Annotated in this window: 53 protein-coding genes and 1 pseudogene (1 of these 54 cut by a window edge); 9 read left to right on the top strand and 45 right to left on the bottom strand. The window is 69.9% G+C overall.

What is annotated here, in order from left to right; genetic code table 11:
* The 8 genes from ACWCRB_RS01720 to rpsB form a co-directional block, all read right to left on the bottom strand.
* Positions 1-28: the 5' portion of a thiamine ABC transporter substrate-binding protein gene (locus tag ACWCRB_RS01720; protein WP_450994094.1), read on the bottom strand. 1055 nt of this gene lie to the left of the window's left edge; 28 of the gene's 1083 nt are visible here — the first part of the coding sequence; the start codon lies at positions 26-28; its stop codon lies off the left edge, out of view.
* A 268-nt stretch (positions 29-296) separates the two neighbouring features.
* Positions 297-1403: a 23S rRNA (adenine(2503)-C(2))-methyltransferase RlmN gene (gene rlmN / locus ACWCRB_RS01715; protein WP_235474542.1), complete on the bottom strand. Its 1107-nt coding sequence runs from the start codon at positions 1401-1403 to the stop codon at positions 297-299.
* Positions 1404-1503: 100 nt separating this feature from the next.
* Positions 1504-2175, bottom strand: coding sequence for a hypothetical protein (locus tag ACWCRB_RS01710; protein WP_450994093.1), 672 nt, complete (start codon positions 2173-2175; stop codon positions 1504-1506).
* A gap of 149 nt (positions 2176-2324) precedes the next feature.
* Entirely contained in the window at positions 2325-3452 is a 1128-nt protein-coding gene (locus ACWCRB_RS01705; RefSeq protein ID WP_450994092.1) for a phosphatidate cytidylyltransferase, read from the bottom strand.
* The gene (frr, locus tag ACWCRB_RS01700) at positions 3452-4009 is read right to left on the bottom strand and encodes a ribosome recycling factor (RefSeq protein WP_053739750.1); all 558 of its coding nucleotides are present in this window, start codon (positions 4007-4009) and stop codon (positions 3452-3454) included. The genes ACWCRB_RS01705 and frr overlap by 1 nt, the downstream gene beginning before the upstream one ends.
* 153 nt (positions 4010-4162) lie before the next feature.
* Complete coding sequence (gene pyrH / locus ACWCRB_RS01695) at positions 4163-4921, bottom strand: UMP kinase (protein ID WP_235474545.1); 759 nt, start codon at positions 4919-4921, stop codon at positions 4163-4165.
* Between the two features lie 203 nt (positions 4922-5124).
* On the bottom strand, positions 5125-5961 hold the full coding sequence (gene tsf, locus ACWCRB_RS01690; RefSeq protein WP_235474546.1) for a translation elongation factor Ts: 837 nt from the start codon (positions 5959-5961) through the stop codon (positions 5125-5127).
* Between the two features lie 98 nt (positions 5962-6059).
* A complete protein-coding gene (gene rpsB, locus ACWCRB_RS01685; protein ID WP_369033221.1) occupies positions 6060-6992 on the bottom strand; it encodes a 30S ribosomal protein S2 in 933 nt (310 codons plus the stop codon).
* Positions 6993-7264: 272 nt separating this feature from the next.
* Here rpsB and ACWCRB_RS01680 point away from each other — a divergent pair, with 272 nt between their 5' ends.
* Positions 7265-7837, top strand: a complete 573-nt coding sequence (locus ACWCRB_RS01680) for a M23 family metallopeptidase (protein ID WP_450994091.1) — start codon at positions 7265-7267, stop codon at positions 7835-7837.
* Between the two features lie 120 nt (positions 7838-7957).
* Here the strand turns inward: ACWCRB_RS01680 and ACWCRB_RS01675 are convergent, their stop codons facing one another.
* The 18 genes from ACWCRB_RS01675 to proS form a co-directional block, all read right to left on the bottom strand.
* Complete coding sequence (locus tag ACWCRB_RS01675; RefSeq protein ID WP_450994200.1) at positions 7958-8515, bottom strand: TetR/AcrR family transcriptional regulator; 558 nt, start codon at positions 8513-8515, stop codon at positions 7958-7960.
* 61 nt (positions 8516-8576) lie between these two features.
* Entirely contained in the window at positions 8577-9419 is an 843-nt protein-coding gene (whiG, locus tag ACWCRB_RS01670; RefSeq protein WP_235474549.1) for an RNA polymerase sigma factor WhiG, read from the bottom strand.
* Positions 9420-9741: 322 nt separating this feature from the next.
* The gene (gene dprA / locus ACWCRB_RS01665) at positions 9742-10923 is read right to left on the bottom strand and encodes a DNA-processing protein DprA (protein ID WP_450994090.1); all 1182 of its coding nucleotides are present in this window, start codon (positions 10921-10923) and stop codon (positions 9742-9744) included.
* Entirely contained in the window at positions 10920-12545 is a 1626-nt protein-coding gene (locus tag ACWCRB_RS01660) for a YifB family Mg chelatase-like AAA ATPase (RefSeq protein ID WP_450994089.1), read from the bottom strand. The genes dprA and ACWCRB_RS01660 overlap by 4 nt, the downstream gene beginning before the upstream one ends.
* Positions 12545-12940, bottom strand: a complete 396-nt coding sequence (locus ACWCRB_RS01655; protein ID WP_450994088.1) for a YraN family protein — start codon at positions 12938-12940, stop codon at positions 12545-12547. The genes ACWCRB_RS01660 and ACWCRB_RS01655 overlap by 1 nt, the downstream gene beginning before the upstream one ends.
* 108 nt (positions 12941-13048) lie before the next feature.
* Positions 13049-13357, bottom strand: coding sequence for a DUF2469 domain-containing protein (locus tag ACWCRB_RS01650; protein ID WP_003965949.1), 309 nt, complete (start codon positions 13355-13357; stop codon positions 13049-13051).
* A 55-nt stretch (positions 13358-13412) separates the two neighbouring features.
* Complete coding sequence (locus ACWCRB_RS01645) at positions 13413-13943, bottom strand: NUDIX hydrolase (protein WP_369035487.1); 531 nt, start codon at positions 13941-13943, stop codon at positions 13413-13415.
* Entirely contained in the window at positions 13933-14682 is a 750-nt protein-coding gene (lepB, locus tag ACWCRB_RS01640; protein ID WP_450994087.1) for a signal peptidase I, read from the bottom strand. Before lepB (ACWCRB_RS01640) ends, ACWCRB_RS01645 begins: the two co-directional genes overlap by 11 nt.
* A 37-nt stretch (positions 14683-14719) precedes the next feature.
* Entirely contained in the window at positions 14720-15748 is a 1029-nt protein-coding gene (gene lepB, locus ACWCRB_RS01635; RefSeq protein ID WP_450994086.1) for a signal peptidase I, read from the bottom strand.
* Positions 15639-16721: a signal peptidase I gene (lepB, locus tag ACWCRB_RS01630; RefSeq protein WP_450994085.1), complete on the bottom strand. Its 1083-nt coding sequence runs from the start codon at positions 16719-16721 to the stop codon at positions 15639-15641. The genes lepB (ACWCRB_RS01635) and lepB (ACWCRB_RS01630) overlap by 110 nt, the downstream gene beginning before the upstream one ends.
* Positions 16714-17430 (bottom strand): signal peptidase I, encoded by a 717-nt coding sequence (gene lepB, locus ACWCRB_RS01625; protein ID WP_450994084.1) that lies wholly within the window; start codon positions 17428-17430, stop codon positions 16714-16716. The genes lepB (ACWCRB_RS01630) and lepB (ACWCRB_RS01625) overlap by 8 nt, the downstream gene beginning before the upstream one ends.
* Positions 17431-17490: 60 nt before the next feature.
* Positions 17491-17841 carry a 50S ribosomal protein L19 gene (gene rplS, locus ACWCRB_RS01620; protein ID WP_235474558.1) on the bottom strand — a complete coding sequence of 117 codons (351 nt, stop codon included), beginning with the start codon at positions 17839-17841 and terminating at the stop codon, positions 17491-17493.
* A 133-nt stretch (positions 17842-17974) separates the two neighbouring features.
* Positions 17975-18796: a tRNA (guanosine(37)-N1)-methyltransferase TrmD gene (trmD, locus tag ACWCRB_RS01615; protein WP_450994083.1), complete on the bottom strand. Its 822-nt coding sequence runs from the start codon at positions 18794-18796 to the stop codon at positions 17975-17977.
* Complete coding sequence (rimM, locus tag ACWCRB_RS01610) at positions 18796-19359, bottom strand: ribosome maturation factor RimM (protein WP_450994082.1); 564 nt, start codon at positions 19357-19359, stop codon at positions 18796-18798. Before rimM ends, trmD begins: the two co-directional genes overlap by 1 nt.
* A gap of 106 nt (positions 19360-19465) precedes the next feature.
* Positions 19466-19705: an RNA-binding protein gene (locus tag ACWCRB_RS01605; RefSeq protein WP_006373563.1), complete on the bottom strand. Its 240-nt coding sequence runs from the start codon at positions 19703-19705 to the stop codon at positions 19466-19468.
* A gap of 2 nt (positions 19706-19707) precedes the next feature.
* Entirely contained in the window at positions 19708-20127 is a 420-nt protein-coding gene (gene rpsP / locus ACWCRB_RS01600; protein ID WP_235474561.1) for a 30S ribosomal protein S16, read from the bottom strand.
* A gap of 414 nt (positions 20128-20541) precedes the next feature.
* The gene (locus tag ACWCRB_RS01595) at positions 20542-21144 is read right to left on the bottom strand and encodes a hypothetical protein (protein WP_105973762.1); all 603 of its coding nucleotides are present in this window, start codon (positions 21142-21144) and stop codon (positions 20542-20544) included.
* A 251-nt stretch (positions 21145-21395) separates the two neighbouring features.
* On the bottom strand, positions 21396-22811 hold the full coding sequence (proS, locus tag ACWCRB_RS01590; RefSeq protein ID WP_450994081.1) for a proline--tRNA ligase: 1416 nt from the start codon (positions 22809-22811) through the stop codon (positions 21396-21398).
* Positions 22812-23009: 198 nt separating this feature from the next.
* Here proS and ACWCRB_RS01585 point away from each other — a divergent pair, with 198 nt between their 5' ends.
* Positions 23010-23858: an SAM-dependent methyltransferase gene (locus ACWCRB_RS01585; protein ID WP_450994080.1), complete on the top strand. Its 849-nt coding sequence runs from the start codon at positions 23010-23012 to the stop codon at positions 23856-23858.
* Between the two features lie 6 nt (positions 23859-23864).
* Here the strand turns inward: ACWCRB_RS01585 and ftsH are convergent, their stop codons facing one another.
* The 6 genes from ftsH to nsdA all read right to left on the bottom strand — a co-directional run bounded on the left by ftsH (position 23865) and on the right by nsdA (position 33555).
* Positions 23865-25802, bottom strand: coding sequence for an ATP-dependent zinc metalloprotease FtsH (gene ftsH, locus ACWCRB_RS01580; RefSeq protein WP_450994079.1), 1938 nt, complete (start codon positions 25800-25802; stop codon positions 23865-23867).
* A gap of 116 nt (positions 25803-25918) precedes the next feature.
* Complete coding sequence (gene ffh, locus ACWCRB_RS01575) at positions 25919-27478, bottom strand: signal recognition particle protein (protein WP_369035498.1); 1560 nt, start codon at positions 27476-27478, stop codon at positions 25919-25921.
* A gap of 119 nt (positions 27479-27597) precedes the next feature.
* The gene (locus tag ACWCRB_RS01570) at positions 27598-30057 is read right to left on the bottom strand and encodes a [protein-PII] uridylyltransferase (RefSeq protein WP_450994078.1); all 2460 of its coding nucleotides are present in this window, start codon (positions 30055-30057) and stop codon (positions 27598-27600) included.
* Positions 30058-30084: 27 nt separating this feature from the next.
* On the bottom strand, positions 30085-30423 hold the full coding sequence (locus tag ACWCRB_RS01565) for a P-II family nitrogen regulator (protein WP_235474567.1): 339 nt from the start codon (positions 30421-30423) through the stop codon (positions 30085-30087).
* Positions 30420-31760: an ammonium transporter gene (locus ACWCRB_RS01560; RefSeq protein WP_450994077.1), complete on the bottom strand. Its 1341-nt coding sequence runs from the start codon at positions 31758-31760 to the stop codon at positions 30420-30422. The genes ACWCRB_RS01565 and ACWCRB_RS01560 overlap by 4 nt, the downstream gene beginning before the upstream one ends.
* Positions 31761-32070: 310 nt before the next feature.
* Positions 32071-33555 carry a transcriptional repressor NsdA gene (gene nsdA / locus ACWCRB_RS01555; RefSeq protein ID WP_369035506.1) on the bottom strand — a complete coding sequence of 495 codons (1485 nt, stop codon included), beginning with the start codon at positions 33553-33555 and terminating at the stop codon, positions 32071-32073.
* 457 nt (positions 33556-34012) lie between these two features.
* Here nsdA and ACWCRB_RS01550 point away from each other — a divergent pair, with 457 nt between their 5' ends.
* Complete coding sequence (locus tag ACWCRB_RS01550) at positions 34013-34675, top strand: bifunctional DNA primase/polymerase (RefSeq protein ID WP_450994076.1); 663 nt, start codon at positions 34013-34015, stop codon at positions 34673-34675.
* Positions 34676-34790: 115 nt separating this feature from the next.
* On the opposite strand, the gene ftsY is transcribed toward ACWCRB_RS01550, so the two are convergent.
* Positions 34791-35993 (bottom strand): signal recognition particle-docking protein FtsY, encoded by a 1203-nt coding sequence (gene ftsY / locus ACWCRB_RS01545; RefSeq protein ID WP_450994075.1) that lies wholly within the window; start codon positions 35991-35993, stop codon positions 34791-34793.
* A gap of 295 nt (positions 35994-36288) precedes the next feature.
* On the opposite strand from ftsY, the gene ACWCRB_RS01540 reads away from it, so the two are divergent.
* Both ACWCRB_RS01540 and ACWCRB_RS01535 read left to right on the top strand, forming a co-directional pair.
* The gene (locus ACWCRB_RS01540) at positions 36289-37260 is read left to right on the top strand and encodes an LLM class flavin-dependent oxidoreductase (RefSeq protein WP_450994074.1); all 972 of its coding nucleotides are present in this window, start codon (positions 36289-36291) and stop codon (positions 37258-37260) included.
* 53 nt (positions 37261-37313) lie between these two features.
* Positions 37314-37691: a hypothetical protein gene (locus ACWCRB_RS01535; protein WP_450994073.1), complete on the top strand. Its 378-nt coding sequence runs from the start codon at positions 37314-37316 to the stop codon at positions 37689-37691.
* A 135-nt stretch (positions 37692-37826) separates the two neighbouring features.
* On the opposite strand, the gene ACWCRB_RS01530 is transcribed toward ACWCRB_RS01535, so the two are convergent.
* The 4 genes from ACWCRB_RS01530 to ACWCRB_RS01515 form a co-directional block, all read right to left on the bottom strand.
* Entirely contained in the window at positions 37827-39245 is a 1419-nt protein-coding gene (locus ACWCRB_RS01530; protein WP_450994072.1) for a sugar porter family MFS transporter, read from the bottom strand.
* Positions 39246-39423: 178 nt separating this feature from the next.
* A complete protein-coding gene (locus tag ACWCRB_RS01525) occupies positions 39424-43551 on the bottom strand; it encodes an AAA family ATPase (RefSeq protein ID WP_450994071.1) in 4128 nt (1375 codons plus the stop codon).
* Positions 43552-43832: 281 nt separating this feature from the next.
* Entirely contained in the window at positions 43833-44036 is a 204-nt protein-coding gene (locus ACWCRB_RS01520) for a hypothetical protein (RefSeq protein WP_006375438.1), read from the bottom strand.
* 380 nt (positions 44037-44416) lie between these two features.
* Positions 44417-44698 carry an acylphosphatase gene (locus ACWCRB_RS01515; RefSeq protein ID WP_235474576.1) on the bottom strand — a complete coding sequence of 94 codons (282 nt, stop codon included), beginning with the start codon at positions 44696-44698 and terminating at the stop codon, positions 44417-44419.
* 142 nt (positions 44699-44840) lie between these two features.
* Here ACWCRB_RS01515 and ACWCRB_RS01510 point away from each other — a divergent pair, with 142 nt between their 5' ends.
* Both ACWCRB_RS01510 and ACWCRB_RS01505 read left to right on the top strand, forming a co-directional pair.
* Entirely contained in the window at positions 44841-45998 is a 1158-nt protein-coding gene (locus tag ACWCRB_RS01510; RefSeq protein WP_450994070.1) for a CAP domain-containing protein, read from the top strand.
* Between the two features lie 90 nt (positions 45999-46088).
* A complete protein-coding gene (locus ACWCRB_RS01505; protein ID WP_405535233.1) occupies positions 46089-46481 on the top strand; it encodes a winged helix-turn-helix transcriptional regulator in 393 nt (130 codons plus the stop codon).
* Here the strand turns inward: ACWCRB_RS01505 and mutM are convergent.
* The 8 genes from mutM to recG form a co-directional block, all read right to left on the bottom strand.
* On the bottom strand, positions 46454-47314 hold the full coding sequence (gene mutM / locus ACWCRB_RS01500; protein WP_450994199.1) for a bifunctional DNA-formamidopyrimidine glycosylase/DNA-(apurinic or apyrimidinic site) lyase: 861 nt from the start codon (positions 47312-47314) through the stop codon (positions 46454-46456). The two genes, ACWCRB_RS01505 and mutM, sit on opposite strands and share 28 nt — an antisense overlap.
* A gap of 128 nt (positions 47315-47442) precedes the next feature.
* On the bottom strand, positions 47443-48270 hold the full coding sequence (gene rnc / locus ACWCRB_RS01495; RefSeq protein WP_450994069.1) for a ribonuclease III: 828 nt from the start codon (positions 48268-48270) through the stop codon (positions 47443-47445).
* A 19-nt stretch (positions 48271-48289) separates the two neighbouring features.
* Positions 48290-48463 carry a 50S ribosomal protein L32 gene (gene rpmF / locus ACWCRB_RS01490; RefSeq protein ID WP_030753522.1) on the bottom strand — a complete coding sequence of 58 codons (174 nt, stop codon included), beginning with the start codon at positions 48461-48463 and terminating at the stop codon, positions 48290-48292.
* A 2-nt stretch (positions 48464-48465) separates the two neighbouring features.
* Positions 48466-49116, bottom strand: coding sequence for a YceD family protein (locus tag ACWCRB_RS01485; RefSeq protein WP_235474579.1), 651 nt, complete (start codon positions 49114-49116; stop codon positions 48466-48468).
* A gap of 129 nt (positions 49117-49245) precedes the next feature.
* On the bottom strand, positions 49246-50319 hold the full coding sequence (locus ACWCRB_RS01480; protein ID WP_450994068.1) for an ATP synthase F0 subunit B: 1074 nt from the start codon (positions 50317-50319) through the stop codon (positions 49246-49248).
* Positions 50320-50446: 127 nt separating this feature from the next.
* Entirely contained in the window at positions 50447-50926 is a 480-nt protein-coding gene (gene coaD, locus ACWCRB_RS01475; protein WP_235479875.1) for a pantetheine-phosphate adenylyltransferase, read from the bottom strand.
* Positions 50927-50952: 26 nt separating this feature from the next.
* The gene (rsmD, locus tag ACWCRB_RS01470; protein WP_450994067.1) at positions 50953-51537 is read right to left on the bottom strand and encodes a 16S rRNA (guanine(966)-N(2))-methyltransferase RsmD; all 585 of its coding nucleotides are present in this window, start codon (positions 51535-51537) and stop codon (positions 50953-50955) included.
* Between the two features lie 187 nt (positions 51538-51724).
* Positions 51725-53956, bottom strand: a complete 2232-nt coding sequence (gene recG / locus ACWCRB_RS01465; RefSeq protein ID WP_450994066.1) for an ATP-dependent DNA helicase RecG — start codon at positions 53954-53956, stop codon at positions 51725-51727.
* A gap of 171 nt (positions 53957-54127) precedes the next feature.
* Between recG and ACWCRB_RS01460 the strand changes: the two genes are divergently transcribed.
* Both ACWCRB_RS01460 and ACWCRB_RS01455 read left to right on the top strand, forming a co-directional pair.
* Positions 54128-55981: an HSP90 family protein gene (locus ACWCRB_RS01460; RefSeq protein WP_450994065.1), complete on the top strand. Its 1854-nt coding sequence runs from the start codon at positions 54128-54130 to the stop codon at positions 55979-55981.
* Positions 55978-57001, top strand: a pseudogene (locus tag ACWCRB_RS01455) (tetratricopeptide repeat protein); the annotation flags it as partial. The gene ACWCRB_RS01460 and the pseudogene ACWCRB_RS01455, both read left to right, overlap by 4 nt.

Raw genomic sequence — 57001 nt, 5'->3', positions numbered from 1 at the left:
TGGCCGCGACCTGCTTGGTGATGCTCACGGGATTCACTGGATTTTCCTCCTGGGATGACCAGGAAGAGACGCGGCCCTGCCCGGGTCCTCATGGAGGGTTCCCGGGCAGGGCGCAACAGCTTGAGTGATGACCGAACTTCCTACCCAGAATGACCTGGGCGAGGTTCAGAGGGTCTGCGGTCTGTCCCGCACTCTCAGCGCTGTGGCGCTCCCCTGTCGGAATATGAAGATATGTAGGTACGACGTAAGAGTACCGCTCGGTGGCCGCGAGCTACCGCCCGGTGGCCGGCCGCAGGCTATCGCTCGGTGGCCGCGAGCTGGCCGCACGCCCCGTCGATCTCCTGCCCCCGGGTGTCCCGAACGGTCACGGGCACCCCGTGGGCGGCGATCGCCTCGACGAACGCCTTCTCGTCCTCGGGCCGCGAGGCGGTCCACTTGGACCCCGGAGTCGGGTTCAGCGGGATCAGGTTGACATGCACGGGCTTGCCCCGGAGCAGCCGCCCGAGGCGGTCACCGCGCCAGGCCTGGTCATTGATGTCCCGGATCAGCGCGTACTCGATGGACAGCCGACGCCCCGACTTGGCCGCGTACTCCCACCCGGCGTCGAGGACCTCGCGGACCTTCCACCGGGTGTTGACGGGTACGAGGGTGTCGCGCAGTTCGTCGTCGGGGGCGTGCAGGGAGATGGCGAGCCGGCACTTGAAGCCCTCGTCGGAGAACCGGTTGATGGCCGGCACCAGCCCGACGGTCGAGACGGTGATCCCCCGCTGCGACAGCCCGAGCCCGTCCGGCTCGGGGTCGGTCAGCGCACGGATGGCACCGACGACGCGCTTGTAGTTGGCAAGGGGCTCACCCATGCCCATGAAAACGATGTTGGACAGCCGCGCCGGTCCACCGGGAATCTCCCCGTCCCGAAGCGCACGCATGCCATCAACAATCTGGTGCACGATCTCGGCGGTGGACAGATTCCGGTCAAGACCCGCCTGCCCGGTCGCGCAGAACGGGCAGTTCATCCCGCACCCCGCCTGCGAGCTGATGCACATGGTCACCCGGTCCGGGTACCGCATGAGCACCGACTCGACGAGCGTCCCGTCGACCATCCGCCACAGTGTCTTGCGGGTGGTCTCCTGGTCGGTCGACAGATGCCGGACGACCGTCATCAGCTCCGGAAGCAGCGCCTCCTGGAGCTTGGTGCGCGAGGCGGCCGGGATGTCCGTCCACTCGGCCGGGTCGTGCGCGAACCGCGCGAAGTAGTGCTGCGAGAGCTGCTTGGCACGAAACGGCTTCTCACCGATCGCGGCAACGGCCTCTTTGCGCTCGGCGGGCGTGAGATCGGCAAGATGCCGCGGCGGCTTCTGGGCTCCGCGCGGGGCGACGAATGTGAGTTCTCCGGGCTTAGGCATGGCTGTACCAGTGTCGCAGACATCCGGACAGCCCCTTGCCGCCCTGTGGACAACATCCGAAGCATGCACAAAAGGCCAGCTCAGCAGAGCTGAGACGCACTCACCGAGGCGCCGCCGCCATCGCCCCCCGCAGCTCCGCCACCTCTCGCTCCAGCTCGCGGTAGTGGTCGCTGACCTTGCGTCGGGCCGTCGGTACGACGTGGCCGCCGTCCAGTTCGGTCAGTCGGGTGGCCAGGGTGGTGAGGGCCGTCTGCCAGGCGTGCCAGCCGTCGGCGCCCTCGGCGGCGGCCAGCTCGTCCTGGGCGGCACGCAGGGCCTCGTGGGCCCCCTCGCGCAGCGGGACCAGGTCGGCGCGCAGCCGCTCGGTGCGTTCGCGGAGGTAGGCCAGGGACTCGCCGACCCCGGCGAACGTCTCCCCCAGCTCGGTCATCGACCCGGTGTGCTCCCGGAGCGCCGCCAGCCAGGGAGCGGCCACCTCGACGCCGTGCTCGGCCGCCTCGACGGTTGCCGTACGGATCTCCTGGTACTGCCGGGACACGCCGTCCAGGTCGGCGAAGACAGTCACCGCGCCGAGCGTCTGCTCCCGGATGGTGTCCGAGGGCACCCCGTCGCCACGGTCGAGCAGCGCTTCGAGCCGCGCCAGCTCGCCCCGCATCTCCCGGCTCAGCTCCAGCAGCGCCTGATGAGCAGCGTCTGCCGCCTCGACCGGGCCGGTGACAGCTGCCAGCCCTTCGGCCTGCCGCTCGCGTCTGGCACGACTACGCCCCCACATGCACGCCACCCCTTCCGGACACATCGACCACACCGAAGTCGATCTTAGGTTCGAAAGGGGTGGTTTCAGACCGACTTAGGTGTTTCACAGGAAACCCGGACCGTACTGGAACATTCCGACCGCTCTCAGCACCGCCGTCGCCCCCGCCCTCAGCCCACGAAGGCGACGAACAGCAGCCACACCACGGGAGCCGTGGGCAGCAACGAGTCCAGCCGGTCCATGATCCCGCCGTGGCCCGGCAGCAGCGTGCCCATGTCCTTGATGCCCAGGTCCCGCTTGATCATGGACTCGCCGAGGTCGCCGAGCGTGGCGCTGACCGCGACCGCGAGGCCGAGCAGCAGGCCCTGCCACCAGGTGCCGTCGTCGATCGCGAGCTCCATCAGCAGCGCGCCCGCCACCATCGCGAAGACGACCGCCCCCAGCATGCCCTCGCGGGTCTTGCCGGGGCTGATGCGCGGGGCGAGCTTGTGCTTGCCGAAGCGCCAGCCGATCGCGTAGGCCCCGGTGTCGCTGACCACGGTCAGCAGCAGGAACGTCATGACGCGCTGCGCACCGTCGTCGGCGGTGAGCATCATCGCGACGAACGTGGCCAGGAACGGGACGTAGAAGGCCGCGAAGACGCCCGCCGTGACGTCCTTGAGGTAGCCCTCCGGTGGTTCCGTCATACGCCAGACCAGGACCGCGAGCGCGGTGAGCGCCATCGCGACCCACGCGCCCTCGGCACCCCGGACGTATCCGGAGACGACCATCGCGGCCCCGCCGAGCGCGAGCGGCACCAGCGGTGCCTTGATGCCCTTGCGCTCCTGGAGCCGGGACGTCAGCTCCCACAGGCCCACCACGACGGCGACGACTATCACGCCGACGAAGACGGCCTTGACGACGAACAGCGACGCGAGGATCACCGCACCGAGCCCGATGGCGACCCCTATGGCCGCGCCCAGGTCCCGGCCCGCGCTCTTCTTCTGCGGGGCGGGGGCGGGCTGGGCGGCGTCGTCGGGCGTGGGCATGGAATCCGGCTTCTGCGGCACCGTCCCGTGGGGCTGCGCCTGTGGCGTCTCGTCGCGGAACAAGGGGCCGCCCGGCCGAGCGGCCCCCCGGTCGTCATCCTGGTCCCCGCCATGTGCGGGTACGTCGGGCACGATGGGCATGGGGCGAGTCTGCTGCGCGTGGTGCGCATCGTACGCGGGACCCGCCGGGGCAGCCCCCTGGACAGGCCCCCCGTCGGACGGCCCCCAGTACCCGGCGTGTGGCGGCGCTCCCCAGGAAGAGTCGTTCATCAGACTTCGAGAAGCTCCGCTTCCTTGTGCTTGAGAAGCTCGTCCACCTGTGCGACGTACTTCGCGGTGGTGTCGTCGAGCTCCTTCTCCGCGCGGCGGCCCTCGTCCTCGCCGACCTCGCCGTCCTTGACGAACTTGTCGATGGCGTCCTTGGCCTTGCGGCGGATGGACCGGATCGAGATCTTGGAGTCCTCGGCCTTGGTCCGGGCGACCTTGATGTAGTCCTTGCGTCGCTCCTGGGTGAGTTCGGGGAACACCACGCGGATGATGTTTCCGTCGTTGCTCGGGTTGACGCCGAGGTCGGAGTCGCGGATCGCCTGCTCGATGTTGCGCAGCGCGCTCTTGTCGAACGGGGTCACCACGGCCATGCGCGGTTCGGGCACGGAGAACGAGGCCAGCTGGTTGATCGGCGTCAGCGCGCCGTAGTAGTCGGCCACGATCTTGTTGAACATCGCCGGGTGCGCACGACCGGTGCGGATCGCGGCGAAGTCCTCCTTGGCGACCACGACGGCCTTCTCCATCTTCTCCTCGGCCTCGAGGAGGGTCTCTTCGATCACCACTTGCTCCTGCGTGTCTTGAGTAGGCCCGGCTGCTGTTCGGTCAGGGTCGGCGGCCGGCTGCGTCGCGTCTTCTTCCTGCACGGTTCCCGACCGGCAGGCCATTGTCCATCCCCCGCTCAGGGTCCGTCCCCGGGCAGGGCTGATCCCTGGTCAGTCCCGGCTGCCCTGTTCACCGACGAGAGTGCCGATCTTCTCACCCTTGACGGCTCGCGCGATATTGCCCTCGGTCAGAAGCTCGAAGACGAGGATCGGGAGCTTGTTGTCACGGCACAGCGTGATCGCGGTCATGTCGGCGACCTTGAGGTCCCGGGTGATGACCTCGCCGTAGCCGAGCGAGTCGAACTTGACGGCTTCGGGGTTGGTCTTCGGGTCGGAGTCGTAGACCCCGTCCACGCCGTTCTTGCCCATCAGCAGCGCCTCGGCGTCGATCTCCAGGGCGCGCTGTGCGGCGGTCGTGTCGGTGGAGAAGTACGGCATGCCCATACCGGCGCCGAAGATGACCACACGGCCCTTCTCCAGGTGCCGTACGGCGCGCAGCGGGATGTACGGCTCGGCGACCTGTCCCATGGTGATGGCGGTCTGGACCCGGCTGTCGATGCCCTCCTTCTCCAGGAAGTCCTGGAGGGCGAGGCAGTTCATGACGGTGCCGAGCATGCCCATGTAGTCCGAACGGGCCCGGTCCATACCGCGCTGCTGGAGTTCCGCGCCGCGAAAGAAGTTGCCGCCGCCGATGACGACGGCGATCTGCGAGCCGTCGCGCACGACGGCCGCGATCTCGCGGGCAATCTTGTGCACCACGTCAGGGTCGACGCCCAGGCCCCCGCCACCGGAGAAGGCCTCTCCGGACAGCTTCAGCATGAACCGGCCGCGTACCTTGCCGTCTTCGCTCTTCTGGGCCTTGGTGGTCATGGAGAATCTCGCCTCTTCACGTGTCACACATACGAAGAAGGCCACTGCCGGTGGGGTGTCGATCGCATCCCATGCTCGGCAATGGCCTCCTCGTCAGATCTGCTGTCGTCCGCCACGCGCGCGTGCGTGACGGCGTACGCGCGTGACTGCCGTCGACCCTATAGGCATGCCTACGTGGGCCGCGCGTCGATCGCGGTACGGACTCAGATGCCGACCTTGATGCGCGTGAAGCGCTTCAGGGTGACACCGGCCTCGTCCAGGACCTTCTGGACGGACTTCTTGTTGTCCAGGGCGTACGGCTGGCCGAGCAGCGTGGCGTCCTTGAAGAAGCCGTTGACGCGACCCTCGACGATCTTCGGCAGGGCGGCCTCGGGCTTGCCCTCGGCGCGGGTGGTCTCCTCGGCGACACGGCGCTCGGTCTCGACGACCTCGGCCGGCACGTCCTCCTTGGAGAGGTACTTCGGCGCGAAGGCGGCGATGTGCTGGGCGATGCCCTTGGCGACGTCGGCGTTGGGCTTGTCCAGCTCGACGAGGACACCGATCTGCGGGGGCAGGTCGGGCATCGTGCGGTGCATGTACGCCAGCACGAAACCGTCCGCGTACTGCGCGAAGCGGTCCAGGACGATCTTCTCGCCCAGGTTGGCGTTGGCCTCGTCGACGTACGCCTGAACCGTCTTGCCGGCCTCGATCTCGGAGGCGAGCAGCGCCTCCAGGTCGGCCGGGGAGGTCTTGGCGACGTGCTCGGCGAGCGCGTTGGCAGCGGCCTGGAACTTCTCGCCCTTGGCGACGAAGTCCGTCTCGCACTTCAGCTCGACGAGGACACCGGAGGTGTTGTCGTCGGCGATCAGGGAGACGACGGCGCCGTTCTCGGCGGACCGGCCCTCGCGCTTGGCGACGCCCTTCTGGCCCTTGATGCGCAGGGCCTCTACGGCCTTGTCGACATCGCCCTCGGCCTCGTCCAGCGCCTTCTTGCAGTCCATCATGCCGGCGCCGGTGAGCTCACGGAGCTTCTTGACGTCGGCGGCGGTGTAGTTCGCCATGATTCTCGGAGTCTCTCTCGAAGTCTGAAAGATCTACGGATCGAAGGCGGGGGCCCGATGGAGGTGCCCCCGCCGTCAACAACCCGAAGGGGTGAGGGTCAGGCCTGCTCGGCGTCCGCGGCCGGAGCCTCGGCGACGGGAGCCTCGACGGGGGCCTCAGCGGCGACCTCGGCCTCGGCGGCGGCCTCGACCGGAGCCTCGGCGGGGGCCTCAGCGGCAGCGGCCTCGGCGGCGGGCGCCTCGGCGTCGTCAGCCTTCTTCTCGCCCTCGAGGAGGTCGCGCTCCCACTCGGCGAGGGGCTCGGCGACGGCCTTCTCGCCCTTGTCACCAGTGTTGACGCCGGAACGGGAGATGAGGCCCTCGGCGACAGCGTCGGCGATCACGCGGGTGAGCAGGGTGACGGAGCGGATCGCGTCGTCGTTGCCCGGGATCTTGTAGTCGACCTCGTCGGGGTCGCAGTTGGTGTCGAGGATCGCGACGACCGGAATGTTGAGCTTCCGGGCCTCACCAACGGCGATGTGCTCCTTCTTGGTGTCCACGATCCAGACGGCGCTGGGCACCTTCTGCATCTCGCGGATACCACCGAGGGTCTTCTCCAGCTTGGCCTTCTCGCGCGAGAGCACGAGAAGCTCCTTCTTGGTCAGACCGGACGCGGCGACGTCCTCGAAGTCGATCTGCTCGAGCTCCTTGAGGCGCTGCAGACGCTTGTAGACGGTCGAGAAGTTGGTGAGCATGCCGCCCAGCCAGCGCTGGTTGACGTAGGGCATGCCGACGCGGGTCGCCTGCTCGGCGATCGCCTCCTGCGCCTGCTTCTTCGTGCCGACGAACATGACCGTGCCGCCGTGGGCGACGGTCTCCTTGACGAACTCGTAGGCGCGGTCGATGTACGACAGCGACTGGAGCAGGTCGATGATGTAGATGCCGTTGCGCTCCGTGAAGATGAACCGCTTCATCTTCGGGTTCCAACGACGGGTCTGGTGACCGAAGTGGACGCCGCTTTCCAGCAGCTCCCGCATCGTGACGACGGCCATGGCCGTTCTCCTTGTGTTTCTCGGTTGTGCCGCGGGTACCGGCCGGCACCCGCGCCTGACGCCCGATTTGCGCCTTGCCGCGAGGGACCGAGAGGCGCTGACACCGACTCCATACGGGGCCTGATGTCGGGGCGTGCGAAGTCGACCCGGTGACCCGGATCGCCAAAGGAAGTGTACGGGACCCGCGAGGCCCCGGGTGACGCCGTTGTCCACAACCGGTCAGTACTCCACAGCCCCGCACGAACCACCGTGAATCGCGCCAGCCTCCTCCCATGCGAGCGAACCGAGGAGCGTGCTGGACCGTGGGCCTGCTACTGACACTGACGACATCGACGGCACAGGGAGCGGCCGATCCCGACCCCCTCGCACCGGAGCCCCCGCCCACCCCCACGATCGCCCGGTCCTGGCCCGTGGGCACCCGCCCCCTGGTCCTACGGGCCTGGGAGCCACCCCCGACGCCCTACGCGAGGGGCCACCGAGGCGTGGACCTGGCGGCAACGACGGGCACCCCGGTCCGGGCGGTGGCCCCGGGCCGAGTGCACTTCGCGGGCCGGGTGGCGGGCCGAGGAGTCGTCTCGGTGGAACTCACGGGCACAGGCACTCCGCCCCTACGGACAACGTACGAGCCGGTGACGGCAGCGCTGAAGAAGGGAGCGGAGGTAAAGGCGGGCGAGATGGTAGGGACCGTGGAACCAGGAGGCACCCACTGCCCGACGACGTGCGTGCACTGGGGCTTACTCAGAGGCGACACATACCTGGACCCGCTCACACTGCTGCCCTCGTGGCTCCTACGCAGGGGCCCGTCCCGCCTACTACCGGTACAGGGCGTACCGCTGCCCCCATAGCCGCGCACGCAGCCTGCGGGCATGCGTGCCGCCAGGGGAGGCTCCCGTCCCACAGAGAGCGGCACCCCGCAAGCGCCGGGCTGCGCGACACCAACCTCCGACACCAGCCCACACCCCGTCTCAGCCCCGCACACCCCGCAGAGCCATCCCCACAGCCGCATCCGTAATCACCACGGGATCCTCAGCAACCCCGAACTCGATCCGCCGCACGGCAGCGTCGACAACCCCCTGCAACAACATCGCAGCCAGCCGAGGCTCCGCATGCCCGATGTCCCGCAACGCCTCGACCACCATCGCGACCAGCCCACCGTGCGCGGCCCGGATCTTCTCCCGGGCCCCCGCATCCAGCTCACTCGCCGAGATCGCCACAACAGCCCGGTGCCGCCGGTCCCCCACCAGCGCGAGCTGCCGACGCACATACGCCTCGACCTTGCCCTCGGGCCCCTCCGCCGCGGCCATAGCCGCCTCGACCTCGGCCGCCCAGACCGGGAAGTCGACCTCGCACAGCTCCTCGACGACGGCCGCCCGCGACCGGAAGTACTCGTAGACGGACGACCGCGCGAGCCCCGTCCGCTCGGCCAGGGCCGGGAAGGTCAGCGCCTCCGTCCCGCCCTCGGACAGCAGGGACCTCGCCGCGTCCAGCAGGGCGGCTCGCTGCATCGACCGGTGCTCGGCCACGGAGGCCGCTCGAATCCTTGGCACGTCAACCACTGTACGGACGGACGGCCCCGGAGGGGAGTCAGCGCCCGAAGCTCGCCAGTTTCGCGCGCAGTTGCAGGACCGACTTGGTGTGGATCTGACTGACCCTGCTCTCGGTCACGCCCAGTACGTTGCCGATCTCGGCGAGGGTGAGCCCCTCGTAGTAGTACAGGGTCACGACGGTCTTCTCCCGGTCGGGCAGTGTGTTGATCGCCCGCGCCAGGAACCGCCGCAGCTCCCGCCCCTCGGCCACCTCGACCGGGTTGTCGGCGGCGGTGTCCTCCAGGGTGTCCATGAGGCTCAGCCGGTCGCCGCCCTCGCCCCCGGCGTGCAGCAGCTCCTCCAGCGCGACCACGTTGGCCAGCGACAACTGGCTGAACACGGCGTGGAGTTCGTCGACGGCGATGCCCATCTCGGCGGCCACCTCACCCTCCGACGGCGTCCGCCGCAGCCGCGCCTCCAGCGTCGCGTACGCCCGCTCCACGTTGCGCGCCTTCTGCCGTACGGACCGCGGAATCCAGTCCAGCGCCCGCAGTTCGTCGATCATCGCGCCCCGGATGCGCGTGATCGCGTACGTCTCGAACTTGATCTCCCGCTCGATGTCGAACTTCTCGATCGCGTCGATCAGCCCGAACACCCCGGAGGAGACGAAGTCCGCCTGTTCGACATTGGGCGGCAGCCCGACGCTCACCCGGCCGGCGACGTACTTCACGAGCGGCGAGTAGTGCAGGATCAGCTGCTCGCGCAGCCGCTCGTCGCCCGTCGTCTTGTACGAACGCCACAGCTCGTCGAGCGTCGAAGGAGCGGGCGGGCGCCCGCTACCGCCGTCGCGGGCGGCCGGTGGGGCCGCCGCCCGGTCGGACCCGGAGGTGTGCTGGGGCATACGTCGCCTAGTGCCGTTCTGCCGTGAACCGGTGGTGTCTGGATGTGTGCCCGGTCGGGCCGTCGGTCTGATGCGGTCTGATGTCGAATTACCCGTCTGGTCGAATTGCCTGCCCGACTGCCGGTCTGAGCCGGAATCCACGTGAGCGTAGCGTGACTGGGGCGTCGCAGTGTGCGAGGTCGGGGGGACGGGGTGTGCACAGATACGTTCCGCTGGACGCCCTCCAGGGTCATGGTCGTCGCCCTGTGTGACCATCGGTGCGGACCAACTGCGGGAAACGGCAAGGGCGTCGGGCATCCCCCGGACGGCCGAACACGCTCGGTCAGCACTGGCCCCGCCCGGACCGGACGGAGATCATCGCCTCGCGTGTCAACTTCCAGCCGTCGTCGTGTCGTTCGACGTAACCAAGTGATCGGAGCTCGTACAGCCTGGCGACCGCGTCGTCCTTGGCCGTCGACGCGCCCCGCGCGATGTCGTCCACCGTCGCCGTCCCGCGTGCGGGCAGCGCGGCCAGGACGCGTTCCGCCGCCGGTTCCAGCAGGTCGCGCGGGAGCACCGGCCCGCGCCGGTCCGGCGCCAGCTCACCCATGTCCCCGACCAGCTCGGCGACTTCCGCGGCGTCGGTGACCAGCATCGCGTCCCCGCGCAGGAGTTCGTGCACACCCGCGGAGAGCCCGCTGGTGGCGGGTCCCGGCACCCCTATCGTGAACCGCCCCAGCCGCTGCGCCGCCCGCGCGGTGACGAGCGAGCCGCTGCGGTACGCGGCCTCGACGACCACGGTCCCCCGGGTGAGGGCCGCGATCACCCGGTTCCGCTGCACGAACCGGCTCGGCGTCGGATGGTCACCGGGCGGCAACTCACCCACCACCAGCCCCTGTTCGGCGATCCTGGTGATCAACTGGGTGTGCCCGCGCGGGTAGGGCCGGTCGACCCCGCAAGCCAGTACGGCGACGGTGGCCCCGCCCGCACCGAGCGCGCCCCGGTGCGCGGCCCCGTCGACCCCGTACGCCCCGCCCGACACCACCACCCACCCCCGCTCCGCGAGCCCGGCGGCGAGCGTTGCCGCCATATGCGCGCCGTACTCGGTGCACGCCCGGGCGCCCACCACGGCGACGGACCGCAGCGCCCACATCCGCAGACTGGGCCGCCCACGCACCCACAGCCCCGTGGGCCGCGCGTCCCCCAGATCGTCGAGCTGGGCCGGCCACTCGGGCCCGCCGGGCCACACGAACCGCACCCCGGCCGCCCGCGCGACGGCGAGATCCCGCTCGGGCTCGGCCTGTGCCGCCCGAGCGCACAGCCCCGCCCACCGGGTCCCGGTGACCCCGGTCAGCATGGGCCCGCCGTCCCGCAGCCGCCGCGCCACCTCCACGGCCCCGCACTCCCGGATCCACCGCCCGGCGACCTCGTCGCCGGGCTCGACAACCCGCGTGAGAAAGACCCGGGCAACCCCTTCCGCCCCCAACGGACTCCCCACCTCACCGCCGACCGCGTCCCCCGTCACGTCAACGCCCCAATGGCCATGGGCACCCCTCGCGGCACCCCCGTACGCAGCTGCAGCGCCAGGGCGACGTCCGTCGCGTCGGGGCGGTCGTGGCCGACGAGGTCCGCGACGGTCCAGGCGACCCGCAGGACGCGGTCGATGCCGCGCGCGGTGAGCATGCCCCGTTCCAGGTTCCGCTCGGCCTCCTCCATCGCGCCGGGCACGGCATGCCAACGGCTGCGCAGCTCCCGTCCCGGCACCTCGCTGTTGGTCAGCCACGGGGTGCCCACGAGCCGCGCCGTCGCCCGCTCCCGGGCAGCCCGGACCCGTTCGCGGACCGTCGCCGTGGACTCGCCCCGCGCCCCGCACTCGGTGAGCTGGGAGCGCGTGACCCGGTCCACCTCGACCCGCAGGTCGACCCGGTCGAGCAGGGGTCCGGAGAGCCGGGCCTGGTAGCGCCGGATGACGGAGGGCGGGCACTCGCAGAGGGTGTCCCGCTGTGAGAAGCGGCCGCACGGGCAGGGATTCGCCGCCAGGATCATCAGGAACCGGGCCGGGAACCGTACGACCCCCGCGCTCCGCGCGATCACCACGTGCCCGGCCTCCAGGGGCTGGCGCAGGGCATCGAGCGCCTGGCTGCCGAATTCTGGGGTTTCGTCCAGAAAAAGTACGCCTCGATGAGCGAGCGACACCGCTCCGGGCCGTGCGACGCCCTGTCCGCCGCCGACGAGGGCCTGCATGGTGGCCGAGTGGTGCGGGGCGCAGTAGGGCGCCGTGTCGATCAGGGGCTTGCCCGGTGGCAGCAGGCCCGCGACCGAGTGGACCGCGGTGACCTCCAGCGACTCCTCCCGGGTGAGCCGGGGCAGGACGGCGGGCAGTCGCTCGGCGAGCATCGTCTTGCCCGCTCCTGGTGGCCCTTCGAGGAAGACGTGGTGGCCGCCGGCCGCGGCCACCTCCATGGCCGTGCGCGCCGAGTGCTGGCCCACCACGTCGGCCAGGTCGTGGCCGTTGTCGTACTGGGCGGCACCCATGCTGTGCATGCCCGTGGCCGCCCCGGTGCCCGGCATCCGCAGGCCCGCCATGAGCGGGTCGGGGCGGCCGTGCTCGTCCGGTTCCTCGTCGGGTACAGGCTCGTCGGTGAGGACGGCGATCAGCTGCCGCAGACTGCGTACACCGAGCACCGACACCCCGGGGACCAGCGCGGCCTCGGCGGCGGCACACTCCGGGACGACGACCTGTTCGTAGCCCGAGTCGGCCGCCGCCAGCACCGCCGGCAGGATGCCCCGGACGGGCCGCACCCGGCCGTCGAGGCCCAGCTCGCCGATCATCACGATGTCGGCGAGGACCCGGGGATCGATCCGCTCGGCGGCCCCGAGAACCGCTGCGGCAACAGCGAGATCGAACCCGCTGCCGCTCTTGGGCACGGACGCCGGGCTGAGCCCCACCGTGAGCTTCTTCTGCGGCCAGGCGGCCCCCGAGTTGACGACCGCCGCGCGGACCCTGTCCTTGCTCTCCGTCAGGCTCTTGTCGGGCAGTCCCACCAGGGTGAACGCGGCGACGCCGGGTTCGAGATCCGCCTGGACCTCGACGACCACGCCCTCGACACCCACCAGCGCCACCGAACACGTACGGGCGAATCCCATCACGCCACCCCCCGCGCGTGTTCCACCACGGGTGCGCCGCGCTCGGGCAGCAGAACGCCGACCAGGTCGATGCGGACGCCGCCGGGCGGTGCGCCCCCGTGTTCCTGGACCCAGCGTTCGGCGAGGCCTCGCAGCCGTTCGGCCTTGGCCGGGGTGACGGCCGCCATCGGGTGCTGGAAGGCACCCGCCGGTCCGGCCGACCGGCGGGTCTTGACCTCGCAGACGACGAGTGCGTCGCCGTCCCTGGCCACGATGTCGATCTCACCGGTGCGGCCGGCCCGCCAGTTGCGGTCCAGGACCGTCATCCCAGCCTCGGTCAGCCGCCGCGCGGCCAGTTCCTCGCCGTACCTGCCCAGTGCGCCGCGTTGTCCGTTGCGTGTGTTCACGTTGCTCATGTCGGCACCACCTCCGGCGCCAACAGTGAGGGCAGTTCAACGAGCTATTGGATCTTGGTGGACAAGCTCGGCGTTGTGGATAACTCCGTCACCCACATGAGTGAACTGTCAGCCGCCCGGCAGCTCCAGATCGCTCTTGTTGAGCTCCTCGATGTTCACGTCCTTGAACGTGAGCACCCGTACCTGCTTCACGAACCGGGCCGGCCGGTACATGTCCCACACCCAGGCGTCCGCCATGGACACCTCGAAGAAAACCTCACCCTGGACCGAGTGCACCTGCATCTCGTAGTCGTTGGTGAGGTAGAAGCGCCGTTCGGTCTCGATCACATATTTGAACAGACCGACGACATCGCGGTACTCCCGGTAGAGCTTCAGCTCCATCTCGGTCTCGTACTTTTCGAGGTCCTCGGCGCTCATGGCATGTTCCCCTTCAGCCGTGCGTCCCACCATTGTGCGCCAGTCACGCGAGCCTCTAGACGATTTCCGTGTCGAGGATCTCGGGACGGGCCGGGGGCCCTTCGTCGAGCAGCCTCCGCAGGAGCTCGGCGAGTCTGGTCGGATACACCGTCTCATGTGCCCGGGTCAGTTCCTGGCACGTCCACCAGCGCGCTCCGGCGACACTGCGCCGTTCCAGCTCCGTGAGCCCGGTGGCCCGGGTCTCCGTGCGGTCCGTACGGGCCAGGTAGTACCACTCGTCCTGGTCCCAGCGGCGCCCCGCGAACGGGAAGGAGCACGTGCGCCGCCACAGCACCGGACCGAGTTCGACGTCGGCCGCGGTGATGCCGGTCTCCTCCGCGAGTTCCCGCAGCGCAGCCTCCTCGCGGGTCTCGTCGCCCTCCAGACCACCGCCGGGAGTGAACCACCAGTCGTCGGCCGGATCGTCCGGCTCGTGTCCGTGCAGCAGCAGGATCCGGTCCTGCGGATCGAGAAGCACGACCCGGGACACCTTGCGCAGCCCGCCGACGTACGAGTCCTCGACACCGCCCACCGGCTCAGCGGGCACCGGCCGGCTCCGCCTCCCCGACAGGGCGCCGCCGCTTCGCCAGCAGCGTGGCGATCGGCCCGTAGGCACCGCCGCCCAGGACGAGCACCCCGCCCACCGCGACCGCGACGGTGAGCAGCCGCAGCGGCCCCGGCGAGGACAGGCCCCCCAGGGTCTCGAAGCCCGTGGGACGGGCCAGCATGCCGTTCATGGGCCACACCACGGCGTCGACACGGGCGGCCACCGAGCCGCGCGCCACCGTGCCGTTGAAGGCCTCGGTGAGGTGGGCCGTGGAGTCCAGCGAGCCGGTGCGCTCGTCCCCGAGCACGAACAGCCGCCCCTTGGGGACCGTGATCGACGGGATGCCCATCAGCTCCGCGGACTGGCCCTCGGGGATATAGGCCTCCTGGATCTGCTTGCCGTTGACGACCAGCTTCCCGTCCGTGCAGCAGGAGATCTTGTCCCCGCCCACGGCCACGACCCGCTTGACCAGGGGCACGTCGCCCCAGCTCTCCTGGGTGAAGACCACGACGTCACCGCGCTTGATCTCACCGCCGTCGATCCGCTGGGCCAGCACCCGGTCACCGGCCACGATGGTGGGTGACATGGAGTCGGTCGGCACGGTGTACGGCCGGTAGAGGATCGCGCCCCAGACGAAGCCGCCGAGGAAGAGCACACAGCCGAGGGCCACCGCCAGTCCCGACAGCTTGCTGCCGAGCCGTCCGTGGCCCTCGTCCGTACGCGTTGTCGTGCCGGTCATCCCAGTGGTCCCCCAGATCGGTGCCTGGGACGGCACCCTACCCGGCGGTACCCGACCCGGGAACACCGGAGTTTCCGGCGGTAACGGGAGGAGTCGTACGACCCGCCACGCGGCGCCTGCGCCACAGCACCAGCGGAACCGCGCCCGCGAGGCCCAGCGCGCCCGGAGCGGCGGCGCTCAGGTTCTGGTCGAACGTGTCGGGAATCGGCAGCGTGTCCCAGCGGGTGGGCGGCCAGGCGACCACGATCGCGCGGCCGACGACGTTGTCCACGGGGACGAAGCCCGCGTTCTTGTCCTCCTGGTGGTACCGGGAGTCCAGCGAGTTCTGCCGGTGGTCACCCATGACCCAGATTTTGCCCGTGGGTACCGTGACCTTGAACTGGCCACCCTGGTCGTCGACGCTGCACGGGGTGTTCCCCGCATACACGTACGGCTCGTCGAGCGCCTTGCCGTTGACCTTCAGCGGGCCCGTGCCGTTGCACTCGACGGTGTCCCCGCCGACGCCGATCACGCGCTTGATGAGGTCCTTCTCGTTGGCGGACGGCATCAGGCCGATCCAGCCGAGGACCCGCTGCACGGGGTTCGGTTCGACGGTCGGCTCGCCGGCCAGCCAGTCGGCGGGGTCGTGGAAGACGACGACCTCACCGCGCTCGGGCTCGGAGCCGAACCACGGTGTCAGCTTGTCGACCAGGACCCGGTCGCCCTGCTCCAGCGTGTGCTGCATGGAGTCCGAGGGGATGGAGAACGCCTGGACCAGGAAGGTCTTGATCAGCAGCGCGAGCACCAGCGCGATACCGATGAGCAGCGGCAACTCCTTCCAGAAGGAGCGCTGCTTCCTGGGCTTGTGGCCGGGTTCGCCGAGGTCCTCCGCCGTCTCGTCCCCGGAGTCCCCGGAGCCCCCTGCACCCGTCCCGGAGGACCCTGAGCCACTCCCGGAGAGCCCTGGGGTCCGGGGGTCACTCTCGGCGGGGCCGGCGTCCTCTGCGGCCGGTGGAACCGGCTCCGCGGGGCGCTGTTCCTCGGGACCGTCCTGTCCGGACCTTGCGCCGACCGCCAAATCCCCCACATCCACTCCTCACTCCGTGCCGCCGCCCGCGCCGGATGCGACGCAGGCCCACCACTCCCATAACGAGCGGGAGTTCCGCAGGGGTCGGGAGCGGGATCGATCCGTACCGATCCGCGGAAGCCACCCTATGCGACTGGCCGAGGGCGGTGGCCGACCCGCCCGGCACCGACGAGAACGTGTCCGGCTCCTCCAGACGGGTCCAGTGGCCGAAGGGCCAGGCGATGACCATGGCCCGGCCCACGACGGAGTTCAGGGAGACCGTGCCGCTGTACGCCTCGGTGCGGTGGTAGCGGGAGTCGGCGGAGTTGGACCGGTGGTCGCCCATCACCCACAGGCGCCCCTCGGGGACCTTCACCTCGAAGGTGATGGAGGACGGCTTGTTGTCGGGGTGGATGTAGGTCGTCTCTTCGAGCGGCATGCCGTTGACGGTCACGCGGCCCTGGGAGTCACAGCACTTGACGGTGTCGCCGCCGACCGCGACGACCCGCTTGATGAGGTCCTTCTCGTTGTCCGAGGGCAGCAGGCCGATGAAGGTGAGCGCCTGCTTGACCTGCTTGACGACGATGGGGTCCTCGCCCTGCTGGGCCGCCGGCTCGTCGTCGAGCCAGCCGCCGGGGTCCTTGAAGACGACGACGTCACCGCGCTGGGGCTCGGAGCCGAACCAGGGGGTGAACTTGTCCACGAGGACGCGGTCGCCGATCTGGATCGTGTTCTCCATCGAGCCCGACGGGATCACGAACGCCTGCACGAGAAACGTCTTCAGAACCAAGGCTATGAGGACCGCGACACCCACCAGGAGGGGTATCTCCTTGACGGCGGACCGCCGCCTGCGCCGCTTGACCTTCCGCTGGAGCTTGCGCCGCTCGGCCCGGCCGGGCCTCGCGGCGGCGCCGGCCGCCCGGCGGGAACCGGTGGGCAGCAGCTGCTCGGCGGGGCTGGTGGGCACACCGCGCGGCTTGCCGCGGTTACCCATGGACACCGTCCGCGGCGGGCACACGCGCGTAAGCGCCGGGTCGCTCCAGCCGGGTCCAGTGGTCGCTGGGCCAGGCGATCCAGTCCGCCCGGCCGATCACCCTGCCGACGGGGACCATGCCGCCGCCGGGTGAACCCAGGTGGTCCCGGGAGTCACTGGAGTCGCTGCGGTGATCCCCCATGACGAAGAGTCTGCCCTCGGGCACCACTACGTCGAAGGACACCGTGGACGGGCTGTCACCGGGGTAAAGGAATGTCGACTCGTCGACCGACCGGCCGTTCACCTCGATCCTCCCCTCCTTGTCGCAGCAGACCACGTGGTCTCTCCCCACACCCACAACGCGCTTGATGTAGTCGGCGTGCCCGAAGTAGCCGGTTCCGTCGAACACGACGACGTCACCTCGCCGCGGCTCGGCACCAAAACGGTACGCCAACTTATTTACGAGAACGCGGTCCCCGATCCTCAATCCGCTCTCCATCGAGCGGCTGGGAATTTCGAACGGCTGAATGACGAACCTGCTGAAGAGCAGCAGGAAAACCAGACAGACCAGCACGGTCAGGGTGATCCGCCCACCCGGGAGCCACTCAGCCGCCCGGGACACCAACGCGAAACGCGACCGGCCCTCCGGCCCCTCGGTGTCCGAGTTCTCCTCGGATCGAACGGGGTGGGAGGAGCGGTCGCGCTCCGTCGGCTGTGCTTCGGTGTCCATCGGGGCAGGATGTTATCCGGCCTCGATGTGAGCCCTCTTTACATCGGGCCCCGCGAAAGCTCAGTTGTCGCGCTTCTCCTTGATCTTCGCGGCCTTGCCGCGCAGCTCACGGAGGTAGTACAGCTTCGCGCGACGCACGTCACCGCGCGTGACCAGCTCGATCTTCTCGACGATCGGGGTGTGCACCGGGAAGGTGCGCTCCACGCCGACGGAGAACGAGACCTTGCGGACCGTGAAGGTCTCGCGGACACCGGCGCCCTGGCGGCGGATGACTACGCCCTTGAACTGCTGCACACGGGAGCGGTTGCCCTCGATGACGCGGACGTGGACGTTGACGGTGTCACCCGGGCGGAAGGCCGGGATGTCGTCGCGCAGCGACGCGGCGTCGACGGAGTCGAGCAGGTTGGACATTTCGTCTGCTTTCTTCGTTGATGCCACAGGTCATCAACGGGAGCTTGGTTTTCGAAAGGATGCTGTCCGTGCCGGGGCGGGCGTCGTGTCCCCCCGTGGCAGGGGCGCACGCCGGACGACGCACAACAGCGACCTATTCTTCCACGCCCTCTGGCCTGCGCCAAAATCGGCCGTCGGCCGAAGGCGCCCACCCCATGATGGAGAGCGTCTCGCGGTCCTTCTTGTCGAAGGCGGACGCGTCGGTCTGCTCGATCAGGTCGGGCCGGTTGGCCGCCGTACGACGCAGTGCCTCGTCCCGGCGCCAGCGCGCGATCTTCCCGTGGTGGCCGCTGAGCAGCACGTCCGGGATCTCCCGGCCGCGCCACTGGGGCGGCTTGGTGTAGACGGGCCCCTCAAGGAGGTTGGCCATGGCGCCCGGCGCGAAGGAGTCGTCCCGGTGCGACTCGGCGTTGCCGAGGACCCCGGGCAGCAGCCGCGCCACGGCCTCCGTGATCACGAGTACGGCCGCCTCGCCGCCGGCGAGCACATAGTCGCCGATGGACACCTCGTACACGGGCATCCGGGTCGCGTACTCGTCGATGACCCGCCGGTCGATGCCCTCGTACCGGGCGGGCGTGAAGACCAGCCACGGCCGCTCGGACAGCTCGACGGCGAGCGCCTGGTCGAAGGGACGGCCACTGGGCGTGGGCACGACCAGCGCGGGCGTCCCGGAGCCGGTCTCGTAGCCATCGGCCAGTACGTCGTCCAGGGCGTCGCCCCAGGGGTCGGTCTTCATGACCATGCCCGGGCCGCCGCCGTAGGGCGTGTCGTCGACCGTGTTGTGGCGGTCGTACGTCCAGTCCCGAAGATGATGCACGTGCACATTCAGCTGTCCACGCGCGCGTGCCTTGCCGACGAGCGAGACGTTCAGGGGTTCGAGGTACTCGGGGAAGATCGTGACGACGTCGAGGCGCATCAGGCGTCGGCTCCAGAAGAGCCTTCGTCATCCCGCGACGAAGCGATTTCCGCCTGGTCGTCGATCAACCCGGGGGGCGGGTCGATCACCGCCCGCTGCTCCTCCAGGTCGATCTCCAGCACGATCTCCTCGACGAACGGGATGTACACCTCGCTGCCGTCCGGGCGCTCCACGACGAACAGGTCCTGGGAGGGCAGGTGCGAGATCTCGGTGATACGTCCGATCTCGGTGCCGTCGGCCAGGACCACGTCCAGGTCCATCAGCTGGTGGTCGTAGTACTCGTCCTCGCCCTCGGGCAGTTCCTCGGGGTCGACGTCGGCGATCAGCAGGACGTTGCGCAGGGCCTCGGCGCCGGTCCGGTCGCGTACGCCCTCGAAACGCAGCAGGAGCCGGCCGCTGTGGACGCGGCCCGTCTCGATGGTCAGCGGACCCGCCGTGGCCGGGTCGGTGGCCAGGACGGCGCCGGGCGGGAGCCGCAGCTCCGGCTCGTCCGTACGTACCTCGACGGTGACCTCGCCCTTGATGCCGTGGGCGCGGCCCACGCGCGCGACTACGAGCTGCACTTTCTGGAATCTCCTGTCGTGTGCCTACGGCATTACTGCGTAGACGACTACGGGCCGGGGACGGCCCAAGTGGCCCTCCCCGGCCCGAGCCGGTGCTGCGTGATGATCAGCGAACCTGGTCCACGTCGACGAGGTCGACACGGACACCGCGCCCGCCGATGGCACCCACGACGGTTCGCAGGGCACGTGCGGTACGGCCGTTGCGGCCGATCACCTTGCCGAGGTCGTCGGGGTGGACCCTGACCTCCAGAACGCGCCCGCGACGCAGGTCGCGCGAGGCGACCTGCACTTCGTCGGGGTTGTCGACGATGCCCTTCACGAGGTGCTCAAGAGCCTCCTCGAGCATGCTCAGGCCTCGGTCGACGTGGACTCGGCCGCGGCCTCGTCCTTCTTCTCAGCCTTCTTCTTCTGAGTGATGGCCTCACCCTTGCCGTCGTTGTCGCCACCCAGGGCCTCGAACGACGGACGCGCGGCCTTCGGAGCGGCCACGAGCAGCGGAGCCGGGGCGGGCAGGCCCTTGAACTTCTGCCAGTCGCCGGTCAGCTTGAGGATGGCGAGAACCGGCTCGGTCGGCTGCGCGCCGACACCCAGCCAGTACTGCGCGCGGTCGGTGTCGACCTCGATGCGCGAGGGGTTCTGCACCGGGTGGTACAGGCCGATCTCCTCGATGGCCCGGCCGTCACGGCGGGTACGGGAGTCGGCGACGACGATGCGGTAGTGAGGCGAACGGATCTTGCCCAGACGCTTCAGCTTGATCTTGACTGCCACGGGAGTGGATTCTCCTGGATTTGACGTGGTTGGGCACGGCGAGATTGCCGCGTGGGGTTGCGGTACCCGAGTGCCCGATGGACGCGTCAGCCGGAGGCGAGAGGGTTCCTGTGCGGCTGTCGAGTACAGCTGGCCATTCTGCCACACCCTGCGGATTGCTTGAACCGGAGGGTGCGCGCGCCCATGCCTGAGAGGCACCCGGCGCCGACCTGCCGTCCGGGTGCGTCGCGCAGCCCGGCGCTCACGGGGTGCCGCTCTCTGTGGGATGGGTGCCGCCCCAGCGGCACCCATCCCACAGCTACGCGTGCGCGGCTGCCGACAGGCGGGCGGTCACGGCACCCCGCCGAACATCTCCCCACGTGTTCCTCCGGCACCCACGAGATGCCGGGTTCGATCACGCGACGGGGCGGAGCCTCACGCGGCGCCCGCGCCCACGATCTCGGGGATTCTGAACGGCTTGCCGCAGCCGCCGCACACGATCGGCGCCTGCGCCAGCACCGACGGGACGACGCGCACGTTGCGACCGCAGTCGCAGACGGCCTTCACGCGCACCCCGCCCCCGGAGGAGCCGTGGCGCGCGGCAGGGCCGCGGAACGCGCGGGTCGTGTCGGCGGACGTGGCCACCGTGTGCGCCTTCAGGGCGCGCTGCAGCCGCTCCATGGTGGGGCGGTAACGCCGCTTCGCCTCGGGGTTGAGCGTGACCAGCGAGAAGCCGCTGCTGGGATGCGGTTCCTCGGGGTGGTCCAGGCCCAGCTCCTCGGCGATCGCGAGGAATCTGCGGTTGTGGTAGCGGCCGGCCCGGGAGGTGTCGCGTACTCCGCGGGCGGCGGCGATGCCATGGACTGCCTCATGAAGCAGTCGCTCGAAGGAGAGCGCGTGTCCGCAGGCGGACGACGACTCTCCGATCAGGGACTCGGGCGCGGCAAGATCGGGCAGCTCGGGGTGGTACCGCTGAATGTCGGCCCACGCCTGCGCCAGTTCTGCGGCGAGAACAGGTGGTGTCTGTGTCGTGCTCACGTAATGACAACGAGCCTGGGTGCCGCTGTGTTCCGATTCCGGGCCATCCCAAATAATTTGCACGTACCCGTCAGTTGCCGCTGATGCGTCCGGACGAGGGCGGGTGCGCTGATCTGCGGAGAAGCCTCACAGCTCATACCAAGCCGGTGCGTAGCCCCACGTACGACCCGGCGCGTAGACGCTGTCCGCACGCCGGGGCACCTGTGGTCGTCCGGTGCGCAAGAGGCCTTTCGGTCGCTCTCGTCGGTACTTCAGTAAGCGCGCGCGACGATGGCGACGTTACCCGGTGCGTCGTCGGCGTCCGGCACCGACCCGTCCGCGGCGACCAGACACCGTACGGTCACCGCGTGCTCACCCAGCCTCGCCTCGCCCTTCTCGCCGAGCACCGCCCAGGGGATGCGCGCCCAGCCGCCGGCGGTCGCCACCTCCACGGCCTCCTCGAACGTCGACACGTCCGACGTACGCGCCTCCCGGCGCTCGCGCGACTGGGCCAGCAGCAGCGCCTGGTCCTCTTCGAGGACAGTGGGCAGCAGTCGTACGAGTGTGTCGAGGGCCACCGGGTCCTTGCCGCCCGGGATCCGGCGGACGAGCATCGCCGTGCCGTTCTCCAGGTCACGGGGGCCGACCTCGATACGGACGGGCACGCCCTTCAGCTCCCAGTCGACGGCGCGGCGGCCGAAGGGCACGTCAGTGCGGTCGTCGACATGGACGCGTACGCCCGCCGCCTTCAGCCGGTCGCCGAGTTCGCGGACCTTGGCCAGAACCGCCTCGTCGCCCTTGATCGCGAGGACCACGGCCTGGATCGCGGCGAGACGCGGCGGGACCCGCAGGCCGTTGTCGTCGCCGTGGGCCATCACCAGGGCGCCGATCATGCGGGTCGTCGACCCCCAGGACGTCTGCCAGACGAGTTCCTGCCTGCCTTCCTTCGACAGGTAGCTGGTGTTGAACGCCTTGGCGAAGTTCTGGCCCAGCTCATGACTGGTGGCCATCTGGAGGGCCTTGCCGTCGCCCATCATGCCTTCGAGCGTGAGCGTGTTGATCGCGCCCGCGAAGCGCTCCTTGACCGTCTTGCGGCCGGGAACCGTGTCCATCGCCAGGACGTTCACCATGAAGTCCTCGTAGACGTTGCGGTGGATGTGCGCGGCGAAGGCGCGGGCGTCCTCGTGGGTGGCGTGCGCGGTGTGGCCCTCCTGCCACAGGAACTCCGTCGTCCGGAGGAAGAGCCGGGGGCGCAGTTCCCAACGCACCACGTTCGCCCACTGGTTGATCAGCAGGGGCAGGTCGCGGTAGCTCTGTACCCACTTCGAGAAGTAGTCGTTGATGATCATCTCGGAGGTGGGGCGGACCACCGCGGGCTCTTCGAGGTCCTTGCCGCCGGCGTGCGTGACCACGGCCAGCTCCGGCGCGAAACCCTCGACGTGCTCGGCCTCCTTGGCGAAGTACGACTGCGGGATCAGCAGCGGGAAGTACGCGTTCTGCGTACCCGTCTCCTTGATCCGCGCGTCCATCTCGGCCTGCATCCGCTCCCACAGCCCGTAGCCGTACGGCCGGATGACCATGGTGCCCCGCACTGGACCGTTGTCGGCCAACTCCGCCTTGCCGACCAGATCCTGGTACCAGCGGGGGAAGTCAATTGCCTGCGGCGTGAGTACGGGTGCCTTTGCCATGACGCGATGCTACGGGCCCACGTTGCCGGCATGTGAATTCTTTTCGTGAGCACAGCCGGCGCACAACCTCGGCCCCACAACCCCTGGACGACGGGTCGGGAGCGCAGTTTCCTGGCATACGGGGGAAGTGCGGGCGCACTGAACGGGGGCCACCACATCGGGAACAGCGACAACTCTCGGCGGATTGGGGCGCTTTCGATGACACCTACGCTCGTGCGGCAGCACCTGCCTCACGCGGGTCCGACGACCCGCGTGGACCTGTGCGCACGCGCGCGTGACTGGTCGGAGATCCAGGAGCGGATGCTCGTACCGCTCTACGAGACCGTCTACGAACGGCTGGAAGTGGGCACCGGCACCCGGCTGCTCGGCCTCGGCTGTGGCTCGGGCCTGGCCCTGTTGATGGCCGCCGCGAGAGGCGCAGCCGTCACCGGTGTCGAGGCCTTGTCACCCGAACGGCTGGCCCTCGCGCGGGAGCGTTTACTGCCCGAATCGTCAGGCACGCGCGCGCGTGGCGGCACCCGGCTCGTGGCGCGCCTCCCCAGGGAGGTGGGCTCTCCCGCGTACACCCTGGTGACCGCGTTCGAGCCGATCGGCTGTCTCGCGGGCGACTCCGACGGACTCGCCGAGACCCTCGCGGCGGTTGTGCCGCCGGTCGAACGGGGCACGCCCGTGGTGCTGGCGGGCTGGGGTCCGCCGGAGCGCTGTGCCACGTCGGCCGTGCTGCGGGTGGCGACCCGGCTCGCGGATCCGCTGCGCGTCACGGGCAGTTGGCGCCCCGCACTCCGCGACGACCTGGAGGAGGTCGCCCAGCGGGCGGGCCTGCGCCCGGACGGCTCCGGACGGGTCGCGTGCCCGTTCGGGTACGCCGACATCGGCAGCGCGGTACGAGGGCTGCTGTCGACGGGGCTGTTCGACGCGGCGATCACGGCGACCGGCCAGGAGCAGGTCGACAAGGAGCTGGCGGAGGCGCTGCATCCGCATCAACGGCGGGACGGGACGATCTGGATGCCGAACGTCTTCCGGTACCTCATCGCCCTGACGGTGTGAGCCGGCTCAGCCGTCCTTGCCCAGGCGCGCGATCCCGGCGACCCGGTACGCGTCCGCCTCCTCCAACGTCTCGTTCTCCAGCAGGGCCGTGGCGAGCGCGTCCAGTTGGGCCCGGTGGTCGCGGAGCTTGCCGCAGGCCTCGTCGTAGCACTCGTCGACGATGCGCCGCATCTCGTGCTCGATCACGTCCAGGGTCTGCGGAGCCGCCGAGAGGCCGTACGCCTGCTGGGCGTCGTTCGGGAGCGCCGAGAGCCGGCCGACCCGCTCGCTCATACCCCAGCGCGCGACCATGCCACGCACGATGTTGGTCACCTGTTCGAGGTCGTTCTCCGCGCCCGTGGTGACGACCCCGAAGACCACCTGTTCCGCGGCCATACCGCCCAGCGCGCCGATGATCCGACCGCGCAGATACTCCTCCGTGTAGGCGTATCTGTCGGCGTCGGGCGTGGAGAGCGTGACACCGAGCGCCCGCCCCCTGGGCACGATGGTGATCTTGCGGACGGGGTCGGCGCCCGGCTGGAGCATGCCCAGCAGGGCGTGGCCGCTCTCGTGATAGGCCGTGCGCCGACGCTCCTCGGCCGGCATGACCAGGGGGCGTTCGGCGCCCAGCTGCACCTTCTCCAGCGCCTCCGACAGGTCGGTCTGCGTGACCAGTTCCTGCTGGCGCTTGACCGCGAGCAGCGCGGCCTCGTTGGCGAGGTTGGCCAGTTCGGCGCCGGTCATCCCCGGTGTCGTACGGGCGACCTGGGCCAGGTCCACGTCCGGGGCCAGCGGGATCTGCCGGGTGTGGATCTCCAGGATCGCCTCACGGCCGCCCCGGTCCGGGGGCGAGACGCTGACGACCCGGTCGAAGCGGCCCGGACGGGTCAGGGCGGGGTCCAGGACATCGGCGCGGTTGGTGGCGGCGAGGACGATCACGCCCTCGGAACCGGAGAAGCCGTCCATCTCGGTGAGGATCTGGTTCAGGGTCTGCTCGCGCTCGTCGTGACCGCCCATGCCGGCGCCGCTGCCGCGGACCCGCCCGATGGTGTCGATCTCGTCGATGAAGATGATGGACGGCGCGACCTTGCGGGCCTCGGCGAACAGCTCACGCACCCGCGAGGCGCCCACGCCCACGATCATCTCGATGAACTCCGACGCGGAGGCCGAGAAGAAGGGCACCCCCGCCTCCCCGGCGACCGCGCGCGCGAGCAGCGTCTTGCCGGTGCCGGGCCGCCCGGCCAGCAGCACCCCGCGCGGCATCTTGGCGCCCATACGGCGGTAGGCGTCCGGGTTCTTCAGGAAGTCGACGACGTCGTTCAGCTCGCCCTCGACCTCGTCGATGCCCGCCACGTCCGCGAACGTCGTGCGCTCGGCGCCCGGCTGCAGTTCGACCGGTTTGGGCGGCGCCTTGCGCCCCAGCATGCCGCCCCCGCCGCCGAGCCCCGTGCTCATCCGCCGCGCGATGAAGACCCACAGGACGATGAGAAGCAGCATCGGAGCGAGCGAGATCAACAGGTTGAACAGAAAGCTGCGCTGCTTGACGACCGGTTCCGCCGTGACGGTGACGTTGTTCTCGGTGAGGTCCTCCCAGAGCTGGTCGTCCGCGAACTCCGGGCGCTGGGTCTTGAACTTGGTGTACTTGCCGTCGCCCTCGGGGTTGTCCTGGGCCTTCTTCAGCTGGCCCTGGATCGCGTCGCCCTTGGAGTAGATCTTGCTGACGTTGCCGGAGTCGACCTGCTTGCTGAACGCGGTGTACGAGATCGTCGGCTCGTCACCCTCGTTGAAGAGGGACAGCGCGAGGTAGGCGACGAGGAAGACGAACAGGGCGGCGAAGACCAGGTTCCACCAGCCGCCTCGCATCCGCCGCCCACCGGGTGACGGCTTCGGCGGCTCCTCGTCCGGAGTGCCCTCGGAACGCCACGGCTGGTCGGGGGCCTTGCGCGGCGGCACAGGGTTGCTCATATGCGGACGTTACGACACACCCCGGGCGCGGGCACGCGCAGAAAGCGCGAGGGCGCCCCTCCGGCGAGGGGCGCCCTGAACGACGTACGAGCGCCGCGAATCAGCACATGAACTGCTCAGCCCATGAACTTCTTGAACTCGTCCGGCAGCTCGAAGTCCTGGCCGGCCTGCTGGCCCGGCAGACCGAACGCGCCGCCCGGAGCGCCCTGGGGGCCTGCGGCCCTGCGCGCGGCCTCCTCCTGCTCCTGCTGCTTGCGCTTCATCGGGTTGCCGGAGCGCTGCTTGCCCTTGGCCTGCTTGGGCTGCTTCTTCGACCGGCCGGGGCCGCCACCCATGCCCGGCATCCCGGGCATCCCCGGCATGCCGCCGCCCTGGGCCATGCGGGACATCATCTTGCGGGCCTCGAAGAACCGCTCGACCAGGCCCTTGACCGCGCTGACCTCGACACCGGAACCCTTGGCGATACGGGCGCGGCGCGAGCCGTTGATGATCGTCGCATCCTGGCGCTCGGCCGGGGTCATCGACTTGATGATGGCCGCCGTACGGTCCACATCGCGCTCGTCGAGGTTGTTGATCTGGTCCTTGATCTGCCCCATGCCGGGCAGCATGCCGAGCAGCTTGGAGATGCTGCCCATCTTCCTGACCTGCTCCATCTGGGCCAGGAAGTCGTCCAGGGTGAAGTCCTGGCCCTTCTTGGACGCCAGCTTGGAGGCCATGGCCTCCGCTTCTTCCTGGCTGAACGTCTTCTCCGCCTGCTCGATCAGGGTGAGGAGGTCACCCATGTCGAGGATGCGGGAAGCCATCCGGTCAGGGTGGAACGCGTCGAAGTCGTCGAGCTTCTCGCCGTTCGACGCGAACATGATCGGCTTGCCGGTCACCGAGGCGATGGAGAGCGCGGCACCACCACGGGCGTCACCGTCGAGCTTCGACAGGACGACGCCGTCGAACCCGACACCGTCCCGGAAGGCCTCGGCCGTGTTGACGGCGTCCTGACCGATCATGGCGTCGACGACGAAGAGGATCTCGTCCGGCGAGACCGCGTCCCTGATGTCCGCGGCCTGCTGCATCAGCTCGGCGTCGATACCGAGGCGGCCTGCGGTGTCCACGATCACGATGTCGTGGACCTTGGTCTTCGCGAACTCCATGGAGTCCTTGGCGACCTTGACCGGGTCCCCGACCCCGTTGCCCGGCTCGGGCGCGTAGACCGCGACCCCGGCCCGCTCGGCGACGACGCTGAGCTGGTTGACGGCGTTGGGACGCTGGAGGTCGGCGGCGACGAGGAGGGGCGAGTGCCCCTGGTCCTTGAGCCACTTGCCGAGCTTGCCCGCGAGGGTGGTCTTACCGGCACCCTGGAGACCGGCCAGCATGATGACGGTGGGCGGGTTCTTGGCGAAGCGGAGACGGCGGGTCTCGCCGCCGAGGATCGTCACCAGCTCTTCGTTGACGATCTTGAGGACCTGCTGGGCAGGATTCAGGGCCTTGGAGACATCGCTGCCGAGCGCCCTCTCCTTGACGTTCTTGATGAACGTCCGCACGACCGGCAGGGCCACGTCCGCTTCGAGGAGCGCGATACGAATCTCGCGGGCCGTGGCGTCGATGTCCGCCTCGGAAAGCCGGCCCTTGCCCCGGAGCGTTTTGAAGGTGGCTTGGAGGCGATCGGAGAGAGTATCGAACACGGCGGCGTCGGTCCTCGGAGTCGGGGGCAGAGTGGGCTGTTCTCCAGGGTATCCGGCCCTGCAAGCAATTCGTCCCCGCCTGCTGATTCAGCAGGCGGGGACCGGAATCCGCGGGGCGGTCACCCCCGCAGCATCTCCTCCAGCTTCCGCGCCACCAACGACGCCTCGTCCCCCGGCAGCGGCGCGCCCTTGCCGTTGGTCACATAGAACGCGTCCACGGCATTCGACCCCAGCGTGCTGACATGCATGCTCCGCACCCGCACCCCCGCATCATCCAGCGCCCGTCCGATCCGGTGCAGCAGCCCCGGAGCATCCTGGGCGCGGACCTCGATCACCGTGGCCAGACGTGAAGCGGTCGGATGGACGGTGACCCGGGCCGGCGGGGCCACCACGCCCCGGCGGCGCGGGTACGCCGCGTCGCGTTCGGCCAGCCGCCCAGCGATGTCCAGGGAGCCGTCCAGGGCCCGTACGAGGTCGGCGCGCAGGCGGGCCGCCTGGGGCAGGGAGCCGTATTCGGCGGCCACCCGCCAGTCGAGGAGCAGGACCGCGCCCTCGACCCCGTCGGGGAGGTCCAGTGCGCGCAGTTCCGCCGTGCGGACGGTCAGGCGGTGCATGGCGAGGACGCCGGCCACGGCGGGCAGGACGCCCGGCTGGTCGGGTACGGCGATCAGCAGTTCCACGCCCAGCGGCTCGGGCTCCCCGGAGGGCTCCGCCTCGGCCGATGCCTCCGCCGGGGGCTCCGTCTGGGCGCGCAGCGACAGGACCGGTCCCCCGGTCGCGATCGCCTCGATGGCGAGCCGTTCCTGTTCGGCGGTGGGCGCGGCGGCCTCGGGTTCCTCGGCGGCGTCCCCGGAGAGCACGGCGGCGACGCGTTTCACCAGGTCGGCGACGAGTGAGCCGCGCCAGGTCGACCAGGCGGCCGGGCCCGTCGCGAGCGCGTCGGACTCGGTGAGCGCGTGGAGCAGTTCCAGGGTGCTCTGCGAGCCGACCGCCTCGGCGACCGAGCGCACGGTGGCCGGGTCCTCCAGGTCACGCCGGGTGGCGGTGTCGATGAGGAGGAGGTGGTGACGTACGAGAGTCGCCAGCACCGCCACGTCCGCGCGGTCGAAGCCGATGCGGGCGGCCACGTCCTTGGCGATGATCTCGCCCGCGACGGAGTGGTCGCCGGGCCAGCCCTTGCCGATGTCGTGGAGCAGCGCGGAGACGAGAAGGAGGTCGGGGCGGCTGACCCGGCGGGTGAACTCGGAGGCCCTGACCGCTGTTTCGATGAGGTGGCGGTCGACCGTCCAGATGTGGACGGCGTTGCGCTGCGGGCGGCAGCGGACCCGCTCCCAGTCGGGGAGGAGATGGGTGATCAGGCCCTCGGCCTCCAGCGCCTCCCAGACCTCGATGGTCGGGCGGCCGGAGCCCAGCAGCGTGACCAGTTGTTCGCGGGCCTCCGCAGGCCACGGGGTGGGCAGCGGGCGGGCCGCCACGGCCATCCGGCGGACCGCGTGCAGGGAGAGCGGGAGGCCCGCCTGGGCGGCTGCGGCGGCGGCGCGGAGCGGGAGTACGGGGTCGCGGTCGGGGCGGGCGGCGCGGGCGAGCACCACCTCGCCGTCCTGTTCGACGACGCCCTCGGCCAAGGGTGAACGTTCCGCCACCGGCTTGCCGCCGCCCAGCATGGCGCGCAGGCGCGGGCGTACGGCGCGCGATCGCAGCACGCGCCCTACCTCGCGCCAGGTGACGTCGCTGGCGTACGACACGACGCGTGCGGCCTCGTACACCTGCCGCAGGAGGGTGTCGGCGTCGAGGAGGCCGAGTTCGGCGGCCACCTGGTCCTGCTCCTGGAGGGCGAGGCGGTCGGTGGCGCGGCCGGTCGTGAGGTGGAGGGCGTCACGGACGTCCAGGAGGCGGCGGCGGGCGTCGGTGAGGCCCTCGCGCGGGGCGTCGGCGAGCCAGGAGGCCGCGACGGCGCGCAGGGCGGTGGCATCGCGGAGGCCGCCGCGGGCCTCCTTGAGGTCGGGTTCGAGGAGGTACTGCAGCTCGCCCTGGCGTTCGGCGCGCTCGGCGCAGAGTTCCTGGAGTTCGGGGAGGCGTTTGGGGGCCTGGTTGCGCCAGTCGGCGAGGACAGCCGTGCGCAGGCCGGCCGTGAGGCCGAGGTCGCCGGCCAGGTGGCGGGCGTCGAGCAGGCCCAGCTGCACCTTGAGGTCCTCGCCCGAGACCTTGCGGGCCTCGGACTGGGTCCGTACGGAGTGGTCGAGCGCGAGGCCCAGGTCCCAGACGGGGTACCAGAGCCGGTCGGCGAGGGCGGCGACCCCGGCGGAGTCGCTGCCGTCGTGCAGGAGGAGCAGGTCGAGGTCGCTGCGTGGGGAGAGTTCACCTCTGCCGTAGCCGCCGACCGCGACCAGGGAGACTCCGCGCAGTCCCTCGGCGCCCGCGGCGAACAGGCCGGTCAGCCATTCGTCCGTCAGTTCGGCGAGGGCCGCACGGCGCGGCGGCCCGGACCGCACCCCCTCGGTGAGGAGGCGCAGCCGGGCCGCCGCATAGCCGCTGGGTCCCGAGTCCTCTGCATCCTTACGCACGTTCGTACTCGTCACCCAGCGACTCCTGTTCTTTTTCCTGCCTCAGAGCGCGTCCGGGCCGCGCTCGCCGGTCCGGACCCGGACGGCCGTGTCGACCGGGAGGGACCAGACCTTGCCGTCACCGATCTTGCCGGTCCGGGCCGCCTTGACGATGACGTCGATCAGGCCCTCGGCGTCGTCGTCCTCGGCGAGGACCTCGATACGGATCTTGGGAACGAGGTCGACCGTGTACTCGGCGCCGCGGTAGACCTCGGTGTGGCCCCGCTGACGACCGTAGCCGCTCGCCTCGGTGACCGTCAGACCGTGGACCCCGAAGGCCTGGAGGGCCTCCTTGATCTCGTCGAGGCGGTGGGGCTTCACAACGGCGGTGATGAGCTTCATGCGTCCACCTTCTTGCTCTCGCCACCGACGGCCGTCGTGACGGACGTACGGGCCGAGCCACCCCCGGCGCCGCTGAAGTCGTATGCGGTCTCGGCGTGCTCGGCCTGGTCGATGCCGGCGACCTCGTCGTCCTCGGAGACGCGCATACCGATCGTCTTGTCGAGGAGGAAGGCGAGGATCGCGGAGACGACCAGGGAGTAGCCGAGGACGGCGAAGACGCCCGCGCACTGCTTCCAGAACTGGTCGAGGCCGCCGCCGTAGAAGAGGCCCTGGACCTCGGACTGGCCCTTGCCGCTGGCGAAGAAGCCGATCAGCAGGGAGCCGACGACACCGCCGACGAGGTGGACACCGACGACGTCGAGCGAGTCGTCGTAACCGAGCTTGTACTTGAGGCCGACGGCCATGGCGCACAGCAGACCGGCGATGGCGCCGACGGCGATCGCGCCGAGCGGGGAGACCGCACCGCCCGAGGGGGTGATGGCGACCAGACCCGCGACCGCGCCGGAGGCGGCGCCCAGCGTGGTGAACGCGCCGTGGCGGATCTTCTCGTAGATGAGCCAGGCGAGCATGGCGGCGGCGGTGGCGACCTGCGTGTTGACGAACATCAGCGAGCCGACGCCGTCGTCGTTGCCCAGCCACGAGCCGGCGTTGAAGCCGAACCAGCCGAACCAGAGGAGACCGGCGCCGAGCATGACCAGCGGGAGGCTGTGCGGGCGCATCGGGTCCTTCTTGAAGCCGACGCGCTTGCCGATGACCAGGATCACGCCGAGCGCCGCGGCACCCGCGTTGATGTGGACCGCCGTACCACCGGCGAAGTCGATGACGCCCAGCTCGAAGGCCCAGCCGCCCGCGCCCCATACCCAGTGGGCGACGGGGAAGTACACGACCGTGGCCCAGAGGGCGACGAACAGCGCCCATGCCGTGAACTTGACGCGGTCCGCGAGGGCGCCGCTGATCAGGGCGGGGGTGATGATCGCGAACATCATCTGGAAGACCATGAAGGCCAGGATCGGGATGGTGTAGCCGTCCCACAGATCGGCGGTGCCGATGTCACTGAGACCGACCCAGCCCGAGGTCCAGCCGATGAAGCCGCCCTTGTCGGTGCCGAAGGCGAGCGAGAAGCCGTAGAGCACCCAGAGGATCGTGACGATCCCGATGCTGATAAAGCTCATCATCAACATGTTCAGAGTGCTCTTGACCCGAACCATGCCGCCGTAGAAGAAGGCGAGACCGGGGGTCATGAGCAACACCAGGGCTGAACAGATCAGCATGAACCCGGTGTTTGCGGCAGACAGCGTGGGAGCGTCTGCGGCTAGCGTGATGGCGGCTGATGCCATCGGCGTCTCCTCGTCATTGGTACGGCCCCGTGCGGGCGAAGCCTGAGCGGATTGAGGGGTGGGCCGGTTATGCGCCAGAGATTGGCGCAGCGCCGTTTCGGTCGACGCCCCTCGATGTTTCGCCGCAGTGACGAAGGTGCCTTGTGTGTTACGGATCGATGAACTGCCAGATGTCGGACGCGCCGATCGTTATCGTGGCGCAACCTTCGCCCCGAGCGGTGGTCCGACCGCGGCGGGCCTTCCGATGACCTGGCGGGGGAGCCGAGTCGGGCTGTTCGGGAGGGCCTGCCGCGGCCGGGGTTCCGGGGGTTCAGACCGCTTCGGCGGTCTCTGGCAGATCGATGGCGAGCTGGTCGGTGAGGTCGACGACCTCGGTGAGATCGCCGAAGTCGCGTACGGCCGTGTCGACGGTTTTTCGAATACGAGTGTTGACCCGCTCCGAGCGCACCTTCTTGGCGATTCCCATGGCCTCGGCGGCCAGCACGGTGGCCTGTTCCGGCTCCCGCTGGAGGAGGTGGACGGTGGCCATTCCGATCAGGTTCAGTGCGTACGACCGCTGGTGATCGGTGTCCTTCGCGAACAGGTCGACGGCGTTCCGCATGAGGGGTTCGGCGAGGGAGGCGTAGGTGGGGCTGCGGCCTGCGACATAGGCCAGGTCGCGGAAGGAGTGGGAGTTCTCGCCGTACAGCTCGGCCCGGGAGAAGAAGCGGATCCAGTCGGGATCGGGCTCGTCCCAATCGTGTACGTCCGCGAACGTGTCCTCGGCCATCCGCACGGCCCGCTTGCACTTTCCGGGCTGTCCCATATTGGCGTATGCGCGTGCCTCCATCGCATACAGCATGGCCTGGGTGCGGGGGCTCGCGCAGTCACGGCTGCCGTACTGCGCGAGATGGATCAGTTCGAGGGCGTCGTCCGGCCGACCGAGGTGGATCATCTGGCGGCTCATGGACGACAGGATGTACGAGCCCAGGGGCTTGTCCCCAGCCTCCTTGGCCGCGTGCAGGGCCAGCACGAAGTACTTCTGGGCGGTCGGCTGGAGTCCCACGTCGTACGACATCCAGCCGGCGAGTTCGGCCAGTTCGGCGGCGACCTTGAACAGCTTGCGGGTGGTGGCCTCGGGCTGGGGTTCCTGGAGGAGGTCGGTGACCTCGTGCAGCTGCCCGACCACGGCCTTGCGGCGCAGGCCGCCGCCGCACTGGGCGTCCCACTGCCGGAACATCGCGGTGGTGGACTCCAGCAGTTCCAGCTCGGGCTGGGAGAGCCGGCCGGCCCGGCGCGCGGCGGACGGGTGCTCGGGCTCCTCGGGCGGGGCGGGGGGCACGGGGACGAGCCAGCGCTGCATGGGCTCGATCAGGGTCGGTCCGGCGGAGAGGGCGAGGGCGGTGCCGAGGAAGCCGCGCCGGGCCAGCATCAGGTCGCTGCGGGAGAACTCGCTGAGCAGGGCCACGGTCTGCGGGCCCGTCCAGGGCAGGTCGACGCCGGACGCGGACGGTGACTGGCGGGCGGCGCGCAGCCCCAGGTCCTCGACGGAGACGACACAGCCGAAGCGCTCGGAGAACAGCTCGGACAGGATCCGCGGGATCGGCTCGCGCGGGTTCTCCCCGTCGAGCCAGCGCCGGACCCGCGAGGTGTCCGTGGAGATGTGGTTGGCGCCCAACTGGCGGGCCCGTCGGTTCACTTGGCGCGCCAGCTCGCCCTTGGACCAGCCGCTGCGCACGAACCATGAGCCGAGCAGCTCGTTCGGGCGCTTGTCGGCGCTAGCCGGTGTCGTCGCGCTTCCGCCGTTGCCGCCCACTGGAACGCCCCCATCCCTGAGACCACTTGTCGCCGAGTGCGCCAAGCCCTATCAGAATGCCGGTAAATAGGCTTCGCGTCCGGCGGTTCTCACCCTTCGAACGGGAAGCCGACTTGCCTCCGGCATACCCACAAGCGCATGTGCCCCCAGGCCTCGTGCACTCAAAGTAATCCTACGATCACGGCTCCAGCCATGGGGATCCAGGAAACGCCACCATTCGCCACCCCTTCGAATGAACTACCGGGTGGCTGCACAGGATTCACTTGACAGAGGACAGCCGGAAGTGGGCGGAGGGATGCACGCGAGGGCGCACGCCGCCGAGCGCACTACCCGCGGTACTTCCGGGCGCCGACTGAAACAGGTGATGGCGGGCAGGGCTGTCGGGCAGTCGGAAACACAGGGTTACGTTCCACGTGCATCTCGTAACCACCGGTGCGTCGGACCCGTTGGAGGGGGCATGGGCTTCACGATCGGCAGCAGCCGGGGTATCCGCGAGATCCGGCCAGGCACGCGCCGCCGCGGCCGGTCGTCGGAGTGCACCGCCGTGGCCGAGTACACCGGCCTCTGGGGCTGGGACGTGGTGGCCGGCGCCCGCGCGGCGGGCGGCGCCTGCTCCTGCGGCCTGCCGGACTGCCCCACGCCGGGCGCCCACCCGCTGAGCTTCGCGCCCCGGGTGGCGGCCGGCGCCACGCTCGACGAGGTCACGGACACGTGGGGCCAGTTCCCCGGCGCCTCGGTGATGCTCCCGGTGGGCCGCGCCTTCGACGTGATCGAGGTCGCCGAACCGGCCGGCCGCCATGCCCTGGTCCGCCTGGAGCGCATGGGCATCCCCCTCGGCCCGGTCACGGCCACCCCGCAGGGCCGCGCCCAGTTCTTCGTCGCCCCCGGCGCCGCCGCGGAACTGCCCCAGCTCCTCTACCGCATGGGCTGGGACGACGCGACCCTCGACCTGCACGGCCTGGGCGCCGGTACGTATCTGACGGCGCCCCCGTCCGACCGGGGCGGCCTCGGCCCGGTCACCTGGCTGCGCCCGCCGACCCTGGACACGGCGACAAAGCCTCCGGCGGCGAGGCTGCTGCTGGGGACGCTTGCCTATGTGGCGCACCGGTCGCGGGCGTAGCACCGGACCTCGCCGAAACGAGAGGCCCACCGCATCTGCACCATGCGGCGGGCCTCTTCTTACTGAAGCACCTACTACTTGAGTACCTGGGAAATCCCCCAGGCCCTCCGGCCGTTCAGTCGCCGATAAGGGCGTCAACAAACGCCTCCGGCTCGAACGGAGCCAGGTCGTCGGCCCCCTCGCCGAGCCCGATCAGCTTCACCGGCACACCCAGCTCGCGCTGTACGGCGATGACGATGCCGCCCTTGGCGGTGCCGTCGAGCTTGGTGAGCACGATGCCGGTGATGTCGACGACCTCGGCGAAGACACGGGCCTGGACGAGCCCGTTCTGTCCGGTCGTGGCGTCGAGCACGAGCAGCACCTCGTCCAGCGGGGCGTGCTTCTCGACGACGCGCTTGACCTTGCCCAGCTCGTCCATGAGCCCGGTCTTGGTGTGGAGCCGCCCGGCGGTGTCGATGAGGACGACATCGGCGCCGGCCTCGATCCCTTCCTTGACGGCGTCGAAGGCGATGGAAGCAGGGTCACCCCCTTCAGGACCACGCACCGTACGGGCTCCCACCCGGTCGCCCCAGGTCTGGAGCTGATCGGCGGCGGCGGCCCGGAAGGTGTCGGCGGCGCCGAGGACGACGTTCTTCCCGTCGGCGACGAGCACGCGCGCGAGCTTGCCGGTGGTGGTGGTCTTGCCGGTGCCGTTGACGCCGACGACCATCACGATGCCCGGGGTGTCCAGGGGCGAGTCGGTGTTCACGGCCCGGTCGAACCCGGGTTCGAGAATCTTGAGCAGTTCCTCGCGCAACAGCCCGCGCAACTCTTCAGGCGTCCGCGTACCGAGCACCCTCACCCGCTCACGCAGCCGCTCGACCAGCTCCTGGGTGGGCTGGACGCCGACGTCGGCGGTGAGGAGGGTGTCCTCGATCTCCTCCCAGGTGTCGTCGTCGAGGTGCTCGCGGGCGAGGAGCGTGAGCAGCCCCTTGCCGAGCGCGTTCTGCGACCGGGAGAGCCGGGCGCGCAGCCGGACCAGCCGGCCGGCAGTGGGCTCCGGCACCTCGATCTCGGGAGCGGAGGGAGGCTCCTCGACGGCGACGGACGTGCCGTCCCCCGCCTCGGGAAGATCCACCTCCTCTATCGTGCGGCGCGGTTCGTCGCGCGGCGTCTCGGCCTCGTCGCCGACGTGCGGCTCGGCCGGAGGGGCGGTGAGGTCGGGTGTCGTGGGGGGCGCCGGGGGCAGCGGCTTCTTCCTGCGGCTGCCGACGACGAGCCCACCGAGCACACCGAGCACGATCACGGCGATGACTACAGCGAGGATGATGGTTTCCATAGCCGGTCCAGTATGCGTGACCTCCCGCTCGGACGTTCGTTGTCCGTGCGGGGCCACGCGCCCCACCGGACCGGGCTGGTCCGCCGTCCGACTTCGCGTCGGCCGGGAAGCCCCCCAGGGGCGGAGTCACAGCGGCACCAGTATGCGGAAGCCGCCGGGTACGCCAAGCAGCGTCCCCAGGGTGTGTCACGACCCATCCGGTGGGCCGTGACACACCCTTCCCGCCCACCCCTGGCCACCTGACGACCCGTCAGCTACCGTCCCCTCCACACCGCCGACGAAGGGGATCGGTCCCATGCCCGTCACCGTCGTACGTTTCAACCTGGTCGCCCCGGACGCCACCCCCGCCGACCTCCGCGCCCGCTACCAGGCCGCGATCGAGATGGCCGCGTACGCCGACGCCCACGGAATCACCACCGTCCAGACCGAGGAGCACCACGGCGTCGCCAACAACTGGCTGCCGTCGCCGTTCGCCTTCGCGGGGGCGGTGTTCGGGGCGACGCGGCGGATCGCGGTGACCGTGTCGGCGGTGATCGGCCCGTTGCACGACCCCCTGAGGCTCGCCGAGGACATCGCCGTACTCGACCTCCTGAGCGGCGGCCGGCTGGTCACGGTCGCCGGGATCGGATACCGGCCCGAGGAGTACGCCCATTTCGGCGCCGACTGGAAGCAGCGCGGCAAGCTCCAGGACGAGCTGCTGGAGACCCTCCTGAAGGCCTGGACCGGCGAGGAGTTCGAGTACCGCGGCCGTACGGTACGGGTCACTCCGCGCCCGTGCACCGACCCGCACCCGCTCCTCCTGGTGGGCGGCTCGTCGAAGGCGGCGGCGAGACGGGCCGCCCGCCTCGGCCTCCCCCTCTTCCCCAGCGCACACCTGCCCGAGCTGGAGGCCTACTACAAGGAGCGGCTCGTCGAGTACGGCACCGACGGCTGGACGATGATGCCGGCCGCCGAGACCCCTCTCCTCCACATCACCGAGGACCCGGACCGCACCTGGGCCGAGCACGGCCACCACTTCCTGCACGAGGCCCGGACGTACGCCTCCTGGCAGTCCGGCGACATCCGCTCCGCGGTGAAGTCGGCGGCCACGACGGTCGAGGAACTCCGTGCCGAGGGCGTCTACCGGATGCTGACGCCGGAGGAGTGCGTGGCCCAGGGCCTGGACAACTACGTACTGCATCCGCTGTCGGGCGGAATGCCGGTGGAGGAGGGCTGGCGGAGCCTGCGGTTGTTCGGGGAGCGGGTGGTTCCGGCGCTGGGCGGCTGACCTGCCGCGAAACCCGGTGGTCCGGTCGGGTCCGGCAGTGGTTCCCTGCGGTCATGAGCCTGTTGGTGGACGTGTTCGTCCGCGAGCCGAACGGAAAGCTGCGGTTACTCGAAGTGCCGGCCGACGTATACCAGTCGGGCGGCTTCGAGTCATGGCGTACGACGGTGTGGGGATCAGAGTCGGTACGCGCGCTGGGCGCCCGCCTCCTGCCCCGGCTGGCCGACGCCGACCTCTATGTCGAGGCCGAGGAGGTGCCGGCCCTGCTGCGTGAGGTCGCCCTGTTGCGCACCCACCTGGACGCGATCGCCGCCGGCACGGAGCGGCCCCGGACCCTGGCGGAACACCGCGCGGGCATCGAGGACCGGCTGCGGATCATCGAGGAGAGCGCCCACAAGGCCCTGGAGATCGGCGGCGGCGTCCTCATCTGGTGAAACCTGGTGATGTACGAAGACCGCCGCTCCCGGCTCGGGCAGTGGCCGAGCCGGGAGCGGCGGAGGTACGGGGAGCAGGGCAGCGGGGACTTGGCCCTCCTCCCCGAGTCATACGGGGTACCGGGGTACCGGGTATCAGCCCATCTCCTCCAGCGTCTTGCCCTTCGTCTCCTTGACGAACCGGAGCACGAACGGGATCGAGAGCGCGGCGAAGATCGTGTAGATCACGTAGGTCGCGGAGAGGTTCCAGTCGGCCAGTGACGGGAAGCTCGCGGTGATGGCCCAGTTGGCGATCCACTGTGCGGCGGCGGCCACGCCCAGTGCGGCGGCGCGGATCTTGTTCGGGAACATCTCGCCGAGGAAGACCCAGACGACGACACCCCAGGAGAGGGCGAAGAAGAGGACGAAGATGTGAGCGGCGACCAGGGCGATCCAGCCCTGGGTGGCGGGCAGCTTGCCGTCGACGAGGTCGAAGGAGAAGGCCCAGGCCTCCAGGGCGAGCCCGACGACCATGCCGACGGAACCGATGAGCGCGAGCGGCCGACGGCCGATCCGGTCGACGAAGATCATGGCGATGACGGTGCCGACGATGTTGATGATCGACGTGGTGAAGGAGTAGAAGAACGACTCCGTCGGGTCGACGCCGACCGACTGCCACAGCGTCGAGGAGTAGTAGAACGCCACGTTGATACCGACGAACTGCTGGAACACCGAGAGCCCGATGCCGATCCAGACGATCGGCTTGAAGAAGAAGGTGCCGCCGAGCAGGTCCCGGAAGGTGGACTTGTGCTCGCTCTTCATGGCGTGCTCGATCTCGGCGACCCGGGCGTCCATGTCGATGCCGTCGCCCTCGACCTCGCGCAGCACCTCACGGGCGCGCTCGTCACGGCCGACGGAGATCAGGAAGCGCGGCGACTCGGGGATCGCGAAAGACAGCAGCCCGTACAGCACCGCCGGTACGACCATCACACCGAGCATGACCTGCCAGGCCTCGACGCCCAGCAGCGTGCCGCGCTGGTCACCGCCGGCCGCGTTCAGGATGCCCCAGTTGACCAGCTGCGAGATGGCGATGCCGACGACGATCGCGGCCTGCTGGAAGGAGCCGAGCCGGCCCCGGTACGCGGCCGGGGCGACCTCGGCGATGTAGGCGGGGCCGATGACGGAGGCCATGCCGATGGCGAAGCCGCCGATGATCCGCCAGAAGGCGAGGTCGTACAGGGAGAAGGGCAGCGCGGAGCCGACGGCACTGATCGTGAACAGCACGGCGGAGATCTGCATGCAGCGGATACGGCCGATGCGGTCGGCCATGCGTCCGGCGGTGGCGGCACCGATGGCACAGCCGATCAGCGCGATGGCGATGACCTGCGCCAAGGCCGCGGAGCCGATGTCGTAGCGGTCCCGGATGGCCTCGACCGCGCCGTTGATCACGGCACTGTCGTAGCCGAAGAGGAATCCGCCCATCGCGGCCGCCGCCGCGATGAAGATGACGTGCCCGAGGTGCTCGGGGTGAGCCGTCACGGCTCCTGACTTGAGTGCCTGCTCAGCGCTGGTCACGTACAGCTCCCAGGTAGGTGGTACCTGAATGTAAAAACGACGTTGCCGAGACTATTCCTTCAAGTTTCTAAGTCAAGAGGGCCACGGGTGTGAGAAAAGAGGCACCCGTGACCGGACTGTGTTTAAGTCTTGAAGTGTTGTAGAGGAGAGGGACGCGGGGCGGAGGAGGGGCGGCGGACTAGCGGAGCCGCTGTGAAATCACCTTCGACACGCCGTCGCCCTGCATGGAGACGCCGTACAGCGCGTCGGCGACCTCCATCGTCCGCTTCTGGTGCGTGATCACGATGAGCTGCGAGGCCTCCTGCAGCTCCTGCATGATGCGGATGAGCCGCTGGAGGTTGGTGTCGTCGAGGGCCGCCTCGACTTCGTCCATGACGTAGAAGGGGCTCGGCCGAGCCTTGAAGATCGACACCAGCAACGCTACGGCGGTGAGTGAGCGCTCGCCACCGGAGAGCAACGAGAGCCGCTTGACCTTCTTGCCAGGGGGCCGGGCCTCCACATCCACACCGGTGGTGAGCATGTTGTCGGGGTCGGTCAGGATCAACCGCCCCTCACCGCCGGGGAACAGCCGGCTGAAGACACCCTCGAACTGCACGGCCGTGTCCCGGTACGCCTCGGTGAAGACCTGCTCGACGCGCTCGTCGACCTCCTTCACAACCTGAAGCAGATCGGCGCGCGTCTTCTTCAGATCCTCGAGCTGCTCACTCAGGAACTTGTGGCGTTCCTCCAGCGCCGCGAACTCCTCCAGGGCGAGCGGATTGACCTTGCCGAGCTGCTGGTAGGCCCGCTCGGCCGCCTTGAGGCGCTTCTCCTGCTCGGCCCGGTGGAACTGCTTCGGCTGGTTGCGCGGGTGCTCCGGGTCCTCGGGCAGCTCCTCGCCCTCGGCGGGGGGCGAGGGCGGCACCAGCTGATGCGGGCCGTACTCGTCGACGAGCCCCTCGGGCTCCACGCCCAGCTCCTCCAGCGCCTTGGTCTCCAGCTGCTCGATCCTCATGCGCTTCTCGGCGCCGAGCACCTCACCCCGGTGCACGGAGTCCGTCAGCTTGTCCAGTTCGGCCTTGAGATCGCGCCCCTGACCGCGAGCGGCGGCCAGTTCCTGCTCCCGCCGCGCCTTGGCGGCATCGGCGGCGACCCGCTCGGCCTCGGCCCGCCCGAGCGACACCTCGACGTGCAGGAGCAGTTGCCGGGCCCCGGAGGCGACGGCTTCGGCGACGGCCGCCTCGTGTCTGAGCCGCGCCCGCCGCTGCTCGGCACGCGCGCGTGCCTCGCGTTCGGCACGGGCGGCCCGGTCGAGCGAGTCGGCCCGTCCGGCCAGCCCCTTCACCCGCTCCTCGTGCGTACGGACCTGGAGCCGGGCCTCCATCTCGGTCTGCCGCGCGTTGGCACCATCGGCGGCGAGCCGATCCCGTACCCCCGTGTCGGGCTCCTCCTCGACGGGCATCTCCTCGACGACGGCCAACCGCTCCGCAAGCTCCTCGGCATCCTGTACGGCCCTGTCGAGCGCCTCCTGCGCCCGCGCCGCAGCCGCGGTGGACCTCTCGGCCTCTCCGGCGGCGCCCCTGGCCTGTCCGGCGAGCCGCCCGAGCTGCTGGGCGACGGCCGACTTCTCCCGGTCGGCGGCCCTGCGCCGCTCCCCGATCTCCTCGACGAACGCGGCACACTCCTTGCGCCGCTCCACGGCGAGCTGCTGCGCCCCGGCCAACTCCTCGCACCGCACGGCCAGTTCATCGAGCTGCGCGGCGGCTTCATCGACGGAGGCCTGCACCTCCAGCAGGCTCGGCGCCCCGGCGGACCCACCGTGCGCGAAGTGAGCGCCCAGCAGATCCCCTTCGGCGGTCACGGCGGTCGACTCCGGCCGCGCGTACACCAGTTCCTCGGCATCTTCGAGCGTCTCCACAACGACGATCCCACGCAGCAACCGCCGTACGGCGGGCATGAGTTCGAGGGGGCCCCGGACGAGATCGGCGGCGAGGAGAGGCGCTCCGCGCCCGCTGCTCTGGGCCACGTCACGATCACCGGAGGCGGTTCCACTGCCCGGAGCGGCGCCCGCACCCGACCGGCCCTCGGCGTCGGCCGCCTGTCCAGCACGGATTCCGGCGTCCTCGACCGAACCGCCGACGCCGGCACCGCGTACACCCCCGAAAGCCGAGCCGTCCTGCGCGGGGACCACCACGTGCTGTCGCGCGCCAAGGCCACCGCCGGACTCGTCGCCCGCAGGGTCGAGCCGGGCACTCGACTGCCCTCCGTGGGTATCCGCAACGCCCGCCAAGTCACTTGGACCTGCACCCGGCTCCCCCGCCACGCGCGGTGCCGCCTCCGGCAAACCGCCCGCAGAACCCGAGCCATTCCCCGACCGCCCACCGGCATCCCCAGAAGCCGCCGAGCCACCCGCACCCACACCATCCGCAGGACTCACCGAGCCACGGACACCCGTCTCCGGCGAACCGCCCCCAGAACCCGAGCCGCCACCCGGCCCCTCACCAGCCCCCGGACCGCCCCCCACAGCACCCACCGAGCCAAGCGCACCCGGACCCGGCTCCCCCGCCGAACCCCCGGACCGCCGCGGCCCACCGCCCTCCAGCTCAGGCGCCCCCGCCAACAGCAGCGAAGCGCGCCCCCCGTCCTGCTTGCGCAGGAGGCGGATCGCGGCTGCTGCCGCGGCCGGGGTCGACACCGCGATGGCGTCCGCCGCCGCGCCGAAGGCGGCGGCCACGGCGACCTCGTGGCCCGGGGTGACCGTCAGGAGTTCGGCCGCCGGGCCGAGCAGGCCCGTGAGGCGGTCCTGGGCGGCCAGGAGCGCGCCCGTGCCGTCCTTGCGGCGCAGGCCGAGAGCGAGGGCCTCATGGCGGGCCTGGGTGGCGGCGCGCCGACGTTCCGCTGCCGTGGCCGCCTCGCGGGCCGCCGTGAGGGCCGCTTCCGCGTCGGCCAGGGTTGCCTTCGCCGTGGTGTGCTGTTCCGCCAGGTCCGCGTCGCCCGCGTCTAGGCCGTCGACCTCGGCCTTCAGGATCTCGTACTCCTCCTGGGCGGCGACCGCACGTGCCTGGGCCTCGTCGCGGGCGGCGGCGAGGCGGTCGATCTCGGCCTGGGCGCTGGCCGCACGTGAACGGGCCGCGTTGACCTGGCCGTTCAGCCGGGCCAGGCCCTCGCGGCGGTCGGCGATCGCGCGGGCCACGTCCTTCAGGCGCCGTTCCTCGACCGCGAGTTCGCGTTCCAGTTCGGCGCGGTGCGCGACCGTGTCCTCCAGCGCGTGTTCGGCGGCCTCCAGGGCCGCTTCCAGCTCGGCCTCCTGCTCCCGGATGCGCGCGGCCTCGCGCTCCATGTCCTCGGGCTCACGGCCACGCCGTTCCTCGTCGGGGGCGGAGGTGGCGCTCTTCACGCGCGCGTCGGCCAACGAGACGGTGCCGCGTACACGTTCGGCGAGCTGGGACAGCTCGTACCAGGTCTGCTGTGCGCGCTGGAGGCGCGGGGTGAGCTGCCGTACCTCGTCCTCCAGCAGCGCCTCGCTCTGGAGCGCCTTCTTCAGCTCGGCCTCCGCCGCCTCCTTGCGTTCCTTGAGCGCGGCCTCGTCCGCGACCTCCGTCCGGAGCGCCGCCCGCAGCCGTACGAGGTCGTCGGCGAGGAGCCGGAGCCGGGAGTCGCGCAGGTCCGCCTGGATGACCGCGGCCCTGCGCGCCACCGCCGCCTGCCGCCCCAGCGGCTTCAGCTGGCGCCGCAGTTCGTCGGTGAGGTCCTGGACACGGGCGAGGTTCGCCTGCATCGCGTCCAGCTTGCGCAGCGCCTTCTCCTTGCGCTTGCGGTGCTTCAGTACGCCGGCCGCCTCCTCGATGAAGGCGCGGCGGCCCATCGGATCGGCGTGCAGTACGGAGTCCAGCTGGCCCTGGCCGACGATGACGTGCATCTCGCGTCCGATGCCGGAGTCGGACAGCAGTTCCTGGATGTCGAGGAGCCGGCAGGTGTCGCCGTTGATCTGGTACTCGCTGCCGCCGTTGCGGAACATGATCCGCGTGATGGTGACCTCGGCGTACTCGATGGGCAGCGCGCCGTCGGAGTTGTCGATCGTCAACGACACCTCGGCGCGGCCCAGCGGCGGACGGCCGGTCGTGCCGGCGAAGATGACGTCCTCCATCTTGCCGCCGCGCAGCGACTTGGCGCCCTGTTCGCCCATGACCCAGCTGAGCGCGTCCACGACGTTGGACTTGCCAGAACCGTTGGGCCCCACGACACACGTGATGCCCGGCTCGAACCGGAGCGTGGTCGCCGAGGCGAACGACTTGAACCCTCGGAGGGTCAGGGCCTTGAGGTGCACGCCGCTGGACTCTACCTTCCGCCGTTATGTCACACACTGAACCCCCGGATACCCCGCGGTTTCACGGATGAACGTGCAGGGCACACCAGACGTTAAAGAGAGTGCAAGCGCTTGAGGAAGCACCGAGGCACCCACACAAGCACCCAGGTACCGAAGCACCGGGGGAAATAAAGAAGGGACGCCGAAGCGTCCCTTGCAATACTCTGGCGAAAATCTGAACTCTGACGACTTAGCGGTTGATACGGGCAGCCAACCACTGCGTGTCGTGACCGATGCAGTGATCAGGTGAGCGCGGGCTCCGCCTGGCGTGCGTCGATGCTCTCGAGAAGCGAGTCGTGAGAAGCGGCAGCCGTCAGCTCGTCGTTCTCCGCCTGGATGCGTCCGAGTTCGGATTCCAGGTCCTGTACGCGCTGCTGGAGCCGTCGCATCTCGGCGAGGAGTCGCGGGTCAGAGCCGCCGACGTAACCGAGAAGCGCCTTTGCCATGATTGATGGTCCTCCACACTGAGTGACCGACCGAAGCGGTGTGGGTCGTGAGGGAATCGCACCCGCGATGCTTGGCACTCTGGAGTTCTTGCTGCCGTTCTTACATGCCAAACAGCTAAGGTGCGCGGGGCTTTCAGCGTCTCACCAAAAAGTTTGACGGTCAACACGATCACGCCCTGTATTGGCGGGCGGCACCGTGGCGCACGGCCCCTGTGGGGCGGCGCTGCGACTCCGGCGGGGCCCGCGGGCGTGACGACAAGCGTTTTCTGCGGAGCCTGCCACGACCTGCGCTTCTTGGCAACCACCAGGCCGTTTCTGCTGTGGACAGGTGCGCGTGGCATGTCCACGGGCCGTCGCCTGGGCCCCTTTACAGAACCCCTTCAGCGGATGGCGAAGCCGTCGTAGATCCGGCGAGGTGTGTCCCAGATCTCGGTGACGCCGTCCACGCGGCCGGGCGTGTCGCTCCCCCGCAGCCAGTCGAGCAGTCCTTCACAGCCCGGACGCGGACCTTCCGCGACCACTTGCACACGTCCGTCGTCCAAATTGAGAGCAAAACCACTCAGGCCGCCGATCTCCAGGGCCTTCGCCCGCGTGAACCAGCGGAAACCCACACCCTGGACGCGTCCGCGCACCCAGGCGACCAGCCGTACATCCTCGTTCATGGGTGCACGCTAACGGGCCAATGTCTCTCTCAGCACTTCCTCCCCTTGCGCCATGGGGTACCGTCCCCACCCAACGAATCTCATATGAAACTCACTCGATCGAGTGAGTTACCCGGACCGCAAGGACGAGGAAGGCCAAAACATGGGACGCCACCGACGCTCCGCCGCCGGCCGCGCCACCACGGGTCGCGCCACGGGGGTCACGGAAACATACGATTCGGGCACGGGTGGTCACGGATCCGATCACGGACCGTACGACTCCCAGGTCCCGCCCACACACACTCCGCACACCGCCTACAGCACGCTGTGGGAGGACGCGCCCACGACCGTGGGCATCGCCCCTTATCTCAACCCCGAGGCACACTCCGAGGCCTACGCGAAGAGCAACGCCTACCTCTTCGCCCCGGACGACACCGGCGCCCACGGGGCACTGAACGGCGACAGCCCCTTCGACGGACTGGGCGCCGGGGGTACGCGCCGCCGCAAGAAGCGGTCGTCCAGGCCGATCCGTACGGGCCTTCTCGGCGTCTCCGCGGCGGTAGCCCTGGGCACGGTCGCGGTCGCCACGGGCGTGCTGCCCGGCGGCGGTGACAAGTACACGCTCGGCGGCGGCGGCAGCAACGGCGACAAGGTGCAGGCCGCGGACTCCCCGACGAACGACGAGACCCAGCAGGGCGGCACGTCAGGCAACGCAGACACAGACCGCGACAGCGGTACGTCGACGAGCCGCGACGCAGACCGCGACACCTCGTCCCCGTCTCCCTCCCCCTCGACGTCGACCGCGTCGGCGGCCCCGACGACCGAGGCCCCGCCGAAGAAGCCCTCGGCCACTCCCACCAAGGAACCGAAGGCGACTCCGACGCCCACGCCGACGAAGTCGAAGGAGAAGCAGCAGTCCTCCGCCCCGATCACGGTGACCGCGGAGGCCGCCGCCGAGGCTGAGGTGCTCAAGCTCGTCAACGAGGAGCGGGCGAAGGTCGGCTGCAGCGCGGTGGCGGCGAACAGCGCCCTGCGAGAGCTGGCGGAGGCGTTCAGCGACGACATGGCCGCCCGGGACTTCTTCGACCACACCGACCCCGACGGCCTCTCGCCCTGGGACCGTGCGGACAAGGCCGGCATCACCAGCCTCGGCGGCGAGAACATCGCCCGGGGCCAGGCCGACGCGGCCGCGGTGATGGAGGCCTGGATGAACAGCCCCGGCCACAAGGCGAACATCCTGAACTGCGACTTCAAGACGCTGGGAGTGGGTGTCCACTTCGGCTCGGGCGGCCCCTGGTGGACGCAGGACTTCGGCTACTGACCGGCAGAACCGGCTGAGCGACCGAGGATTGCGCTAACCATTGGTTAGCGCAATCTTCAGGTCAGCGCTGCGCTCGCGTACGCTGGAGTCATGATGAACGCCACGGAGGAGCAGAACCTCCCCTACGACGTGTTCGCCAAGGCGTGTCCGTCGCGCGGCACGCTGGAACACGTCACGGGCCGCTGGGGCGCGCTCACGCTCGGCGCCCTCCAGGAGGGCTCGCTCCGCTTCAACGAGCTGCGCCGCCGTGTCGACGGCGTGAGCGAGAAGATGCTCTCCCAGACTCTCCAGGCCCTGGAGCGCGACGGCCTGGTCCACCGCGAGGCCCAGCCGACGAACCCGCCCCGCGTGGACTACGAACTGACCCCCCTGGGCCACGAGGTCGCCGAGCGCCTGCTGTCGCTCATCCACTGCGTGGAGGGCCGCATGGACTCCGTACTGGCGGCTCGGGAACGCTACGACACCGCGCGCGGGACTCTCTGACACTTCGGACAGAAGTAGCTGGACCGGTTCATCCAGGGACGGCGGAGCATCGGCGTCGCACACCGCTTGCACGGCAGTCCCTCGCGTCCGTACGCGTCGAGCGAGCGGTCGAAGTACCCCGATTCGCCATTGACGTTGACATACAGACTGTCGAAACTCGTGCCGCCAACGGCCAGCGCCGCGTTCATCACATCCCGTACATGGCCCAGGAGTTCGGCCGTGCGCGGCCGGGTGAAGCCGGCGGTCGGACGTTCGTAGTGGACGCGGGACCGCCAAAGGGCCTCGTCCGCGTAGATGTTGCCGACACCGCTGATCAACGACTGGTCGAGCAGGGCCCGTTTGATGGTCGTACGCTTCCGGCGCAGCGCCTGGTGAAAGGCCTCGTCGTCGAACAGCGGGTCGAGGGGGTCGCGCGCGATGTGGGCGATGACGTCGGGCAGCCCGTCGGGCGTGTTGTCGTGCAACGACAGCCCACCAAAGGTGCGTTGATCGACGAACCGCAGCTCGGTACCGAGGTCGTCGGCGAACCGCACCCGAATCCGCAGATGCTTCTCATCGACGGCGTCGTTCGGCTGAACGAGCAGCTGCCCACTCATCCCGAGATGCGCGAGCACCGACTGCCCGCTGTCCTCCAGCGGCAGCCACAGATACTTGCCGCGCCGACTGGGCGCACCGATGCGATGCCCTTTGAGGCGGTGAGTGAAGTCGTCGGCCCCGGCAAGATGCCGCCGCACGGCCCGAGGATGCAACACCTCGGCATCGGCAACGATCCGCTCGGCAACCCACCGAGCAAGCCCCCGCCGAACAACTTCAACTTCAGGCAACTCAGGCACAGGAAACCCCCGTTCTTTAGGGGCGCGGGGAACTGCGCGACAAGCCCCCACCGGCCCGCAGTCGAAGAACAACCGAAAACACCAGTGCAAGCCCCGCCAGGGACAAGCACTGGTGCACGCGAGCAACCTCAGGCAGAGGTCGAGGAAGACGCCTCCACGTCCTCCTCAACAGGCACCGCGGCCTCAACAGAGGCAGCCTCGGCAGCCGCTTTGGCACGTTCATCCGCATCAGCACGGATGGAACGCCAGGCCGACTCCGCAGCCTGCTGCTCCGCCTCCTTCTTGCTGCGGCCGGTGCCGGTGCCGTACGAGACGCCTCCGACGCGGGCGGCAGCAGTGAAGGTCTTCTCATGGTCCGGACCGGTCTCCGTGACCAGGTACTCGGGAACACCGAGCCCTTCGGTCGCGGTGAGTTCCTGGAGACTGGTCTTCCAGTCCAGGCCGGCACCGAGATTCGAGGACTTCTCGATCAGCGGGTCGAAGAGACGGTGGACGAGTTCGCCCGCCGCGTCGAGACCCTGGTCGAGATAGACAGCGCCGATCACCGCTTCGAGGGTGTCGGCGAGGATGGACGCCTTGTCCCGCCCGCCCGTGCCCTCTTCACCGCGGCCGAGCCGGATGAAGGAGCCGAGTTCGAGCCCACGGCCCACCTCCGCGAGCGCACGAGAATTGACCACCGCGGCCCGCAGCTTGGCCAACTGGCCTTCTGGGAGGTCGGGGTGGGTGCGGTACAGCGTGTCCGTGACCACCAGGCCGAGCACGGAGTCCCCGAGGAACTCCAGCCGCTCGTTGGTGGGCAGACCGCCGTTCTCGTACGCGTACGAACGGTGGGTCAGTGCACGCACCAGAAGGGCGGACTCCAGCTGGTAGCCGAGCCGCCCTTCCAGAAGCGTGTGGGACGAGGCCGTGTCCGCCGTTTTTTTCTTGGCGGTCGAGTCCGCCTGGGCGTCAGACATGAAGCCTCTCACCAGCCGCTCAGACCTCGAGGACCTGGCGCTTGTTGTAAGTGCCGCAAGACGGGCACGCGATGTGCTGCAGCTTGGGCTCCTGGCAACGCTCGCACGCAACCAGGGTGGGGACCGCAGCCTTCCACTGCGACCGGCGGTGGCGCGTGTTGCTGCGCGACATCTTCCGCTTCGGAACAGCCACGGCTACTTCTCCTGCTTCTCGTCGACGCCCGCTTCCGCGTCGGCGCCGCTGATCTCGTCCTTCTCGCCGGGTTCGAGTGAACCTGCGAGTCCCTGCAGTGCCGCCCAACGGATGTCGACGGCATCATGGTGGTGGTCCGGGTCGTCCGCCAGCCGGGCTCCGCACTGGGAGCACAGGCCGGGGCAGTCGTCCTGGCACACCGGCTGCATCGGCAGTGCGAGCACCACCGCATCACGCAGCACGGGTTCGAGGTCGAACAAGCCGTCCTCGATGAAGAGCGTGTCCTCGTCTTCCTCGGCGTCGTCGGCCGGCTCCGCTTTCACACGGCCCCGGTCGTCGGCGTCAGGGTACGAGAACATCTCCTGGAAATCCGCTTCGAGCTGCTGCTCGAGCGGCTCCAGACACCTTACGCACTCCCCCTTGGCGCGTGCACGGGCGGTGCCTGTGACAAGCACACCTTCCATGACCGACTCCAGGCGGAGTTCGAGCTCCACCGGCGCGCCTTCCGGCACTCCGATGACTCCCGCGAGACCGAAGTCCTTGGGAGCGTCGATCTCACGGGTCAGGCGCTGCAGCGCGCCAGGACGCCGCCCCAGCTCGTGTGTGTCGAACACAAGAGGGTTGCGGTGGTCGAGGCGGGCGTTCAGAGCCATTCCTGCTTTCGATCTTCGATGCTCGGCCGCCCGTCTTCCGGGCAGCGGTGATCGCAGAGGTACACGCGACCGAAGAGCCAGGATACTGGACCTTCCGCCCACGGCCCAATCCGGTCCCCGCGCGGGCACTTACTGCCCGCCGCGACCCTGTTCGTAGGCGCGCAGCTGCTCGGCGCTGATCATGGTCGTGTCGAAGAAGCTGGTCTCGTCGAGGGCGTGCGGCTGATGCGGCTGCTGCTGTTCCGGCTGGACGTGCCCCTGCTGGACCTGGGCGGGGTCGTAGGCGGCCTGCTGACCGTCGTACCCCTGGTAGGCGTAAGGGTCGGCCGACTGGTAGCCGTAGGGGTCCTGCTGCTGGGCGTACGCCTGCTGGTAGCCGCCGTACGGGTCGGCGGGCTGCTGGTACCCGTACTGGTCCTGCTGGCCGTACTGCTGCTGGGCCGGGATCTCTGCCGCCCGGGGCTGTTCCCCCAGGGAGTCCGGGGAGTCGGCGAGGTCGGCGAGGTAGTCGGCGTCGCTGGTGTGCTGCCTGGGGCTGCCGTCGTCGTCCTGGCCGAGGGCGCCGAGGTCGTCGGAGGCGATACGGCCGTGCAGGGTCTGCCGGCCGCGGCCGACGGCCTCCAGGGTCTTGGCGAGGACGGCCTCGAAGGCGCCGAGCTTCACGTCGACGTATTTGTCGGCGTTGAGGCGCAGGGTCTCGGGGTCGTGGCTGCGCTCGGGGGCGTCCTCGTCCTCGTACCCCTGCTCGTCGAGGCCGGGGCCGGTGCCGAGGAGCTTCTCGCGGCCGCGGCCGACGGAGCCGAGGGTCTTGGTGAGGACGACCTCGAAGTTGGCGAGCTTGGAGTCGACGTAGTCGTCGGCCTCGGCGCGGACGTCCTCGGCCTCCTTGCGGGCCTCGGCGAGGATGCGGTCCGCCTCGTTCTGGGAGCGGCGGGCGACCTCCGTGTCGGAGATCAGCGAGCCGCGCTCCTCATGGGCGGTCCGGATGATCCGGTCGGCCTCCTGACGGGCCTGCTCGACCATGTGCTCCCGGTCGCCGATCAGCTCCTGTGCCTGTGCGAGGGAGCCGGGCAGGGCCGCGCGCACCTCTTCCAGCATCGCGAGAAGGTCGGCGCGGTTGACCACGCACGAGGCCGACATGGGCATCGACCGGGCACTGGAGACCGAGGAGACGATCTCGTCGAGCTTCTGTTGCACGTCCACCGTGTGCTCGCCACTCTCTACAGCTGTGATGAAGACGGACGGGGTCGACTGTACGACTCCTGTCGCCCCGCCCGACACCGAGTGACGGTTTGTCAGTTCTTCGTCAGCCCGTCGGCCAGTGCGTCGGTCAGTCCTTCTTGAGGCGGCCGTCGAGGGCTTCCAGGACGAGCGGCGGTACGAGGTGGGAGACGTCCCCGCCCCAGGCGGCCACCTCCTTGACCAGCGAGGAGGACAGGAAGCTGTAGGTGGGGTTGGTCGGCACGAAGAGCGTCTCCACGCCGGACAGACCGTTGTTCATCTGGGCCATCTGGAGTTCGTAGTCGAAGTCGCTGACGGCTCGCAGGCCCTTGACGATGGCCGGGATGTCGCGCTGCTTGCAGAAGTCGACGAGGAGGCCGTGGAAGGACTCGACCCGGACGTTTCCGAACTCGGCGGTGACCTGGCGGATCAGGTCGATCCGCTCGTCGATCTCGAACAGGCCCTTCTTGGACTTGTTGATCATGACCGCGACATAGACCTCGTCGTACAGACGGGAGGCACGGGAAATGATGTCGAGGTGTCCGTTGGTGATCGGGTCGAACGACCCGGGACAGACGGCGCGGCGCACTAGTGATCCCTCGCTCTCCGGTCCGGTCATCGTGCGTCTTCGCACGTAGAGGCGGCGCGACCGTACCAAAACGTTCCCTCGCCGTAGCGACGGGCCCGGAGCGCTTCGAAGCCGTCCGGCCACCCGAATTCGCCGCCTCTGGTGCTGCGCTCCACGGTGACGAGGGCTTCGGCCGCGAGCCAGCCCCCCGCCCGGAGTGTGAGCAGGATCTCGCGAAGATCGTCGTCCGGGACGGCGTACGGCGGGTCGATGAAGACGATGTCGTACGGCTGTGTGGACGCCGTCTGAACAACCTGTTCCGCCTTGCCCGCCCTGACCTCGGCGCCGGGCAGCCCGAGCGACTTGACGTTCTCGCGGACGATGCGGGCGGCGCGGGGGTCGGCCTCCACGAGGAGGGTGTGGCCTGCGCCGCGGCTGAGCGCCTCCAGGCCTACGGCGCCCGAGCCCGCGTACAGGTCGAGGACCCGTTCGCCGTCCAGGGGGCCGCCCAGGAGTGCCTGCCAGGTGGAGAAGAGGCCCTCTCGGGCGCGGTCCGATGTGGGGCGTGTGCCGGTGCCCGGCGGGACGGCTAGGCGTCGTCCGCCGGCTGTGCCGGCGATCACGCGGGTCATCTGGGGTCCTCTGTCCGTGGCCGTGAGGTGGTTGCGGGTTCAGTTTCGCAGGAGGGGGTGGGGGGTGCGTTGTGGTGTTGGCGACTGCGGGCCGGTGGGGGCTGGTCGCGCCCACGCGGCGGAGCCGCAAATGTCACAGCCCCGCGCCCCTTTGGGGCGCGCTGCCCCTGGGCGGAGAGAAAATGGCTCACCCCTTGTCCAGGTACTGCTCCCTCTCCTCGTCCAGCAGGGCGTCCAGTGCCGTGCGTAGGCCCGGGAGGTTCTCCAGGTCCGGGTCTGCCGCTACGACCGCCGCCGCCTCCTCCCTTGCCTCCGCGATGATTTCCTCGTCGTCGATGACCGTGAGCATGCGGAGGGATGTGCGGGCGCCCGACTGGGCCTGGCCCAGGACGTCGCCCTCTCTGCGTTGTTCCAGGTCGATGCGGGAGAGTTCGAAGCCGTCGAGGGTGGCCGCGACGGCGTTGAGGCGCTGGCGGGCCGCGCTCGCCTCGGGCATCTCGCTGACCAGGAGGCAGAGGCCGGCCGCCGAGCCTCGGCCGACGCGGCCGCGGAGCTGGTGGAGCTGGGAGACGCCGAAACGGTCGGCGTCCATGATCACCATGGCGGTCGCGTTGGGCACGTTGACGCCGACCTCGATGACCGTCGTGGCCACCAGGACGTCCGTCTCCCCGGCGGCGAAGCGGCGCATCACCGCGTCCTTGTCGTCGGGGTGCATCCGGCCGTGCAGGATCTCGACCTTCAGCCCCTGGAGTGGCCCCCGGGTGAGTTGCTCGGCCACCTCCACCACGGCGAGCGGCGGGCGCTTCTCGGCCTCGTCCTCGGGGGACGGCTTCTTCTTGCCCGCCTTCTTCGGGTCGTCCTCCTCGTCCCCGATGCGTGGGCAGACCACGTACGCCTGATGCCCGCCCTCGACCTCCTCGCGCACGCGCTCCCACGCGCGCGCCAGGAAATGGGGCTTGTCGGCGGCCGGAACGACATGGCTGGCGATGGGCGAGCGGCCTGCCGGCAGCTGGTCCAGGACCGAGGTCTCCAGGTCGCCGAAGACGGTCATGGCGACCGTACGGGGAATGGGGGTGGCGGTCATCACCAGCAGATGCGGGGGCTGTTTGCCCTTGCCGCGCAGAGCGTCGCGCTGTTCTACGCCGAAGCGGTGCTGTTCGTCGACCACCACCAGGCCGAGGTCGTGGAACTGGACCTTGTCCTCGATCAGCGCGTGCGTGCCGATCACGAGCCCCGCCTCGCCGGTGACGAGGTCGAGGAGCGCCTGGCGGCGGGCCGCGGTGCCCATGGAGCCCGTCAGGAGGACCACCTTGGTGGCCTTGTCCGCGCCGCCGAGCATGCCGCCCTCGGCCAACTCCCCCATCATCTCGGTGATCGACCGGTGGTGCTGCTGGGCGAGCACCTCGGTGGGCGCGAGCATCGCGGCCTGACCGCCCGCGTCGACGACGGCGAGCATGGCGCGCAGGGCCACCATCGTCTTGCCCGAACCGACCTCCCCCTGGAGCAGACGGTGCATCGGGTGTTCCGCCGCCAGGTCGTCGAAGATCTCCTTGGAGACCTTTTGCTGGCCCTCCGTGAGGGTGAAGGGCAACTTCGCGTCGAAGGCGGTGAGGAGGCCGTCCGGGGTCGGTCTGCGGGGGACCGCCGGGAGTTGGGCGTCCGCGTGGCGGCGGCGTGCCAGAGCGATCTGGAGGACGAACGCCTCGTCCCACTTGAGGCGGGTGCGCGCGTCCTCGATGTCCGCCTTGGTGTGCGGGCGGTGGATCTTCAGGAGCGCCTCGGGGAGGGTGGCGAGGCCCCTGCCCTCCCGGAGGGAGGGGGGCAGGGGGTCGACGGCCTCCTGGGCGAGGTCCAACACCGTCTGCAGCGACTTGGCGATCTTCCAGGACTCCAGCTTCGCCGTGGCGGGGTACAGCGGGATCAGTGCGCCCGCCCAGGAATCGACCGTCTCCGCCGCCTCGTCGGTGTCCCCCCGCAGCAACTCGTACGCCGGATGGGCGAGTTGGAGGCGGCGGTTGAAGACCGACGCCTTGCCCGCGAACAGTGCGCGGGTGCCGGGGAGGAGTTCCTTGTGGGGTTTGTGGACACCGTGGCCGAAGAAGACCAGTTGGAGCCGGCCGCTGCCGTCCGTGATGGTGACTTCCAGGCGCTGGCCCTTGCCGCCCCGGGCCTTCGAGGAGGCGAAGGTGTGCAGGCGTGCGTCGGCCACCTGGGCGACCACCGTCACGTGTTCGTCCATGGGGAGGTCGGCCAGGTGGGTGAGCTGGCCCCGCTCCTCGTACCTGCGCGGATAGTGGTGCAGGAGGTCGCCGACGGTGTGCAGGCCGAGGTGCTCGGCCATCACCTTCGCGGTGGCGGGGCCGAGCACTGATTTCAGTGGTTGCTTCAGTGGTTCTTCCAGTGCGGGCACGAGATCCATTGCACACCACACCACTGACATTCCCGTATACGTATAGCGAATCCGCTGGTCAGACGGCTCGTTCGGGGCCTAGGATGGCGCGCCCGGCCATCCCCCGCGGTCACCGCCTCACCGGGACCGCCCGACCCCGCGCCGTCGCCAGAACCTGGTCCCCCCTCCGGCGCTGCGACGATGGACTCCCAGACCTCACAGTCATCCCAGGCATCCCAGTCACCGCATACGTTCCAGGTCGACCTGCGCGGCCTCGTGGACCTGCTCTCCCATCACCTCTACTCCAGCCCCAAGGTCTACCTGCGCGAGCTGCTGCAGAACGCCGTGGACGCGATCACCGCCCGGCGCGCGGAGCAGCCCGACGCCCCGGCGCGGGTGCGGCTGTACGCGGAGGGCGGCACCCTGCGGGTCGAGGACTCCGGGGTCGGTCTCACCGAGGCGGACGTGCACAACCTGCTGGCGACCATCGGCCGCAGTTCCAAGCGGGCGGACCCCGGCGACATCCAGGAGGCGCGTTCGGAGTTCCTCGGCCAGTTCGGGATCGGGCTGCTGGCCTGTTTCGTCGTGGCCGAGCGGATCAGGGTCGTCAGCCGCAGCGCCCGTACGCCGGACGCGCCGCCCGTGGAGTGGACGGCCGCGGACGACGGTTCGTACACCGTGCGTACGCTGCCCGACGACGCCAGGACCGAACCGGGCACCACCGTGCACCTGGTGGCGCGGCCCGGGGCCGGCGAGTGGCTCACCGCGGAGCGGGTGCTGGCGCTGGCGCGGGACTTCGGGTCGCTGCTGCCGTACGACGTGCGGGTGGGCGACGAGGCCGTCACCGATCTGCCCGCGCCCTGGAACCGTCCGTACCCGTCGCCCGCCACCCGGAGGGTGGCCCTTCAGCGGCACTGTCACGACCTGTTCGGGTTCTCGCCGCTGGACTCGATCGACCTGGACGTGCCGCTCGCGGGGATCCGCGGGGTGGCGTACGTCCTGCCGTCCTCGGTGAGTCCGGCGCAGCGCGCGAGTCACCGCGTGCATCTGAAGGGCATGCTGCTCACCGAGCGGGCCGAACAGCTGCTGCCCGACTGGGCGTTCTTCGTGCGGTGCGTGCTGGACACGGACAGTCTGCGGCCGACGGCTTCGCGTGAGTCGCTGTACGAGGACGAGACGCTGGCCGCCGTACGCGAGGCGTTGGGGGAAAGGATTCGCTCCTGGCTGACCGGGCTCGCCGCCGGTGATCCGGAGCGGCTGTCCGCGTTCCTGTCGGTGCACCACCTGGGCGTCAAGTCCCTGGCCAGGCACGACAAGGAGATGCTGCGCACGATGCTGCCGTGGCTCCCCTTCGAGACGACCGACGGGCAGCTGTCCCTGGAGGAGTTCGCGCAGCGGCACCCGGTGGTGCACTTCACCCGGAGCGTCGAGGAGTACCGGCAGGTCGCGCCGATCGCGTCAGCGCAGGGCGTCGGTGTCGTCAACGGCGGCTACACGTACGACAGCGAGCTGATCGAGGCGCTGCCGTCGGTGCGCCCGGGGACCGTGGTCGCCGAGCTGGACGCCGACACCGTGACCGCCCACCTGGACGCCGTCGACCCGGCCGAGGAGCTGGCTCTGGCGGCGTTCCTGGGGGCCGCGCGGGCCAAACTCGACCCCCTGGGGTGCGATGTCGTCCTGCGCGCCTTCCATCCGCTGTCGGTGCCCGCGCTGCACCTGGACGACCGGGCGGCCCGGCACGAGCAGGCCCGCGCGGAGGCCGCCGAGCAGGCCGACGACCTGTGGGCCGGCATCCTCGGCTCGCTGCGGGGCAGCGCCCCGCGCGCGCGGCTGGTGCTCAACCATCTCAACCCGCTGATCCGGAGGATCAGTTCCCTGGACGACCCGGAACTGATCGGCACCGCCACGGAGTCCCTGTACGGACAGGCGCTGCTCATGGCGCAGCGCCCGCTGCGGCCCGCGGACTCCGCGCTGCTGAACCGTGCGTTCATCGGCCTCCTGGAGTGGGCCACCCACAGCGATCCCACGGAGCCCACGGAGGACGGCCGGCGATGAACGAGATCAAGGACTTCGACGCGCTCCGCGAGGCCATGGCACTCAACGCCGAGCAGCCCGAGGGACCGGCCCGCAACGCGCGCGCGGAGCAGCTGCTGGCCGAGGCCGAGAAGCTGAACATCCCGCTCGCCGTGATCGAGGCGCTCGGGCACCAGCTGAAGGCCTACAACTACAGCTCCGAGAAGGACCGGATGTTCGTCCCCTTCGCGCGTCTGCTGCGCATGTGGGACGAGCGGCCCGAGGACTTCGACGAGTACGAGGTCCACACGCTGCACTGGGTCTTCAAGTGGATGACCGCGGGCATGCTGGACCAGCCGCACATCCCGCTGGCCTCCATCGAGAAGTGGCTCGGCGAGATGGAGCACCGCTACCGGCTCGCCGGGCACTCCGAACGGGCCGTGCGCGGCGCCGAGTTCAGTGTGGCCGCGCATGTCGGCGATCTTGCGCGGGCCGAACGGGCGTACGCGGCCTGGCTGGCCGCCGACCGCGACAGCATGGCCGACTGCCATGCCTGCGAACTGCACAGCCAGGGCTGGTGGCAGGCCGAGCGGGGCGCGGACGCGGAGGCGCTCGACCTGTGGCGGCCGGTCCTGGAGGGCGAGTTCACATGCGCCCACGAGCCGCACACCGTCCTGGCGTCCTCCCTGGGCCCGCTGCTGCGGCTCGGCCGCCTGGACGAGGCGCGCGCGCACCACCTCCGCGGCTTCCGGCTGGTCCGGCCCATGGAGAGCATGCGGGGCGCGTACGCAGACCACGTCGAGTTCTGCGCGCTGACCGGGAACGAGGCGCGCGGTCTGGAGCTGCTCGCGGAGCGTCCCGCGTACTTCACGGACTCCGGGCAGCCGCGCAGCCAGATGGACTTCATGGCCGCCGTGGCGCTCCTGATGGACCGGCTGACCGGGCTGGGCATGGGCGCCCAGTCGGTGCCGGAGGCGACTCCCTACGTCGACCTCACCCGTGCCGAGTGGAGTGCGCTGCGCGACAAGACGCCGCTCCCCCTCACCGCCGAGGAGGTCGAGA

It is taken from the genome of Streptomyces sp. NPDC002156, from assembly GCF_053593675.1.
The sequence above is the reverse complement of the archived record's forward strand: the minus strand, read 5'-3'. Positions and strand labels throughout refer to the sequence as shown.

What these genes read in the sequence shown, in the direction of transcription:
- rlmN (WP_235474542.1), bottom strand. Translation starts at nt 1,403, where the DNA reads ATGCCTAAGCCCGGAGAACTCACATTCGTCGCCCCGCGCGGAGCCCAG.
- ACWCRB_RS01710 (WP_450994093.1), bottom strand. Translation starts at nt 2,175, where the DNA reads ATGTGGGGGCGTAGTCGTGCCAGACGCGAGCGGCAGGCCGAAGGGCTG.
- ACWCRB_RS01705 (WP_450994092.1), bottom strand. Translation starts at nt 3,452, where the DNA reads ATGAACGACTCTTCCTGGGGAGCGCCGCCACACGCCGGGTACTGGGGG.
- pyrH (WP_235474545.1), bottom strand. Translation starts at nt 4,921, where the DNA reads ATGACCACCAAGGCCCAGAAGAGCGAAGACGGCAAGGTACGCGGCCGG.
- tsf (WP_235474546.1), bottom strand. Translation starts at nt 5,961, where the DNA reads ATGGCGAACTACACCGCCGCCGACGTCAAGAAGCTCCGTGAGCTCACC.
- rpsB (WP_369033221.1), bottom strand. Translation starts at nt 6,992, where the DNA reads ATGGCCGTCGTCACGATGCGGGAGCTGCTGGAAAGCGGCGTCCACTTC.
- ACWCRB_RS01680 (WP_450994091.1), top strand. Translation starts at nt 7,265, where the DNA reads ATGCGAGCGAACCGAGGAGCGTGCTGGACCGTGGGCCTGCTACTGACA.
- whiG (WP_235474549.1), bottom strand. Translation starts at nt 9,419, where the DNA reads ATGCCCCAGCACACCTCCGGGTCCGACCGGGCGGCGGCCCCACCGGCC.
- ACWCRB_RS01660 (WP_450994089.1), bottom strand. Translation starts at nt 12,545, where the DNA reads ATGGGATTCGCCCGTACGTGTTCGGTGGCGCTGGTGGGTGTCGAGGGC.
- ACWCRB_RS01655 (WP_450994088.1), bottom strand. Translation starts at nt 12,940, where the DNA reads ATGAGCAACGTGAACACACGCAACGGACAACGCGGCGCACTGGGCAGG.
- ACWCRB_RS01650 (WP_003965949.1), bottom strand. Translation starts at nt 13,357, where the DNA reads ATGAGCGCCGAGGACCTCGAAAAGTACGAGACCGAGATGGAGCTGAAG.
- lepB (WP_450994087.1), bottom strand. Translation starts at nt 14,682, where the DNA reads ATGACCGGCACGACAACGCGTACGGACGAGGGCCACGGACGGCTCGGC.
- lepB (WP_450994085.1), bottom strand. Translation starts at nt 16,721, where the DNA reads ATGGGTAACCGCGGCAAGCCGCGCGGTGTGCCCACCAGCCCCGCCGAG.
- lepB (WP_450994084.1), bottom strand. Translation starts at nt 17,430, where the DNA reads ATGGACACCGAAGCACAGCCGACGGAGCGCGACCGCTCCTCCCACCCC.
- rplS (WP_235474558.1), bottom strand. Translation starts at nt 17,841, where the DNA reads ATGTCCAACCTGCTCGACTCCGTCGACGCCGCGTCGCTGCGCGACGAC.
- trmD (WP_450994083.1), bottom strand. Translation starts at nt 18,796, where the DNA reads ATGCGCCTCGACGTCGTCACGATCTTCCCCGAGTACCTCGAACCCCTG.
- ACWCRB_RS01605 (WP_006373563.1), bottom strand. Translation starts at nt 19,705, where the DNA reads ATGCTCGAGGAGGCTCTTGAGCACCTCGTGAAGGGCATCGTCGACAAC.
- proS (WP_450994081.1), bottom strand. Translation starts at nt 22,811, where the DNA reads ATGGCAAAGGCACCCGTACTCACGCCGCAGGCAATTGACTTCCCCCGC.
- ACWCRB_RS01585 (WP_450994080.1), top strand. Translation starts at nt 23,010, where the DNA reads ATGACACCTACGCTCGTGCGGCAGCACCTGCCTCACGCGGGTCCGACG.
- ftsH (WP_450994079.1), bottom strand. Translation starts at nt 25,802, where the DNA reads ATGAGCAACCCTGTGCCGCCGCGCAAGGCCCCCGACCAGCCGTGGCGT.
- ACWCRB_RS01565 (WP_235474567.1), bottom strand. Translation starts at nt 30,423, where the DNA reads ATGAAGCTCATCACCGCCGTTGTGAAGCCCCACCGCCTCGACGAGATC.
- ACWCRB_RS01560 (WP_450994077.1), bottom strand. Translation starts at nt 31,760, where the DNA reads ATGGCATCAGCCGCCATCACGCTAGCCGCAGACGCTCCCACGCTGTCT.
- ACWCRB_RS01550 (WP_450994076.1), top strand. Translation starts at nt 34,013, where the DNA reads ATGGGCTTCACGATCGGCAGCAGCCGGGGTATCCGCGAGATCCGGCCA.
- ftsY (WP_450994075.1), bottom strand. Translation starts at nt 35,993, where the DNA reads ATGGAAACCATCATCCTCGCTGTAGTCATCGCCGTGATCGTGCTCGGT.
- ACWCRB_RS01540 (WP_450994074.1), top strand. Translation starts at nt 36,289, where the DNA reads ATGCCCGTCACCGTCGTACGTTTCAACCTGGTCGCCCCGGACGCCACC.
- ACWCRB_RS01535 (WP_450994073.1), top strand. Translation starts at nt 37,314, where the DNA reads ATGAGCCTGTTGGTGGACGTGTTCGTCCGCGAGCCGAACGGAAAGCTG.
- ACWCRB_RS01520 (WP_006375438.1), bottom strand. Translation starts at nt 44,036, where the DNA reads ATGGCAAAGGCGCTTCTCGGTTACGTCGGCGGCTCTGACCCGCGACTC.
- ACWCRB_RS01515 (WP_235474576.1), bottom strand. Translation starts at nt 44,698, where the DNA reads ATGAACGAGGATGTACGGCTGGTCGCCTGGGTGCGCGGACGCGTCCAG.
- ACWCRB_RS01510 (WP_450994070.1), top strand. Translation starts at nt 44,841, where the DNA reads ATGGGACGCCACCGACGCTCCGCCGCCGGCCGCGCCACCACGGGTCGC.
- ACWCRB_RS01505 (WP_405535233.1), top strand. Translation starts at nt 46,089, where the DNA reads ATGATGAACGCCACGGAGGAGCAGAACCTCCCCTACGACGTGTTCGCC.
- rnc (WP_450994069.1), bottom strand. Translation starts at nt 48,270, where the DNA reads ATGTCTGACGCCCAGGCGGACTCGACCGCCAAGAAAAAAACGGCGGAC.
- ACWCRB_RS01485 (WP_235474579.1), bottom strand. Translation starts at nt 49,116, where the DNA reads ATGGCTCTGAACGCCCGCCTCGACCACCGCAACCCTCTTGTGTTCGAC.
- rsmD (WP_450994067.1), bottom strand. Translation starts at nt 51,537, where the DNA reads ATGACCCGCGTGATCGCCGGCACAGCCGGCGGACGACGCCTAGCCGTC.
- recG (WP_450994066.1), bottom strand. Translation starts at nt 53,956, where the DNA reads ATGGATCTCGTGCCCGCACTGGAAGAACCACTGAAGCAACCACTGAAA.
- ACWCRB_RS01460 (WP_450994065.1), top strand. Translation starts at nt 54,128, where the DNA reads ATGGACTCCCAGACCTCACAGTCATCCCAGGCATCCCAGTCACCGCAT.